Below are 56529 nucleotides of genomic sequence, written 5' to 3' on the forward strand. Positions count from 1 at the left end.
ACCCGGCCGGCGTTGCGGCGCTCCCGGCCGGCGTTGCGGCGCTCCCGGCCGGCGTTGCGGCGCTCCCGGCCGGCGTTGCGGCGCTCCCGGCCGGCGTTGCGGCGCTCCCGGCCGGCGCTGCGGCCCGGGGCGGCGCCCGGTCAGCCGGAGTGGGCGCCCTGGGTGACCGCGTGCAGGAGCAGGTACACCGCTAGGTCGGCGAGGGCGGCGGCGGTCTGCGCGACGGGGGCGCCGGGCAGGACGATGTGGCTGATCACCAACCGGACGACCGAGTCCGTGGCGAACGCGACGGCGTTCCGGTCGGCGCCCGGCAGCACCTCGTCGGCCCACTCCAGCAGCACCTCGGTGGCCTCGGTCAGGACCAGCTCCGACCGCGTGGTGAGGTAGGGCAGCAGATCGTCCGAGCCGCCCCGGGAACTGGTCAGCACGGCCTTGATCAGCGGGTCGTCGACCGCCTGCGTGAGGGTGTGCGAGATGGTGGCGTGCGCGGCGGCGCGCACGTCGTCGCCGTGTGCGCGCAGCAGGGTACGTACGTCGCCGACGAACCGGTCGACCTCCCGCCGGGCGAGCGCCTCCGCCAGCCCCGCCTTGGTGCCGAACTCGTTGTAGACCGTCTGCCGGCTGACCCCCGCCGCGCGCGCGACGGCGCCCATCCGGACGCCGTCCCAGCCGGTCGCGATGGTCAACGCCCGGGCGGCCTCGACGATCGCCTCCCGGGAACGGGTGCCGTCCCTCACCTCACCCATGGTGGTCGAATCCTAGCCCGACCGCACCGGCCGGCACGGCGGAGACCGGCGACATCGCGCCCGATGGCGTCGTCCCTTCGGCCGACGCATAGGATGTGCGGTCATGGCACGCGTGCTCACTCCCCGTGCGGAGGACTTTCCCCGCTGGTACCAGGACCTGATCGCCAAGGCGAAGCTGGCCGACAACGGCCCGGTCCGGGGGACCATGGTCATCCGCCCGGCCGGCTACGCCATCTGGGAGCGGATGCAGGCCGAGATGGACGCCCGGATCAAGGCGGCCGGCGCGGAGAACGCGTACTTCCCGCTCTTCATCCCGGAGAGCTACCTCAAGCGCGAGGCCGAGCACGTCGAGGGCTTCTCGCCGGAACTCGCGGTGGTCACCCACGGCGGCGGCAAGCAGCTCGCCGAGCCGGTGGTGGTGCGCCCCACCAGCGAGACCGTCATCGGCGAGTTCATGGCCAAGTGGATCGACTCCTACCGGGACCTGCCGCTGCTGCTCAACCAGTGGGCCAACGTGGTCCGCTGGGAGCTGCGCCCCCGGATCTTCCTGCGCACCAGCGAGTTCCTCTGGCAGGAGGGGCACACCGCGCACGCGACCCGCGACGACGCCCGCGCCTACGCCCGCCGGATCCTGCACGAGGCGTACGAGGACCTGATGGTCAACGTGCTCGGCATTCCGGTGGTCGTCGGCCTGAAGACGGCCCGCGAGCGCTTCGCCGGGGCCACCGCCACCTACACCTGCGAAGGCATGATGGGCGACGGGAAGGCCCTCCAGCTCGGCACCAGCCACGAGCTGGGGCAGAACTTCGCCAAGGCCTTCGACATCAGCTACTCGTCGGCCGAGGGCGGCCGGGAGCACGCCTGGACGACCTCTTGGGGCACCTCCACCCGCATGCTCGGCGGCCTGATCATGTGCCACGGCGACGACAACGGCCTGCGGGTGCCGCCGAAGCTGGCGCCCGTGCAGGCGTACGTCATGGTGGTCAAGGACGGCGAGGGCGTCGGCGAGGCGGCGGCCAAGCTGCGCGACGCGCTGCGCGACGCCGGCGTCCGGGTCGCGCTCGACGACCGCGTCGACACCCCGTTCGGCCGCCGGGCCGTCGACGCCGAGCTGCGCGGCTATCCGGTACGCGTCGAGGTCGGCCCCCGCGACCTGGCCGCCGGCAACGCGGTCGTGGTCCGGCGCACGGACGGCTCGAAGTCCCCGACGCCGGTGGCCGACGTGGTGACCGCCGTGCTGGCCGCCCTCGACGCCGACCAGCGGGCCCTGCACGACCAGGCGCTGGCCCACCGGCAGTCCCGCACCGTCGAGGTGTCGACCCTCGCCGAGGCGATCGAGGCGGCGGCCACCGGCTGGGCCATGGTGCCGTGGTCGGCGGTCGGCGTGCAGGGCGAGGCGGAGGCGAACGGCCAGGGCGTCACCGTGCGCTGCCTGCTGCGCGCCGACGGCTCGGTGCCCGACTCCGAGGACGAGCCCGACCTGGTCGCCATCCTGGCCCGCGCCTACTGACCGACCCGTACGCCGCACGGCCGGTCCCGCCTCGCGGGGCCGGCCGTCCGCGTCCCGGCCCGGCGGGTCGGCGGGGCAGGAGCCCGCCGGGCGCCGGTAGGGTCGGTGCGTGAGATTCGAAGCTGGGCGGCTGATCGTGCACCGCAACGTGCGCCGGGGGCGGATCGGCTGGGTACGCACCGCGCGGGTGGTCAGCGACGACGACCGGGGCCTGCTGCTCTGGGTGGCCCGCGACTCCCCGGTCGCGAGCGAGGTCACCGAGGCCGGGCTGGGCATGCGGGCCGTGCCGTTCACCGAGTGGATCTCCTCGTCGTACCGCCTGGCCACCGGCCGCTGGAACGGCCCCTCCGTGCTCAAGTTCCTGCCCGCCGGGGCGGCCCACTCCGTGTGGTGGTTCCGCGACGCGCACGACCGCTTCGCCACCTGGTACGTCAACCTGGAGGAGCCCGGGGTGCGCTGGGACGACGGCACGCTCGCCGGCGTCGACATGGTGGACCAGGACCTCGACGTGGTCGTCCGCCCCGACCGGGGCTGGGAGTGGAAGGACGAGGGGGAGTTCGTCGAGCGGCTGGCCTTCCCCGACCACTACTGGGTGCCGGACCCGGACGCGGTCCGGGCCGAGGGGAAGCGGGTGATCGCGCTGGCCGAGGCGGGGGAGTTCCCGTTCGACGGCACCTGGTGCGACTTCACCCCGCCGCCCGACTGGACCGTCCCCGACGAGCTGCCGCCCGGCTGGGACCGCCCCCCGGTGCGCTGACCCGCCGCGCGCACGCGGACCGGCCGCCGCCGGTGTGCTTTCCGTCACTTCTGCCGCCCGGCGGGTGACCCGGGGCGGTCCGGTGTGAGCGATCCGCTCCCGATCTGGCAGAATGGCTGGCTGGTATCCGGCGCGTGTCCGGCGCCCTCTAACCCGGGCACGTCGCCAGTCCACCGAGCAGTCTCCGGCCCAACCCCACTGTGCCGGTCGACACTCACCCGTGCACCGCCCGTTCGGGCAGGTGAGATCGCAACAGGAGCGAAACAACTGTGGCCGTAAAGATCCGGCTCCTGCGGATGGGCAAGATCCGCAACCCGCAGTACCGCATCGTCATCGCCGACTCGCGCACCAAGCGCGACGGCCGGGCGATCGAGTTCGTCGGGGTCTACCAGCCGAAGGAAGACCCTTCGGTGATCGAGGTCAAGTCGGAGCGGGTCCAGTACTGGCTGTCCGTCGGCGCCCAGCCGAGCGAGGCGGTGCAGCGGCTGCTGGAGCTGACCGGTGACTGGCAGAAGTTCAAGGGCCTGCCGGCCCCGCCGCCGCTGAAGGTCGCCCCGGAGCGGGTCGACCGCACCGCGGCGTACGAGGCCGAGGCGAAGGCCGCCGCCGGGCTGGCCGAGGCGCCGGCGAAGCCGGCCAAGAAGGCCGCCAAGGCCGAGGCTCCGGCCGAGGCGCCGAAGACCGAGGCTCCGGCCGAGGCCCCGGCTGCCGCTGCCGACGCCGGTGAGCAGGCCTGACATGCCTCTGCGTCCGGCGTTGGAGCACCTGGTCAAGGGCATCGTCGATCACCCCGATGACGTACGCGTCCGGATGGTCGACTCCCGTCGGGGCAAGCGGCTGGAAGTCCGCGTGCACCCGGAGGACCTCGGCACGGTGATCGGGCGGTCCGGCCGGACCGCCAAGGCGCTGCGCCAGGTGATCGGCTCCATCGGCGGGCGCGGCGTGCGCGTCGACATCGTCGACTCGTACTGATGCTGCTCATCGTCGGCAGGATCGGCAAGCCGCACGGCATCCGCGGTGAGGTCACCGTGGAGGTGCGGACCGACGAGCCCGAAGCGCGGTTCGCCCCGGGGAAGGTGCTGCGCACCGAGCCCGGGGCGGCCCCGCCGCCCGCCGCGCCCGAGCAGGGGGTGGCCTTCCGGGTGCCCGCCGAGCTGGTCGTGGAGTCCGCCCGCTGGCACCAGGGGCGGATGCTGGTCGCGTTCGAGGGCATTCTCGACCGGGATGTCGCCGAGGCGCTGCGCGGCACGCTGATCGGGGTCGACAGCGCCGACGTCGCGCCGCCGGAGGACCCGGAGGAGTTCCACGACCACCAGCTCGTCGGGCTGGCCGTGGTCACCCCTGCCGGCGACCGGCTGGGCGAGGTGGCCCGGATCGACCACGCCCCCGCGTCCGACCTGCTGGTGCTGCGCCGTGCCGGGGGCGGCACCGCGCTCATCCCGTTCGTCAAGGCGATCGTCCCCGAGGTTGACCTCGCCGGCGGTCGCGTCGTCGTCGACCCGCCCGCCGGTCTGCTCGATCTGTAGAACGGCTGGAGCACCCCCGCATGCGCGTCGACATCGTGTCGATCTTCCCGGAGTACTTCGCCCCGCTGGACCTGTCGTTGATCGGCCGGGCGCGGGCGAACGGCACCCTGCGGCTGGCCGTACACGACCTGCGGATCTGGACCCACGACGTGCACCGCACGGTCGACGACACGCCCTACGGCGGCGGGCCCGGCATGGTGATGCGGCCGGAGCCGTGGGGCGAGGCGCTCGACGCCCTCGCCCCGGCGGAGGTGACCCCGCCCCGGCTGGTGGTGCCGGCCCCGACCGGCGCCCCCTTCACCCAGGCGATGGCGCACGAGCTGGCCGCCGAGCCGCACCTGCTCTTCGCCTGCGGCCGGTACGAGGGCATCGACCAGCGGGTGCTCGACCACGCCGCGACCCGGATGCCGGTGACCGAGGTCTCCCTCGGCGACTACGTCCTCTTCGGCGGGGAGGTGGCCGTGCTGGTGATCCTGGAGGCGGTCACCCGGCTGCTGCCCGGCGTGCTCGGCAACGCGGGCTCGCTGGCCGAGGAGTCGCACGCCCACGGGCTGCTGGAGGCCCCCATGTACACGAAGCCGGCGACCTGGCGGGGGCTGGAGGTGCCGGAGGTGCTCCGCTCCGGCGACCACGGCAGGATCGCCCGCTGGCGGCGGGACGAGGCGCTGACCCGCACCGCGACGCGTCGTCCCGACATGCTCGCCGCGCTGGACCCGCACCGCCTGGACAAACGGGACGTCGCCGCGCTGGACCGGGCCGGATTTCAGGTGCCGCCAGGGGATGTGGCAAAGTAGGGGGGTTGCCGCAACCGGCCGCGCCGCGGACGGCTGCGAGGATCCTCGACCGGGGTCGGGTCACCGACCGCCACCCGGGGATCAGAATCACCCACCCGCGCACCGATTGACGGTGCGCCGTGAGCCTCACGAGGACGCAGCGATGAACATCCTGGACGCCCTTGACGCCCAGTCGAAGCGCACCGACCTCCCCGACTTCCGTGCCGGTGACACCGTCAAGGTGCACGCCCGGGTCGTCGAGGGCAACCGGTCCCGTGTCCAGATCTTCCAGGGCGTCGTCATCCGCCGCCAGGGTGACGGTCTGCGCGAGACCTTCTCGGTCCGCAAGATCAGCTTCGGTGTCGGTGTCGAGCGCACCTACCCGATCAACAGCCCGGCGATCGACCGGATCGAGGTCGTGACCCGCGGTGACGTCCGCCGCGCCAAGCTCTACTACCTGCGCGAGCTGCGGGGCAAGAAGGCCAAGATCAAGGAGAAGCGCGAGAAGCAGCCCAGCTGACCTCGCGCTCGCCACGCCGCCCGAGCTGCGCGTATGTCGTACCGACCGGAGCGCACTACCCTGGTCGCTACGGGCGCAGCCGGGCGACGTCCCGCCGCGACGGCGGAGCGACGACCACTACCGCCCGGGGAGCCCCGACAGGGTTCCCGGGCGGTAGTGTCATTTCTGCTGACCGGAGAGTGGCGTGGTGCAGACGCTTGACGAGGACGGCGCCGTCGACCCGTGGCGCCGTCGGGCCCGCCGGCCCCGCCGTCAGATGCCCCTCTGGCAGGAGCTGCCGCTGCTGCTCGTCGTCGCGTTCTGCCTCGCGGTGCTGATCCGCACCTTCCTGCTGCAGGCGTTCTTCATCCCCTCCGGCTCGATGGAGGACACCCTCCTCGTCGGCGACCGGGTCCTGGTCAACAAGGTCGTCTACGACGTACGCGACCCGGTGCGGGGCGAGGTGGTCGTCTTCCGGGGCACCGACCGGTGGGCGCCGCAGGTCGACGAGGAACCGGAGCCCGGGTTCGCGGGGAAGCTCAGCCGGACCGTCGGCGACCTGGTCGGCCTCAGCCGCCCCGGCGAGAAGGACTTCATCAAGCGGGTCATCGGCCTGCCCGGCGACCGGGTGAAGTGCTGCGACGCCGAGGGGCGGGTGCTGGTCAACGGCACGCCGCTCGACGAGTCGGCGTACGTCCTGCGGGACTCGCCGCTCGACATCCCGCCCAACCCCCGCGAGTGCCGGTCCCGGCGCTTCGAGGAGGTCGTGGTCCCGCCCGGGCAGATCTTCGTCATGGGCGACCACCGCATGGTCTCCCAGGACGCCCGCTGCCAGGGCCCGGTGCCGATCGAGAACGTGGTGGGCCGGGCGTTCACCGTGGTCTGGCCGTCGTCGCGCTGGAGCGCCCTGTCGGTGCCCCCGACCTTCGACGACGTCGCCGACCCGCCGGCCGCCTCCACCGGCGCACCGCCCCCGGTCCGTCCCACGCCGGCCGGTGGTGTGGTGCTGCTCGTCCCGGTCGCTGCCGCGCTCGCCGTTCTCGCGCGTTCCGGACGGTGGCGTCCGGCCGGGCAACGTAGGCTCTTGCCGTGATTGACGAGCAGACCGACAAGCCGCGCAGCTCCTTCTGGAAGGAGTTGCCCATCCTCCTGGGTGTGGCGATCCTGGTCGCGGTGCTGGTGCGCGCCTTCGTGCTGCAGACCTTCTTCATCCCCTCCCCGTCGATGGAGAACACCCTCCAGATCGACGATCGGGTGCTGGTCAACAAGCTGGTCTACGACTTCCGGTCCCCGCACCGGGGCGAGGTCATCGTCTTCAAGGCCCCCCTGGAGTGGAGCGCCAACCCCGACGGCGAGGACTTCATCAAGCGCGTCATCGGCGTGGGCGGCGACCACGTGGTCTGCTGCGACGCGCAGGACCGGTTGGTGATCAACGGCAAGTCCCTGGACGAGCCCTACATCTTCCCCGGGGACAAGACCGCCGAGGAGTTCGACATCACCGTCCCGAAGGGCCGGCTCTGGGTGATGGGCGACCACCGCGAGGCGTCGGGCGACTCGTTGGAGCACTGGCAGCAGTCCGGTCAGGACATCACCGTCGCCACGATCCCCGAGGGCGAGGTCGTGGGGCGGGCCTTCACCGTCTTTTGGCCCGTCGGCCGGGCCACCTGGCTGAGCGTCCCGAAGTCGTACGAGGCCATCCCCGAACCGTAGGGGCCGCCGGGCGTGTGCGTTGTCGGCGGCGTCTGGCAGGCTGGTGCGGTGACCGTCTACACCCCCCGGCGTGCGGCGCGCGTCCTGCTCGTCGACGCGGCGGGCCGGGTGCTGCTCTTCAGCGGCTCCGACCCGGCCCGCCCCGAGCACGGCCGCTGGTGGTTCACCCCCGGCGGCGGCCTGGATCCGGGGGAGACCTACCCCGGGTGCGCCGCGCGTGAGCTGGCCGAGGAGACCGGGTTGCGGCTGCCGGAGTCGGCCTTCGGCGCGCCCGTGCACCGCGACGTGACGGAGTTCCCCTTCGACGGCGTGTGGTACCGGCAGGAACAGGAGTTCTTCCTGGTGCGGGTGACGGGTCACGAGGTCGACACGGCGGGCTTCAGCGAGATCGAGCGGGCCAGCGTCGCCGCCCACCGGTGGTGGCCGCCGGACGAGCTGGCCGCCAGCGGTGAGCGCTACTACCCGCCGGACCTGCCGGCGGTGCTGGCCCGGGCGCTGGCCGCCACGGCCGCGCCCACGGCCGGGCAGGACGCGCCGTGCTGACGCCGCCGCGCACGGTGGTGCGCCGCGAGGGTGGGCTCTACGCGCTGGAGCGCGCGTTGCAGCGGCGCGGCTTCCGACACGTCGCCGGGGCCGACGAGGCGGGTCGCGGCGCCTGCGCCGGGCCGCTGGTCGCCGCCGCCGCGATCCTGCCCGAGGGCCGCCGCGGCGAGATCGACGGGCTGGCCGACTCCAAGCTGCTCACCCCCGCCAGCCGGGAGCGGATCCACGACGAGGTGGTGGCCCGCGCACTGGCGTACGCCGTGGTGGTGATCCCGGCCGAGGAGGTCGACGAGCGGGGGCTGCACGTGAGCAACCTGGCCGCCATGCGCCGGGCGCTGGCGTCGCTGACGACCCGCCCCGACTACGTGCTGACCGACGGCTTCGGTGTGGACGGCCTCGACGTGCCGGGGCTGGCGGTGTGGAAGGGCGACCGGGTGGCGGCCTGCGTCGCGGCGGCGAGCGTACTGGCCAAGGTCACCCGGGACCGGATGATGGTCGAGTTGGACGGGGCGTTCCCGGGCTACGGGTTCGCCGAGCACAAGGGTTACATCACCGCGGAACACACCGCGGCGCTGCGGGACCGGGGGCCGTGCCGGGAGCACCGGTTCTCGTACGTCAACGTGGCGACGGTGTCCGGTCGCGACGGCGCCCCACCTCGGGCGCGTCGGCCGGCGGACGCGAGGCGGGACGAGCCGATGGAGCGCTCGTGCCCGCCAGGGGGTACCGTCGGCGTGGCGTTGGGCGAGCAGCCTCGGCCTCCGGCGTCGGTGGGGGAAGATGTGGTCATGGAAGGCGGAGTGCGATGAGCGCGGAAGACCTCGAGAAGTACGAGACCGAGATGGAGCTGCAGCTCTACCGGGAGTACCGCGACATCGTCCGCCAGTTCTCCTACGTGGTGGAGACGGAGCGCCGGTTCTACCTGGCCAACCAGGTCGACCTGCACGTGCGCAACTCCGACGGCGAGGTCTACTTCGAGGTGGAGATGCACGACGCCTGGGTGTGGGACATGTACCGTCCTGCCCGGTTCGTCAAGAACGTCCGGGTGATGACCTTCAAGGACGTCAACGTCGAGGAGCTGGAGAAGCCCGACATCTCGCTGCCCGCCGACTCCGGCTTCGGCGGCTGATCGCCGGTCTCCCGCCCGGTGGCCCCACCGCCGGACGCACGGCCCCGTCGGCGCCCCCACCCCCGCGCGGCCGTCACCCCTCTGCTCCCCGGCCGCGTTCACTCCGACAGCACCACGACCTCGACGCGCTGCACGAGGTTGTTGGCGAAGCCGCCCCGGTTCCACGGCTGCTCGACCGGCTGGCTGCGGCCGGAGGCGTCGGTGGCGCGGGCCCCGAGGACGTGCCTGCCCGGCGGCGCCGTCCACTCGTACCGCCACCTGCGCCAGGCGAACTCCCCGCCGACCTGCTCGTCCAGGATGGCCGGTCGCCAACTGACCCCGCCGTCGGTGGTCACCTCCACCGAGACGACGGGGGCGTGGCCGGACCAGGCGCGACCGTCCAGCGTGCACGGACCGGGCCGCAGCACGCGGGTGCGGGACATGAAGTCGGGGAAGCCGGGCGGCCGGACCAGCGCCCGCGGCTCGATCCGGGTCACCGGCACCCCGGGGTCGGCCGCGTCCCGGCGCAGCCGGTAGGCGACCGCGTTCTGGTAGCCGTCGAACGCCTCGGTGCGTACGTCGATCGCGCGCAGCCACTTGACGTGCGCCATGCCGTACCAGCCGGGCACGATCAGCCGCAGCGGGGCACCGTGCTGCGGCAGCAGCGGAGCGCCGTTCATCTCGTACGCCAGCAGCACCTCCTCGCGCAGCGCGTCGGCGGCCGGCAGCGCCCGCTGGTAGTCCTGCTCGACGCCGCGTTCCACGCCGTGGTCGGCGCCCGTGAAGACCACGTCCACGGCGTCGGCGGCGATTCCCGCCTCGCGCAGCAGCGGCGCCAGCGGGGTGCCGGTCCACTCCGCGTTGCCGACCGCCTCGACCAGCCACGGCTGGCTCACCGGCCGGGGGTGCAGCAGGGCGCGCCCGTTGCCGGCGCACTCCAGCGTGACCCGGCGGGTGACCCGGGGCCGCTCGCGCAGCGCGGCGAGGTCGAGGGTCAGCGGCCGGTCCACCGCGCCGGCGACGGTCAGCGCGTGCGTGGCCGGGTCGACATCCGGGATGTCGTAGTGGATGAGCAAATAGTGCAGGCCGGCCGGGGTCACGTCGTAGCGCAGCGCCTCCAGCGGGATGCCGTGGTTGCGGGCGGCGAGCTGCAACTCCTCGCCGGTGATCCCCTCGCCCGGCTCCGCCACGCGGGAGGGCCGGCTGACGTCGTCCACAGTGGTCATGGGGGCCTCCCCGGTGGGACGGCGGCGGCTCCGCCGTGTCGCCCGTCCCAGCCTAGGGCCTCGGCGGTGCCCGCCGCCGCTCCCGGGCCCGCCCGACGGGCCCGGCGTCCGCCGGTGGTCGCGCCGTTTCGTGGTCGGCCGGCCGCCGGCCCGTAGCAGATCGGACCGCCCTCCGGTGGTCCGTCCACAGGACACCCGTCGTCCAAAGGCGCGGGCGTCGCGGGTGGCGGGGCGGCCCCTCGCCGGGCAGGCTGCGTCCCATGCGACCAGCCACGCGTACCGGCGCCGCCGTGCTCGGCGCCGCCCTGCTGCCCCTCGGGCCGGCAGCCGCGCCCGCCTCCCCGCCGGTGTCGGCGGCGGTCCGGCCGCCCGCTTCCGCAAACGCCGCGGCGGCGCCCTCCGGGGCCGCGCCGTCCCGCGCGGCGCGGTTCCGGTGGCCGCTCGACGGCGTCCCGCGCCCGGTGCGCCGGTTCGACCCGCCGCCCCGGCCGTGGCTGCCCGGCCACCGCGGCGTCGACCTGGCCGCCGCGCCGGGCACCACCGTGCGGGCCGCCGGTGCCGGCACGGTGCTCTTCGCCGGCCTGGTCGCCGGCCGCCCCGTCGTCACGGTCGGGCACGCCGACGGTCTGCGGACCACCCACGAGCCGGTGTCGCCGGCGGTCCGCCCCGGCGACCGCCTGACCGCCGGGGCACCGCTGGGCGCCCTCCTCGCCGGTCACCCGGGCTGCCCCGTGCCCGCCTGCCTGCACTGGGGGCTGCGGCGCGGCGCCGACTACCTGGATCCGCTGGCCCTGCTCGGCCTGGGACCCGTGCGGCTGCTGCCGCTCGACGGCGCCGACCCCGCCCTCAGCGCTGGGCGAGCAGTGGGGGGAGTCGCACCGAGAGCCGCTCGTACTCGTCGGCGGTGTTGTAGACCTGGGCGCAGAGCCGCAGCCAGCCCCGTCCGTTCCAGGCCATGACGGCTACCTCGGTGGCGAGCCGCTCGGCGATCCGTTCCCGCAGCGCCCGCGCCGCCTCGAACGTGGTGCCCAGGCCCGCCGGCAGCGGCACGATCCGCATGGCGACCCCCGGCCCGCCGGGGTCCGGCAGGTCGGCGGGCGCCACCCCGAGCGCGTCCCCCAGGACCCGCTGGCCGTACGCCGCCAGCGCGGCGTTGTGGCCGCGTACCCGGTCGAGGCCGAGGCTGCGCAGCGTGAACAGGCCCACCGGCGCGGCCAGCCAGCCCGTGTAGTCCTGCGTCGCCGCCCACTCGACCCGGCGGGGGAACCCCGACTCCTGCTCCCACGAGACGACCAGCGGCTCGATCCGATCCCGCCACGACGGGGCGACCGCCAGCACGGCGGTGCCGCGCGGCGCGTACGCCCACTTGTGCAGGTTGCCCACCCAGAAGTCGGCGCCGACGTCGCTGACCGGCGTCGGCAGCATGCCCGGGGCGTGCGCGGCGTCGACGAGGACCGGAATCCCGTGCTCCCGGGCGACGCCGACGATCGCGGCGACGGGGAAGAGCCGGGCGGTGGCCGAGGCGAGCTGGTCCACGACGAGCAACCGGGTCCGGCCGGGGCGCAGCCCGGCGCGGACGATCTGGACGATCTCCTCGTTCGAGGCGGTCAACCCGACGGGCAGCACCCGGGCGACGGCCCCCGTACGCCGGCACTCCCGGGCGATGGAGAGGCCGACCGCGCCGTAGCCGTGGTCGGTGGCGAGCACCTCGTCGCCGGGGCGTAGGCCGAGCGACTGGAGCACCACCGCGACGCCGGTGGTGGCGTTCGGGACCAGGGCGGTGCCGTCCGGGTCGGCGCCCAGGAAGCCGGCCAGGTGCCGGCGGGTGTGGATGATCCGGTCGACCAGGCCCTGCGTGAAGAAGCGCAGCGGGTTGGCCTCCATCTCGTCGCGCAGCCGCTGCTGGGCCCGCTGCACGGCGACCGGTACCGCGCCGAAGGAACCGTGGTTCAGGTGGCTGACCGCCGAGTCGAGTGAGAAGAGCAGGCGGGCTGCCGCGATCGGCTCGGGCGGCTGCGGGAGGCTCACCCGGTGATCGTAGCGACCGGTCTATCTCCCGCCGCCGTTCCGCCGGGTACGGTCCGTGGGGCACGGCGGTCGGGACGCCCGTCCGGGACACGGTTCCATCGAGCCGATGCCGGTAGACCGTCCTCGATCCCGGAGAATCGCTGGTCATGGACGTCGAACTGCGCTGGCCGACCGCCGCCGACCGGCAGCTCCGCGCCGAGGTGCACCGGGTGCTGCACGCGGTGGCCGAGCGGGGTGGCGCGATCGGGTACGCGGTCCCGCCCGGCCGCGCCGAGACCGACGCATGGCTGGACGGGGTGCTCGGTCTCGTCGCGGCCGGCGACGCCGCGCTGGTCCTCGCCGTGCTCGACGACCGGGTGGTGGGCACCGGGACGTGGCGGCGCGGTCCGAAGCCGATCTTCACCCACTACGCCGACCTGGAGAAGGTCACCGCACACCCCGCCGCCCGTGGCCGCGGCATCGGTCGGCTCGTCACCGGCGCGCTGATCGACGACGCCCGCAAGGCCGGCATCGAGACCCTCGCGCTGGGCGTGCGCGGCAACAACCACGGTGCCATCGAGCTGTACGAGCGCCTCGGCTTCCGCGAGTGGGGGCGCCTGCCGAACGTCATCGAGGTGGGCGACGAACGCTACGACGACGTGCGGATGTGCCTGGACCTCGGGCGCGAGCCGCACGTCGTGCTCCGGGGCTCGGCCCCCGACGGGCCGGGTTCGTCGCCGCGCCGGGTCTGAGGATCCGGCCTTCCTGCCTGACAGGTCGTCGTCTGCCGGTTGCGGAACTCGGCCGTGTCCACCCCACGGGCGTCCGGCCCCCGACCGTGCCACGCGGGCGCGGGGTGGTCCGCGACGGCGGACTCAGGCGCGGGGGTGGGCCTGGCGGTAGGCGGCGCGGAGCCGCTCCACGGACACGTGCGTGTAGATCTGGGTGCTCGCCAGGGACGAGTGCCCCAACAGCTCCTGCACGGCCCGCAGGTCGGCGCCGCCCTCCAGCAGGTGGGTCGCCGCCGAGTGCCGCAGCCCGTGCGGGCTGATCGGGGGCAGGCCGGTCGCCGCCGCGTACCCGCCGACGATCCGGCGTGCCGTCGTCGGGTTGAGCCGTCCGCCGCGGGCGCCGAGCAGCAGCGCGTCGCGGGAGTGCGGGGCGGCCAACGCCGGCCGGCCGTGGCGCAGCCACTCGTCGAGCGCCCGCTGCGCCGGCACCCCGTACGGCACGGCGCGTTCCCGGCCACCCTTGCCGAACACCCGCACGACCCGTCGCGCGTGGTCGACGTCGGCGACGTCGAGGCCGCACGCCTCGCTGATCCGCACCCCCGTGCCGTAGAGCAGCTCCAGCAGCGCCCGGTCCCGCAGCAGTACCGCCTCGGCGCCACCGTCAGCCGCAGGGGGAGGACCCGACGACCCTGGCGACGCCGACCCGGACCCGTCGTCGGTGGGCGACGCCGGTCGGGAGCCCTTGCCGTCGGGCGTCGACGGCTGGGGGCCCTTTCCGTCCGGCGCCGAGGGGTGGGGGCCCTTTCCGTCGGGCGTCGACGGCTGGGAGTGCTCCCCGGCGGGTGACGGGGGTCGGGAGCCGTCCTCGGCTGGTGGGGACGGCGGCACGGCCGGGGCGAACCGGCCCGGCGCTTCGACCAGGGCTGCCGCCTGGTCGGCGCGCAGCACGGTCGGCAGGTCCCGGTGGGCGCGCGGGCTGGACAGGGCGCCGGCCACGTCGGCGGGGAGCAGCCCGGCGCGATGCGCCCACGCGCTGAACGTCCGCGCCGAGGCCGCCCGGCGGGCGAGCGACGTCCGTGCGGCCCCCATCGTCCGCTGCTTCGCCAGCCAACTGCGCAGCACGGCGAGGTCCAGCTCCGGCAGTCCGGCGCAGCCCATCCGGTGGGCGTGGTCCAACAGCGACACCACGTCGCCGACGTACGCCCGGACGGTGTGGGCGGACCGGTTGCGCACCGCGGCGAGGTGCCCGGCGAAGTCGTCCACCGCCTCCCGCATCGCCGGTGGGAGAGCCTGGTGGGTCGCCCGGGTGCCGTTCGCCTCCCGGCTCACCGCGCTCCCCTCGCAGCCGCCCGCCGGGCGCCCGGCACGCGTCGCGTGGGCCTTGCCGCGCCGACAGACCGGGCCAAGGGCGCCTGGCCGGGCCGCACGGGAAGCCGTACCCCTCGGTATCCCGTGGCGCGGACCGAGGCCGTGGCGGCGGTGGGCGGCGGATCCTCGGGCGGCACGGGACCAGCCTACGGCCGGCCGGCGCCACCGGCAGGGTGCCGGGCCGAGTGACCGGGGCGAACGGGAGGCGGCCGGCCGAGCCCGCTCGTGGGTGCCTCCGGCACGGACGCGCGGCCCGGGTGGTGGATTGGGCGGGCCGGTGCGCGCAGACTTGTCGTACCAACGGGTGAGGGCCCTGGTCGTGGTCGCCGCGCGACGGGATCAGGCTCGACGAAGGGGGACCGGACATGGGGGTGGACGTCGTCCTCTACCGGGTGGTCGGGGTGGGCTCCGACCGGCGTCGCCTCGTGCCGGCCGAGGTGCTGCCCGATCCCGACGACGTACTGCTGAGCCTCGTCCGGCGGGTGCGTGGCGCCGGGCGTACCCCGCTGCTCGACCGGGTGGATCCGGTCGGCGAGCTGGTGGTCCCCGCCGGCCAGACGCCGCAGCTCCTCGCCGAGGTGCGCTGCCTCGCCGAGGTGGCCCGGTCGACGCCCGAGCTGACGCACGTGCGCCGGCTGGACCGGTTGGCGCGGCGCTGCCGGCAGGACCGCGCGATGGAGATCCGCTTCGAGGGTGACTGACGACGGACCGCGGCCCGTCCGGCGGGTTCACGGTCCGTCCGGCGTCGCCGGTCGCCCGGCGGTCGCGTTCCGGGCCGGCGGGGGCGCGAGGGCGTACCCGCCGTCGCGGCGGAGCACCAGGGCCAGTTCCTCGAGCATCGACAGCTTCCGCAGCGTGGTACGGACGGGCACCCCGGCCCGCGCGGCGAGGACGTCCACGCCGACCGCGCCCCGGCGGGGCAACGCCTCGACGACGGCCCGTGCGTCGTCGTCGAGCAGGTCGGCCGGCTGCTGCGGGCCGCGCGGTACGGGCGCCAGGTCGCCGATCCGCCCGACCTCCTCCAGCACCTGCGCGACGCCGGTCACCAGCCGGGCCTTCGGGTAGTCCCGCAGCGTCTCGTGCGCGCCGACGGACATCGCCGACGTGACCGGGCCGGGCACCACCATGCTGGGTTTGTCCAGGGCGAGCGCCCGGTGGGTGGTCTGGGTCGCGCCGCTGCGGGCGGCCGCCTCCACCAGCACCGTGCCGAGGGTGCCCGCCGCGATCACCCGGTTGCGGATGAGGAACCGGGGCCGGAGCGGATCGGCTCCCGGCATCCACTCGCTGACCAGCAGCCCGGTGTCGGCGATCCGGTCGAACAGCGCCGCGTTGCCCATCGGGTAGGGGCGGTCCACCCCGCAGGCGAGCACCGCCACGGTGAGGCCACCGGCGTTGAGCGCGCCCCGGTGGGCCGCGGCGTCGATGCCGAAGGCTCCGCCCGAGACGACGGTCCAGTGACGGTCGGCCAGCCCGTAGCCGAGTTCCGTGGCGACGTGCGCGCCGTACCCGGTGGCGGCGCGGGCTCCGACGACCGCGACGGAGCGGTCGAACGCCTCCGCGAGGGGCCACGAGCCGCGTACCCAGAAGCAGAGCGGCGGGGCGGTCTCGACGTCCACCCGCCGGTAGGCGCCGGGCAGCCGGAGCCGGCGCAGGTCGTCGACCCGGACGGGCCACTCGTCGTCGCCGGGGACGACGATCCGGGCGCCGAGCCGGTCCGTGCGGGCCAGCGCCTCGGCCGCGACGGACCGGGCGTCGCCGGCCGCGCAACGGGCCGCCACGGTGTTGCGCAGCGTCTCCTCCGGTGCGCCCCCGTCGAGCAGCAGATCGAGCGCCGTCGTCGGGCCGAGCCGGTCGACCAGCCGGTGCACCGACCAGGTGCCCGGCTCGGCGAGCCAGGTGAGCGCCACCCTGGCCAGGGTCTCCTCGTCGGCGCTCACGTCGCGTCCCCCGTTCGCAGTTGGATGGCCTCCCGGACGTCCTCCCGGTCGGGACGGTCCCGACCGTCCAGATCCGCGATCGTCCAGGCCAGGCGGATGATCCGGTCGAAGCCCCGGGCCGACAGCGACCCGGCGTCCAGCCGGGCCCGCAGCTCGGCCGTGTCCGGCCCGGGCAACCGCCAGGGCGGGCGGCGCAGGTAGGGGCCGGGTATCTCGGCGTTGAGCCGGTGGCCGAGCACCGCCCAGCGCGCGGCCGCAGCCCGCCGGGCCGCCGCCACCCGCGCGGCGACGGTGACGGACGCCTCGCTGTCGACGGTGGCCTCCATCAACTCGGCCGCCCGGACGGGGGGCAGCTTCACCTGCACGTCGATCCGGTCCAGCAGCGGCCCGGAGAGCCGGCTGAGGTAGCGCCGTCGGGCCTGCGGTGGGCACTCGCAGTACGCGTCCCCGGCCGGCTTGGCGCACGGGCACGGGTTGGCCGCCAGCACCAGCTGCGTGCGGGCCGGGTACTCGGCGCCGCCTCGGCTGCGGGCCAGCCGGACCCGGCCGTTCTCCAGCGGCTGACGCAGCGCCTCCAGCGCGCCCCGGCTGAACTCGGGCGCCTCGTCGAGGAAGAGCACGCCCCGGTGGGCGAGCGAGATCGCGCCGGGGCGGGCCAGCCCGGAACCGCCGCCGACCAGCGACGGCACCGTCGCCGTGTGGTGCGGTGCCTGGAAGGGCGGGCGGCGCAGCAACCGGCCGCCCGGCGGCAGCAGCCCGGCGATGGAGTGCAGCGCGGAGACCTCCAGCGCGGCCTCGTCGTCCAGCTCGGGCAGGATCGACGGGAGGCGCTCGGCGAGCATGGTCTTGCCGGCTCCCGGCGGCCCGACCAGTGCCAGGTGGTGCCCACCCGCCGCGGCCACCTCCAGCGCCCTGCGGCCTAGCCCCTGCCCGGCGACCTCGGCCAGGTCGGGCCCGCCGCCGGCCGGCGGCGGGCCGTCGGACTCCGGCTCGATCAGGGGCGAGCCCTCGCGGACGAAGCTGACCAGCCGGTGCAGCGTGTCGACCGCCCGGACCCGGACCCCGGGGACGACCGCCGCCTCGGCGGCGTTGCCGGCCGGGACGATCACCTTCCCGACGCCGGCCCGGGCGGCCGCGGCGACCATCGGCAGCACACCGCGCACCGGCCGGACCGTGCCGTCGAGGCCCAGCTCGCCCAGGACCACCACGTGTTCCAGGGGCAGCAGCGGCAGCTCGCCGGAACCGCCCAGCAGGGCCGCCGCGATCGCCAGGTCGAACGCGGAGCCGAACTTCGGCAGGTCGGCCGGCAGCAGGTTGAGGGTGATCCGGCGGTTGGGCCACCGCTGACCGGAGTTGACCACGGCCGCGCGGACCCGGTCCCGGGCCTCGTGCAGGGCGGTGTCCGGCAGCCCCGAGATGACCACCGCCGGCAGGCCGGCCGCCAGGTCGGCCTCGACCTCCACGAGGTGCCCGGTGACGCCCACCAGGCCCACGCAGAGCACCTTCGCGTAGCTCACAACGCCGCCCGCCGTCGCTCGACGCCGGACCCGGGCCCGGCCATCAGAACGCCCCCTTGAGGTGCTCGACCCGGGCGGCGCCGGCGCCGGTGAGGCGTACCGAGACGACGTCGAAGCGCACCTCGTCGGCGGTGGTGCCGGTGTCGGCGAGCCACCGGGCGGCGAGCCCGCGCAGCCGCCGCGCCTTGGCGGGTACGACCGCCTCCGCCGGCGGCCCGAACTCGTCGGTGCGGCGGGTCTTCACCTCGCAGAAGGCGAGCACCGGCCCGTCCCAGGCGATGATGTCGATCTCCCCGGCCGGGCAGCGCCAGTTCCGGGCCACCGGGCGCAGTCCCGCCCCGATCAGGTGCCGGACGGCGCACCGCTCCCCGTACGCGCCGACCGCCTGGTTCCGCTTCGTCATGTCCGGCACCGTGCACCCGGCGGGCGGGCAGCCGCCGCCCCGCGCCCCCGAAAATGTGGACGACGGGGGCGCTGTGGACGGACGGACGATCATGCCCTCGTCGTGCTACGCGGCCCACCCCGCTGGACCGCCGCCAGGAGCCACGCGGTGCACCGCTGAGCTGGGCCTGCCTGCCCGCCGTCGCCCGTCCCCGTCCCTGCCCGCCCCGCCCGTCGCCGTCACGCCCCGGGAGGCGGACCGGGCGGTCTTCCGGCTCTGCGACCAGCGCCGCGCGGTGACCGACGCTCGCGGGAGCGCGGGTGTCCCGGGGGCGAATGGCGCCCGTGGAGCCGGTCGCATACGGTGCCGGACGTGGACGGACGTGGACGGAACTTTGTCGAAGATCAGGAGTCGCGCTGGTATCCGGCCGACCGTGACCGCGACCGTGACCGTGAGAGCGGCTACGGGGAGGCGGACTGGCGCGGTCCGGCCGAGAGCCGATACCGGGACGACGACCTGAACGCCCCCGAGCAGCGCCGGGCCGTGGAGGACGACCGCTACGGCGACTCCAGGGGGACCCGGCGCGGTGAACCAGGACGCTTCGGCGCGTCGGCGGAGCCCGACTCGGGGCGCTTCGCGGCCGTCGAGCCCGACTCCGGGCGCTTCGCGGCCGTCGAGCCCGACTCCGGGCGCTTCGCGGCCGTCGAGCCCGACTCCGGGCGCTTCGCGGCCGTCGAGCCCGACTCGGGGCGTTTCGGGGCCGTCGACACCGACCGGGGCCGCTTCGGCGGACCGGAGGACTCCGGCCGGTTCGCGGCCACGGGACGGGAAGACCCGGGCCGGTTCGCCGTCACCGGTCCCGAGGACTCCGGCCGGTTCGCCGTCACGGGATCGGAGCCCGGAAGGTACGGCGAGGGCGATCCGGGGCGCTTCGCGGCGGTGCCGCCGCTCGGGGACGCCCGGTCGGAGACCGAGGGATACCGGGCGAGCCGCTCGCGTCGGGCCGAGGCGGACCCGGACGTCTCCGGGGAACTGCCCGCCGACCGCCCGGGCCGGCGCGCCGCCCGGGAATCGAGGGAGACCCGCGACGCGCTGTCGACGTCGGGCGCCGACGCCCTGGCCGGGGCGGGACCCGTGGAGCCGACCCGCCCGGCCCCGCTGGGCGGCTATCCGATCGTCGCGCCAGGTCGGGTGGCCGAGGCCGCGAGCCCGACGGAGACGCCGGTCGACGAGCCGGTCCGGCCGGTCGCGCCCCCGAACCCGTTGGAGATGCCGACCGGGCCGATGCCGCCGGTCGCGCCCCGCGGCGACCTCGCGCCGGGGGAACTGCCGGCGTACCCGCCGGTGGTCGCCCCGCACCCGGGAGCGCCGGCGGGCGACGGGGTCTACCGGACCCGGCGGCCGGCGCTGGCCGCGCTCTTCACGCTGCTGGTCCTGGTGTTCGAGGTGCCCGCGATGCGGGTGCTGATCAGCGGCGTGACCGGCGACCCGGTCTCGGCCGCCGACGTCGTGGTGGGGATCTTCCTGGTCTGCGGCCTGCCGATCTTCGCGATCGGCCTGTACGGGCTGCGCACCGGCGGGCTGTCGCTGGCGGAGGGGAGCCGGGGCTGGCTGCGCCCGCCGACGGCGTACCTGACCGTGGGCCTGGTGCTCTTCGTCGCCGCCGCCCTCGCGGTCGGCTGATCCTCGACCGCCGGGACCTGACGCCCCCGGGGCATACGCCGTCCGGACCTGGGCACCGGCCCGGGCAGGCGGGCCGAGTGCCGGAAATGGGCGTTCCGACCCCTTCCCCGCACCCGAGGCATCGGGGGCGGGGAAGGGGCGTACACTGGTCGACTGGCGACCGCCTCGCGCGGTCGACCTCGCGCGCCCTCTCCACGAGCCGTCGTGGGGCGACGGCCTCCCTGGTCCCGATCTTGGTCGGGCCCGCCATGGCCGCCGACCGGGCGCCAGGACGCCCGGCCGCCTGGCCGGGCGGGACAACCAGGGACCACGAGGAGTACCCCACCATGGCCGTCGTGACCATGCGTCAGCTGCTGGAGAGCGGTGTCCACTTCGGGCACCAGACCCGGCGCTGGAACCCGAAGATGAAGCGTTTCATCTTCACCGAGCGCAACGGTATCTACATCATCGACCTGCGCCAGACCCTCGACTACATCGAGAAGGCCTACTCGTTCGTGCGCGGGACCGTCGCCGAGGGTGGCAGCATCCTCTTCGTCGGCACCAAGAAGCAGGCCCAGGAGGCCATCGCCGAGCAGGCGACCCGGGTCGGTCAGCCCTACGTCAACCACCGCTGGCTCGGCGGCATGCTGACCAACTTCCAGACGGTCTACAAGCGGCTCCAGCGGATGAAGGAGCTGGAGGCTCTGGGTGACCTGAGCGGCACCGCCGCCGGCTACACCAAGAAGGAGACCCTGCAGCTCTCCCGCGAGAAGATCAAGCTGACCCGCACGCTCGGCGGTCTGCGGGACATGCAGAAGCTCCCGGCCGCGATCTGGGTGGTCGACACCAAGAAGGAGCACATCGCCGTCGACGAGGCCCGCAAGCTGGGCATCCCGGTGATCGCGGTGCTGGACACCAACTGCGACCCGGACGAGGTCGACTTCCCGATCCCGGGCAACGACGACGCGATCCGCTCGGCCGAGCTGCTGACCAAGGTCGTGGCCGCCGCCGTTGCCGACGGCCTGATCGCCCGTTCCGGCCGTCGTCGTGGCAGCGACGAGAAGCCGGAGCCGGGCGTCGCCTCCGACGAGCCGCTGGCCGAGTGGGAGCGCGAGCTGCTCGAGGAGCCGAAGAAGGCCGACGAGCAGGCCCCGCAGGCTGAGCAGGCCCCGCAGGCCGAGCAGGCCCAGCCGGTCGAGCAGCCGGCGACCGCCGCCGCGGAGTGACCGCACCGCCGCTTTCCCGCCGCCCGTTCTCCCGGGCGGCGGGGAGCGGCAGGTACGCCGGGCACGTCGCGCCCGGATCCGGGTAACCGGCACCAGGACCAACCCACCCGCAGTCTCAACACCGAAGAGAGAGCCATGTCCAACTTCACCGCCGCGGACGTCAAGAAGCTCCGCGACCTCACCGGCGCCGGCATGATGGACTGCAAGAAGGCGCTGACCGAGGCCGAGGGCGACTTCGACAAGGCCGTCGAGATCCTGCGCGTCAAGGGCGCCAAGGACGTCGGCAAGCGGGCCGGCCGCACGGCCGCCAACGGTCTGATCGCCCACTCCGGCAAGGCGCTGCTCGAACTCAACTGCGAGACCGACTTCGTCGCCAAGACCGACGCCTTCATCGAGCTGGCCCAGCAGCTGGTGGAGCACGGCGAGCGCAGCGGCGTCGGCACCGCCGAGGAGCTGCTCGCCACCGAGCTGGACGGCAAGACCGTCGCCGACCTGGTGCAGGAGCAGTCCGCCAAGATCGGCGAGAAGCTCGTCCTCAACCGCTTCGCCAAGCTCGACGGCACCACCGCCGTCTACCTGCACCGCAAGAGCCAGGACCTGCCCCCGGCGGTCGGCGTGCTGGTGCAGTACACCAGCACGGCCGGCGACGAGGCGTCCGACTCGGACGCCCGGGGCGTGGCGATGCAGATCGCCGCCATGCGGCCGAAGTACCTCACCCGGGACGAGGTGCCGGCCGACGTCGTCGAGTCCGAGCGGCGCATCGCCGAGCAGACCGCCCGCGAGGAGAACAAGCCCGAGGCGGCCCTGCCGAAGATCGTCGAGGGCCGGGTGAACGCGTTCTTCAAGGACTACGTCCTGCTGGAGCAGGCGTCGGTCGCCGACAACAAGAAGTCGGTGAAGCAGCTGCTGGCCGAGGCCGGCATCGAGGTCACCCGCTTCGTGCGGTTCGAGGTCGGCCAGGCCTGAGCCGCCCCGGGCGCGCCGCGCGCCGCGGGCAGGGAAACGTCGACGAGGAGGCCGCCGGTGTACGTGACAGGCACCGCGGCCTCCTCGTCACATAGGGTCGGCTACGGCAGTTTCGCGGTACGGGGCGTACGGGACGTGCGCATGGGGAAGGGCGGGGCGGATGACGCAGGTTGTGAGTGACCGGAGTCTGGCGGCGGACGATCCGACGGCGCCACCCCCCGGTCGGGCCCGCCGGGTGGTGCTGAAGCTCTCCGGTGAGGTGTTCGGCGGGGGCGCGATCGGGGTGGACCCGGACGTCGTGCAGGCCATCGCCCGGCAGATCGCCACCGTGGTCCGCCGCGGCGTGCAGGTCTCGGTGGTGGTCGGCGGCGGCAACTTCTTCCGGGGCGCGGAGTTGCAGAAGCGCGGCATGGACCGGGCCCGGGCCGACTACATGGGCATGCTCGGCACCGTGATGAACTGCCTCGCGTTGCAGGACTTCCTGGAGAAGGAGGGCATCGAGACGCGCGTGCAGAGCGCGATCACGATGGCCCAGGTCGCCGAGCCCTACATCCCGCTGCGCGCCATCCGGCACCTGGAGAAGGGCCGCGTGGTGATCTTCGGCGCGGGCGCCGGGATGCCCTACTTCTCCACCGACACCGTGGCCGCCCAGCGGGCCCTGGAGATCCGCGCCGACGTGGTGCTGATGAGCAAGAACGGCGTGGACGGCGTCTACACCGCCGACCCGCGGGTCGACCCGACCGCCAGCAAGTTCGACTCGATCACCTTCTCCGAGGTGCTGCGGCGTAACCTGCGGGTCGCCGACGCCGCCGCGTTCAGCCTGTGCATGGAGAACGGCCTGCCGATGCTGGTCTTCGGCGCGCAGGGCGACGACACCATCATCCGGGCCGTGGGTGGCGACAAGATCGGCACCCTGATCACCGCCTGAGCGGTCTGACCCCGACCTCAGCGGTCCCTCCGACACGACAAGCCCACGACGAGCACAGAAGGAGGCGAGGAGACCGGTGATCGACGACACCCTCCTCGAGGCCGAGGAGAAGATGGAGCGTGCGATCGAGCACGCCAAGGAGGAGTTCGGCGCGATCCGCACCGGTCGCGCCAACGCCGCCATGTTCTCCAAGATCATCATTGACTACTACGGCAGCCCCACGCCGCTGCCCCAGATGGCGTCCATCGGGGTTCCCGAGCCGCGCATGGTCATCATCAAGCCGTACGACAACTCGCAGATCAACGCCATGGAGAAGGCGATCCGCGACTCCGACCTCGGCGCCAACCCGAACAACGAGGGCAACCAGCTCCGCATCCTGCTCCCGCAGATGACCGAGGAGCGCCGCCGAGAGATGATCAAGGTCGCCCGGCACAAGGGTGAGGAGGCCAAGGTGGCCATCCGCAACATCCGCCGCAAGGGCAAGGAAGAGCTGGACCGGCTCGTCAAGGACGGCGAGGTCGGCGAGGACGACGGCCGCCGCGCCGAGAAGGAACTCGACGACCTGACCCAGCGCTTCGTCGCCGCCGTCGACGACCTGGTCAAGCACAAGGAGAACGAGCTTCTCGAGGTGTGAGCCGTACGCCGGCACCCACCGGCGACGACGGCATCGTGGCACCGGCGCTCCACCGTCCGATCCGGGGCGGCGGGCCCGGTGCCACCGTCGTAGGAGGGCCGGCACGGGGCCGGTCCGACGTGAGGCATCGGTGGGTGCAGTAGGCTCGGCAGGATTCCCGGCCACCCTGCGGTGAACGCTGGGGATCGGCCGGCCGTCGGGCGGGTCGACCGGACGGAACAGTCGCGCGGGTAGGGGAATGGTTGTGGTTGTGCGTCATCTGGTGGATCTCGTACCGGTCCCGCTCGGTGCGTGATGTCCCACCTCGATCCCCACGGCAGCGCCGAGCCCCGCGGCTGGGACCGCCCCGAAGCCCCCGCACCGGCACCCGCCCTCCCCTGGCCGGAGCCCGAGATCGATCCGGGCCAGTGGCACCGCCGGCCCGCCGTGCTTCCTGACGCGTACGCCGAGGCGCCGGCCCGCTCCCGCCCGCAGGCCGACGTGGCGGCGGCCGGTGACCCGGCGGCGATGAACGGCCACCGCGACCATCCCGACGACTCCGAGTACCCGACCACCCAGCTCGAACCGGTCCGGGACGTCGAGCCGGAGCCGGAGCCCGCGCGGCCCCCGGGCCGCCGGCAGCGCGGTCGGCGCCGGGCCGGTGCCGACCGGCCCCCGACCCAGCAGCCCGTCCCGAGCCGGGCCGGGCGCAACCTGCCGGCGGCCATCGCCGTCGGCGTGGGCCTCGGCGCCCTGATCGTGGTGCCGCTGTTCTTCTACCGGACCGCCTTCCTGGTGGTGGTGGCCGCGGCGGTCGCCGTCGGCATGTGGGAGATGGCCCGGGCGGTACGCCGCAGCGGCGCGCATCCGCCGCTGGTGCCGCTGATCGCCGGCGGGGTGCTCACCGTCGGGCTGGCCTGGTTCTCCGGTCCCGACGCGCTCAGCCTCGGCCTCCTGGTGACGGTGCTGGGCACCATGGTCTGGCGGCTCGGCGACGGGCCGGGCGGCTTCCAGCGTGACCTGACCGCCGCCACCCTCATCGCGGTGTACGTGCCGTTCCTCGGCGGCTTCGCCGCGCTGCTGGCGGCGGTGCCCGAGGACGGCGACCTGCGGGTGCTGGTGACGCTGGCCGCGGTGGTCCTCTCCGACACCGGCGGGTACGCCGCCGGCGTCAGCTTCGGCAAGCATCCGATGGCCCCCTCGGTGAGCCCGAAGAAGTCCTGGGAGGGCTTCGCCGGCTCGGTCACCGCCGCGGCGCTGGGCAGCGCCCTGCTGCTCTGGTTGCTCCTCGACGTGGCCCCGTGGTGGGGCGCGCTCTTCGGGCTGGCGGTCTCCGGCGCCGCCGTCCTCGGTGACCTCGCCGAGTCCATGATCAAGCGGGACCTCGGGGTGAAGGACATGAGCAACCTGCTCCCGGGGCACGGCGGCCTGATGGACCGGTTGGACTCGATCCTCTTCGCGCTGCCGACCGCGTACCTGCTCCTGGCGGTCTTCGTCCCGGTGCTGGAGTGAGGCGTGAATCACCTGTCGTCAGTGGTCCCGCCCGGGCGGCGGGGGGCGATTCGGCACCTCCGGACGGGTGTGTCGGCCGTCCGGCGTGACAGACTGGACGCGCCATGACGAGCTTGCCCCTGATCCCCGCAGACCCCGACGCCCCCGGGCGGCGGCCCGCGATGCCTCCCCGTCACCTCGCCGATCTCGACCTCGCCGGCCGCCGGGCCCTGGTCACCGAGCTGGGGGAGCCGGCGTTCCGCGCCAAGCAGGTCTCCACCCACTACTTCGGTCGGCTGGTGCGTGATCCGGGGCAGATGACCGACCTGCCGGCGGCCACCCGGGAGAAGCTCGCCGACCAGCTCCTGCCCCGGCTGCTCACCCCGGTCCGCGAGCTGGCCTGCGACGACGGCGCGACCCGCAAGGCGCTCTGGCGGCTGCACGACGGCTCGCTGGTGGAGAGCGTGCTGATGGGTTACCCGGACCGCGTCACCGTCTGCATCTCCAGCCAGGCCGGCTGCGGCATGGCCTGCCCGTTCTGCGCCACGGGCCAGGCGGGACTGACCCGCAACCTCTCCACCGCCGAGATCGTCGACCAGGCGGTCTACCTGGCCGGGGTGGCCGCCTCCGGCGCGGTGGCGGGTTCTCCGCCGCGCCTGTCGCACGTGGTCTTCATGGGCATGGGCGAGCCGCTGGCCAACTACTCCCGGGTGGTCACGGCGATCCGTCGGCTGGTCGCCCCGGCGCCCGAGGGGCTCGGGCTGTCGCAGCGTCACATCACGGTCTCCACGGTCGGCCTGGTCCCGGCCATCCGTCGACTGGCCAGCGAAGACCTCTCGGTGACCCTTGCGTTGTCGCTGCACGCCCCCGATGATGAGCTGCGCGACGAACTCGTGCCGGTCAACCAGCGCTGGAAGGTGTCCGAGGTGCTGGACGCGGCGTGGGACTACGCGGCCCGCACGGGGCGTCGGGTGTCGATCGAGTACGCGATGATCAGAGACGTGAACGACCAGCCGTGGAGAGCCGATCTGCTCGGGCGGCTGTTGGCCGGGAAGCTGACCCACGTGAACCTCATCCCCCTCAACCCGACTCCGGGCAGCCGTTGGGACGCCAGCCCCAAGCCGGTCGAGCGGGAGTTCGTCCGGCGGTTGCGCGAGGCCGGGGTGTCGACGACCGTGCGGGACACCCGGGGTCGCGAGATTGACGGAGCGTGCGGGCAGCTCGCCGCCGCCGAGGACATGGACACCGACACCGACCGGGCCGGGGAGAAGGCGTGACCGGGCGTAGCGAACGAGACCAGGAGACATAGTGGCGAGTCAGGGTCAGCGTTTCCGGCGTAAGGCGCTCCGCCGGGGATACAAGGTCGATGAGGTCGACGCCTTCCTGGACCGGGTCGAGGCGACGCTCGACGGCCGGCCGGTGGGTGCCCCCGTCGCCTCCCAGGAGGTCCACGACGTCGTCTTCCGGGTCCGCTTCAACGGCTACGACGAGTGGCAGGTCGACCTGCACCTCGACCGGGTCGAGCGGCAGCTGGCCGAGCTGGAGGAGCGCGGTGGCGCCGGCGGCCGCGGCGGCGACCCCCGTGACGCCGATCGCCTGGGCCCGCCGGACCGCCTCGGCCCGCCCGACCGCATGGGTCCGCCCGACCGCATGGGTCCCCCGGACCGGATGGGCCCGCCGGTGCGCGACGACCGCGGCATGTCGCCGGTCCCGCAGCCGATGCCGCCCCGGCCGATGCCGGCGCAGGCCGGTCCGCCCGGCGACCGCTACGGCCGTTACGACGAGCCCACCGGCGCCTTCGCCGGTGGTTACGACGCCCCCCGGGGCGGCTACGAGCCGCCGCGCGGTCCCGGCGGTCCCGGCGGCCCCGGCCCGATGGGACCGGGCGCCCCGATGGGCCACGGCGCCCCGCCGCCGCGCGGCCTACCCGCCGGCCCCAGCGGCTACGGCGACGGCCCCGGCAACTACGGTGACGGCCCCGGCAACTACGGCGACCGCCCCGGCGGCTACGCCGACGGTCCGGGCAAGTACGCCGACGGTCCGGGCGGTGGCTACGGCGACGGCCCGGGCAAGTACGCCGACGGTCCGGGCGGCGGCTACGGCGACGGCCCGGGCAAGTACGCCGACGGTCCGGGCGGCGGCTACGGCGACGGCCCGGGTAACTACGGCGACGGTCCGGGCGGCGGCTACGGCGACGGCCCCGGTGGCTACGGCGACGAGCCGCGTTTCGACGGGTTCGAGGCCGGCCGGCGTGCTCGCGCCGACATGACCGCCGAGATCCGGATGCCCGAGCGGGACCTGCGTGAACTGCGGGGCCGGGGCCCGGCCGGGCCCCCTCCGCAGCCGGGCTTCGGCGGCCCACCGCACGCTGGCCCGCCGCACGCCGGCCCACCGCACGCCGGCCCACCGGTCGGTGGCCCACCCGTTGGTGGCCCACCCGTCGGTGGCCCGCCGCCGGTGGCGGGCCCGCCGATGGCCGGCCCGCCCGGCAGCGACCTCTACCGCGTCGACCAGATCCGGCGCAGCTTCCAGGTGCGCCGGTTCGGCAGCGGGTACGACCCCGACCAGGTCGACCGGTTCTTCGACACGCTGCTGGGCGGCATGCAGGGGCGCAACCCGATGCCGGTGAACCCGAAGGAACTGGACACGCTGCGCTTCGGGCTGGTGCCCGGCGGCTACTTCGAGGCCGAGGTCGACGCCGCGCTCAAGGACGTGCAGGACATCCTGTTCGGCCACTGATCCGCGTACGGCGAGGGCCCGCTCCCCGGTCGGGGGCGGGCCCTCGTGCGTGTGGCCTCCGGCGCGCGGACCGGTGCGACGCCGGCTGACGCGGGTGCGGTCAGGACCGCAGCCCGTTGCGCCGCAGCACGGTGTCGCCGATGACGATGAGCAGCAGCAGCACGGCCAGGCCGATCAGCCAGATGTTCTCGACCCTGCCCTCGTGGTTGCCGCAGAGCATCGCCAGCAGGGCCAGCGCGGAGACCACCGCGCCGATCCGCCCGGACTTGCGGTGCCCGGGCTTGTGCTGGTCTGGCGACGTTACCGGCTCGCTTCCTGCCACTGTCGGTCCTTCCCTCGCGATCGGATCTCCGGTTAGTCTGGCACGCCCCGTGCCGGGCCCGGCGCTGGGTCCGACCGATGGGGCGGACCGCACGATCCGACCGGGCGAGGCGGGCATCGGCCCGGAGGACGTACGAGGGCTGGCAGGTCGGGACCATGGGCCCGGCTCCACCCGGGCGCATCGGCACTACCGGCGTCGCGGGTAGGTCGCCAGACTCCCTCCGGTAGCGTTTCTGGCGTACACCTTGTTTGTCGTTTTGAGGGGGAACTGCGGTGCGAGTGACCGGTACGGGGCACGCCAGCATGCGGATCGACACGGCCGCGGGCAGCATCCTGTGCGACCCGTGGGTCAATCCGGCCTATTTCGCCTCGTGGTTCCCCTTTCCGGACAACTCCCTGCTCGACTGGGAGGCGCTCGGCGACGTCGACTACCTCTACGTCTCCCACCTGCACCGGGACCACTTCGACGCGGCGCACCTGAAGCGCTTCGTGTCGAAGTCGGCCACCGTGCTGCTGCCCGCGTTCCCCACCTCCGAGATGGAGGACGAGCTGCGGGAGCTGGGCTTCACCAAGTTCCTGAAGGCGCCGAACGAGCAGGTCGTGGAGCTGGACGGCGGCCTGAAGATCATGATCCAGGCGCTGACCAGCCCGACCGACGGCCCGATCGGCGACTCCTCGCTGTGGGTGGAGTACGACGGGGTCCGGCTGCTCAACCAGAACGACGCCCGCCCGACCGACCTGAGCGTCTTCGCCGAGCTGGGCCACGTGCACGCGCACATGCTCCAGTTCTCCGGCGCGATCTGGTACCCGATGGTCTACGAGCTGCCGCAGGCGGCGAAGACGGCGTTCGGCAAGCAGAAGCGGGACCGGCAGTTCGACCGCACCTGGCGCTACATCGACGACCTGAAGGCCGACCACGTCTTCCCGATCGCCGGGCCGCCCTGCTTCCTCGACGACGAGCTGTGGCAGTTCAACGACATCCACGGCGACGAGGGCAACATCTTCCCCGACCAGTCGGTCTTCCTGAGCGAGTACGCCAAGGTCGGCGGCACCAACGGCGTCGTGCTGCTCCCGGGCAGCGTCGCCGAGGTCACCACGGAGAGCTGCGAGACCAGCCACCCGGTGCCGGTGGAGGAGTTCTTCGCCAACAAGGTCGCCCACCTGGAGGAGATGCGCGAGCGCAAGCGGCCCGTCATCGAGGCCGAGAAGGCGTCCTGGCGGCACCCCGAGGTGGACGTGCTCAAGGAGATGCAGCGCCGCGTCGAGCCCCTGCTGGAGGAGTCGATCTACCTGGCCAAGGGGGTCGGCGGCCCGGTCCGCTTCGACCTGGTGGGCACCGACGACTCGGGCGGCGAGACGATTGAGTCGATCGTGGTGGACTTCCCCGGCAAGCAGGTCCGGCCGTACGCCGACGAGAAGGTCCGCTACCGGTTCCGTACCGAGCGGGCGCTGATCGAGCACCTGCTGCACATCGGCGAGGTTGACTGGGTCAACTCCCTCTTCCTCTCCTGCCGCTTCTCGGCGGCCCGGATCGGCCAGTACAACGAGTTCGTCTACGCCTTCTTCAAGTGCCTCTCCACGGAGCGCCTCCAGTACGCCGAGGGCTGGTACGACGAGCACGAGCGGACCAGCGACGCCGAGGACATCACCCTCGGCGACTGGGTGGTGCAGCGGCGCTGCCCGCACCTGAAGGCCGACCTGACCCGGTTTGGCATCGTCGACGGCGACCAGCTCACCTGCCAGCTGCACGGCTGGAAGTTCGACCTGCCCAGCGGCCGCTGCCTGACCAGCGTCGGCCACAAGGTCCGGGCGCACCGGGCCGGCGAGCAGCAGACCCCCGCCCCGGTGGGCGAGGCGGCCAGCTAACGGCGATTTCCCCGCGCCCGCCGCCCCCGCCGGGTGACCATCAGGTCGAAGAGGGGGCGGCGTGGCCGAGGGAGTGGGCAAGAGCGGATACCGGTACCGACGTGGCCGGGAGATGGCCCGGGACGCCTCCCGGGTGGAGACGTTCAGCGACGGCGTCTTCGCGGTCGTGCTGACGGTGATGGCCGTCGAACTGCTCCAGAACGGCCCGGCCAGGGCCGGTGGGAGGGAGCTTCCCGACGCTCTCGCCCACGCCTGGCCGTCCTACCTGGCGTATGTGATCACCTTCGGCATCGCCGGCCAGATCTGGATCGGCCACCACAACATGTGGCGGTCAGCGGCCGAGGTCGGTGAGGATGCGGCGGGCGGCGTTGTGGCCGGCGGCGCCGATGACGCTGCCCGCCGGGTGGCAGCCGGCACTGCCGGCGTAGACGCCGTCGACCCCCGTGGCGTACGGCATCCGGTCGGTGAACGAGACCGTGTTGTCGACGTGGTGGATGTGCCCGCCGGTGATCCCGAAGTGTGCCTCGATGCCGGGCGGCGGCAGGGGCACCGCGTCGGCGATCAGGTCGCCGGTGCCGGGGGCGTACCGCTCGCAGATCCCGATCAGGCGGTCCACGTAGCCGGGCAGCGCCTCGTCCCAGGTGGTGCCGGCCAGCTCGTACGGCACCGACTGCACGAAGAGCGCGGACGAGTGGTGCCCCCGCCCGTCCGACAGCGACGGGTCCACGGTGGTGTGCAGGTACCACTCGATGGTCGGCTCGTCGGGCAGCCGCCCCGCCTGCACGTCCGCCCACATGGCGCGCAGCGCCGCCATCGGCGGCTCGCCGCCGGAGCCGGTCAGCGAGTCCGAGCCGGGCAGCAGGTGGATCGTCGAGCCGAACGGGCTCGGCGCGTCGCCGGGCAGGCACGAGAAGCGGGGCAGGCCGGTCAGCGCCAGGTTGAGCTTGAGCGTGGTGCCGGGGCGGCGGACCGCTGCCATCCGGTCGGTCAGCGGCGCCGGGAGCGCGCCGTCGGGCAGCAGGTCCATCAGCCGGTACGGGTCGCAGGCGCCGAGCACCACCCGGGCCGCGACCTCCCGCCCGTCGGCGAGGACCACCCCGCCGGCCGCGCCGCCGTCCAGGGTGATCGCGCTGACCGGCGTGCCGGTCAGAATCGTCGCGCCGGCGGCCCGGGCGGCGTCGGCGAAGACGCCCGACACGGTGCCCATCCCGCCCTCGGTGATCATCCACGTGCCGTCGGAGCCGGGCAGCCGGCACATGTTGTGGACGAGGAAGTTGTGCCCGGTGCCGGGGTCGTCGGGGCCGGCGTTCAGCCCGGAGAGGCCGTCGGTGACCGCGTACATGCTGACCAGCAGCTCGGAGCGGAAGTCGAAGCGGGCCAGGTGGTCGGCGACCGAGCCGCGGACCAGGTCGACGAAGACCTGCCGCAGCGCCGGCCGGACGTGCCGCTCGGCGGTCTCCTCGACGGGCAGCGGCTCGGCCAGCCAGGCGGGGGCGAGGTCGTCGCGCAGGGCGGCCAGCTCGGCCTGGAGGGCGTCGTCGGCGGCCACGTCGGCGGGGGAGAAAAACTCCGCGAGCTGCGCCCGGGTGGCCGCCGTGTCGCTGCCGAAGAGCAGGTACGGCGAGCCCGGGCCGCCGGGGGTGGGCAGGAAGTAGTGCGGGTCGCGGCGCAGCACGGGGATGCGTACGTCCAGCGTGGCGAGCAGCTCCGGTGGCATCAGCCCGAGCAGGTACGACCCGGTGGAGTGGCGCAGCCCCGGCACCTTGCGGAACGGCGCCTCGGTGCGGGTGGCCCCGCCGATCACGTCCGCCGCCTCCAGCACCAGCACGTCCAGCCCGGCGCGGGCGAGCAGGATCGCGGACACCAGACCGTTGTGCCCGGCGCCGACGATCACCACGTCGGCCCGGGGCGGCAGCTCGTCACCCATGCCGGGGGAGCCTACTGCCCGCAGCCGCCGCCGGTCAGCCCTTCGTCGCCTGTCGGCCTCCCGTCGTCGGGAGCCCGTTGCCGGCGGGCCCGGTGCCCCGGGGGCGCCGGGAGCGGACCCGGGCAGAGGGCGGTATCCCGTCCCGCTGGCTCAGGAGGGCGCGTCGTCGCCCGTGGGCGGGTCGGCCAGCAGCTGGGCGGTGAACGTCTCCAGCTCCAGCTCGAAGAGCGCCTCGGCGTCGGTGACCGCCCAGTCGAACTGGTGGAAGACCTCCATGGCCACCAGCCCGTAGAGCCGGGTCCAGCCGGAGAGGAAGAGGTACGCGACCTCGACGGGCACCTCGCCGTGGCTGAGCCGCAGCGGCTCCAGCCGCCGCCCGCCCAGGTGCCGCCGGAGCAACTCGGGCGGCGGGGTGCGGAAGGGGGAACGGCGCCAGAGGTCGAGGATCGGTCGGACGAAGACCGCGCCGAGGCGGGCGCCGGGATGGTCCGGGCCGGCGCCGTCGTCGACGGGCGCGTTGCGCCCGGGGGTCGGGGCGCCGAAGATCAGCCCGAACTCGGCGGGGTGCGCCACGGACCAGCCGCGGAAGGTCCGGGACATGGCCAGCAGTTGGTCGACCGGCTCGGCTCCGGCGTCGTCCCGGGCCGCCTCCAGCCGCAGCCGCAGCTCGTCGTAGAGGTCGCCGGCCAGCGCCGCGACGAGCGCCTCCAGGCTGGGGAAGTACCGGTAGATGGCCGGCGCGGTCATGCCCATGTCGCGGGCGATGGCCCGCAGCGACACGGCGTCGACCCCGCCCGTCACCAGCAGCCGCCGAGCCCCGTCCTTGATCTCGGCGACCGTCGCCGAGCGCAGGCGTTCCCGTCGGCTCGGTGCGCCCATCCGGCTGACTCCCTTGACCGAAACGACCGCCGTTGCGATAGTTAACGGCGTTCACTCAAATAAGCGATGGTCACAGCGTAGCCGTCGTCGGAGGGGGAGGCGAATGTTCGCCTGGTGGGGACACATGGTCGTGCGGCTGCGCTGGTCGGTGCTGGCCGCCGCCCTGGTGCTGGTCGCGGTCGGTTCCACCTGGGGGGTCGGGGTCTTCGGGCAGCTGACCGGCGGCGGCTTCGACGACCCGGCCAGCGAGTCCAGCCGGGCCGCCGAGCGGATCACCCGGGAGCTGGGGCCGCAGGGGGCCGACCTCGTCGTGCTCTGGTCCAGCGACGCCTCGACCGTCGACCAGCCCGCCTTCCGTGACCCGGTCGCGGCCACCGTCGCCCGGCTGCGCGAGCGTCCGGAGATCACCAGCGTCACCACCTGGTACGACACCCAGGCCCCCGTGCTGCTCTCCACCGACCGCCGGGCCACCTACGCCCTGGTCCAGCTCCGGGCCGCCGACAAGGACGACAAGGCCGCCGCGTACGAGGAGCTGCGGCCGGCGCTCGACGCGCCCGGCGTACGGACCGAGGTCGGCGGCGCCACGGCGGCCCTTCAGGAGTCGAACACCCAGACCACCAAGGACATCACCCGCGCGGAGCTGCTCTCCATGCCGGTGCTCCTGGTGCTGCTCGTGCTGATCTTCGGTGGGCTGGTGGCCGCCTCCACGCCCCTGCTGATCGGTGGGCTCGCCATCCTCGGCGCGTTCGTCGCCGTCCGGCTGGTCAACATGGTCACCGACGTGTCGGTCTTCGCGATCAACGTCATCACCCTGATCGGCCTGGGCATGGCGGTCGACTACGCCCTCTTCGTGGTCAGCCGGTTCCGCGAGGAGTTGGCCGCCGGCCACGACACCCCGGCCGCGATCCGGCGGACCATGGCCACGGCCGGGCGGACGGTGCTCGTCTCCGGGCTCACCATCGCGACCGCCATGGCCAGCCTGCTGATCTTCCCGCAGGCGTTCCTGCGCTCGATGGCGCTCGGCGGGATGGCCGCCGTGCTGGTCGCCATGCTGGCGGCGTTGACCGTGCTGCCGGCCCTGCTCGCGGTGCTCGGCCACCGGATCGACGCGCTGCGCGTACCGCTGCCGTGGCGGCGTGGGTCGCGCGGTGCGCGGCCGGCGAACGGTGCGACGGGCGGCGCCTGGGCCCGGATCGCGCACAGCGTGATGCGCCGCCCGGTGCGCTACCTGGTCGGGGTGACCGTGCTGCTCCTGCTGCTGGCCACGCCGATCCTGCGGATGGAGTTCGGCGGGTTCGACGACCGGGTGCTGCCCGCCACGGCCGAGCCCCGGGTGGTCTCCGAGCGGATCGCCGCCGAGTTCCCCGGCGGCACGATCGCGCCGATCGACGTGCTGGTCTCCGGGGCGTCCCCCGAGCAGGTGCAGCCCTTCGCCGACCGGGTGGCCGCCGTGCCGGGCGTGACCGGGGTGCAGGTGGCGGCCAACCGGGGCGCGTCCACGCTGCTGACGGTCACCTATCCGGGCGAGCCGACGGGCGACGCGGCGCACGACGTGGTCCGGGCGCTGCGCGACCTGCCGCCGCCGGCCGACGCCGAGGTGCTCGTCGGCGGCCGGCCCGGCGTCGACCTCGACCTGATCGACGGTCTCGCCGAGCGGCTGCCCTGGATGGCCCTGCTGATGGCCGCCGCGATCCTGGTCCTGCTCTTCCTCGCCTTCGGTTCGGTGGTGCTGCCGGTCAAGGCGGTGCTGATGAACCTGGTGTCGATCGGCGCGTCGTTCGGCGTCGTGGTCTGGATCTTCCAGGACGGGCACTTCGCCGACCTGCTCGGCTTCACGCCGACCGGGTTCATCGAGCCGAGCAACCCGATCCTCATGCTCGCCGTGCTCTTCGGGCTGGCGACCGACTACGAGGTGTTCCTGCTCTCCCGGGTGCGCGAGGAGTGGGACCGCACGGGCGACAACACCGCGTCGGTGGCCGTCGCGCTCCAGCGCACCGGGCGGATCATCACCGCCGCCGCGCTGCTGCTGATCATCGTGGTGGCCGGCTTCGCGACCGGCGAGATGGCGTACATCAAGCTCATCGGCATCGGCATGATCGTGGCGATCGTGGTGGACGCGACGCTGGTCCGGGCGCTGCTGGTGCCGGCCACGATGCGGCTGCTCGGCCGCTGGAACTGGTGGGCCCCCGGCCCGCTGGCCCGGGTCTACCGCCGCTTCGGCATCAAGGAGTCCGACGAGCCCGGGCCGGCGGCCCCGGAGCGGGCGCCGCGCCACCGGGACAGCGCGAGGGTGGCGGAGTAGCCGGCCAGCACGATCACGTGGAAGAGGTAGAGCCAGAGCAGGACCGCCACCCCCGCGCCGATCTCGTCGAAGCCCCCGAACGGCACCCCCAGGTCGATCGGGAGCGAGGCGAAGAGCACGAAGCCGTGCAGGAAGCCGGAGAGGTTGGCGGCGGTGAACGACCCGACGCCCAGCGCGGAGAGCCAGTCCGGCGACGCCGGGCCGACCACCCGGAACACCCAGAGCAGCACCGGGGTGAGCACCAGCCAGACCGCCAGGAACGACAGCACCACCCCCAGCGCGCCGGTCCAGCCGCCCTGCCGGACCAGCCCGGTCGTCGTGGGCAGCGCGAGCAGGATCGACAGCAGCAGGGCCGGGGCCGGCGCCAGCAGCGGCAGCAGCAGCAACCGGCCCCGCCAGCCGACCAGCGACTCCTCGCTGCGCGGCACGGCGACCGAGACGAAGGCGCGGCGCAGCCCCTCGCCGTAGAGCGACGCCGGCAGCAGCGACGCCAGGGCCAGCAGCGGGGTCAGCCCCACCCCGGCCCCGACCAGCGCCTGCACCGCGTGGGGCGCGCCGATCGCGTCCGGCAGCGTGTCCACGGCGTACGAGGTGAGCCGGCGCACCCGTTCGGCTCCCGCCAGCAGCGAGGTCAGCCAGATCGCCAGCAGGGCCACCGGCACCACGGCGATCGCCCCGTAGAAGGTGATGGCGGCGGCGTGCAGGGACAGGTCCCGCCCCCGTAGCGGGCGGAACGCCGCACTGGTGATCCGCTTCGCCCGTTGCCATCCGCCGCCCATCGCGGCTTCTTTCCCCGTACCGTCCCGCGTCAGTCATTATGATCACGGGCCATGACCGTTCTCACCACCCAGCGTCTGGTACTGCGGGAGTGGACCGAGGACCCGGCCGACCTGGCCCGGCTCTTCGACATCTACTCCCGGCCCGAGGTCGCCCGCTGGCTGGGCGCGCCCGGCCTGCCCCTGACGGACCCGGCGCAGGCCGTCGACCGGCTCGCGATCTGGCGGGAGCGGCACGCGGGGCACGGCGGCCGGTACGGCATCTGGGCGATCGAGGTCCGCGACACCGGCGTGGTGGTCGGCTCGGTGCTGCTCCAGCCGCTGCCCGGCCGGGACGAGGGCACGCTGACCGAGGACATCGAGGTGGGCTGGCACCTGCACCCCGACTCGTGGGGCCACGGGTACGCCACCGAGGCGGGCGGGGCGGCGGCGGCGCGGGAACTGGCCGCCGGCACGCGGGAGGTGTACGCCGTCGTGGCGCCCGGCAACGAGGCGTCGATGGCGGTGGCCCGCCGGCATGACCCATGTGGGCCGCCGCTCGGACTGGTACGGCGGCGAGTCCCTGGAGACCTTCGTGCTGCGCGCTCTCTCCTGACCCGCCCGACGACCCGTCCGGCCCCGGCTGTCCGCTCCGCGTGGAGATCTTGGTAGGAACCGGCCCCGGGAGGACACTTTCCCACCAAGATCTCCACGCGCCTCCGGCTGGGGCCGGACGGGGCGGCTACGCCACCTCGACGAAGTCGAGTTCCGCCCAGCGGCTCAGGTGGGTGAACCGGAGGGTGTTGAAGCCGGCGTTGAGCGTGACGTCGACGCCCACCTGGCGCCAGACGTCCCAGCCCGTGTTGGGGTAGGTGACGACCTTCGGGTTCGCTCCGTTGACCGTCAGCGTGTGCTGGGCGTCGCCGTAGCCGGCGGCGTAGGCGACGTGGGCGCGGTAGCCGCCGGCCCGGGGCGCGAAGACGGTCACCTCGACCCAGCTGTCCGCGTGGTCGATGTACGCCACGACCTGTCCCTGTGACGTGTTCGCGGCGGTGCGTGCCGCGCAGCGGTTGAGCGTGCCGCGCTCGGCCTCGTACCGCACGCGACTGCCCCGCACCACGGGGTTCCCGCCGGCCCAGCCCAGCGCCGCCACGTACATGCCCCGGGCGGAGTAGTTGTTGATCCAGCCGTGGAACACGATGTGGTCGCCGCCCGCCTCGCGCACCACGTCCGCGCCGCCGGGCCCCCGCACGGCCGAGTCGAGCGACGCCGTGGTCATCAGCGAGCGGTACGCCTTGGTGTAGGGGCCGGTCAGCGAGGCCGACGTGGCGTAGCTGGTCTGGTAGCCGTCGCCGCCGTAGCCGCCGAGGGAGTAGAAGAGCACGTACTGGGCGCCGACCTTGGTCAGCACCGGCGCCTCGATGATGCCGCCCTCCTCGGCGCGACCGCTGCGCAGCAGCTCGACCCGGGCGCCCTGGAGGGTCACCCCGTCGGCCGCGACCTGTTGCAGCCAGAGGCTCGTCGGTTGGCCGATGGCGTTGCCGTCGTCCTTGTAGAGCAGGTAACGCAGGCCGGTGCTGTCGGTGAAGCTCGCCGCGTCGATGTCGCCGCCCTCGCCGGCGTTGCAGACCAGCGGCTGGGTGCCGACGGAGGTGAACGGGCCGAGCGGCGACGTGGCCAGCGCGGCGCCCAGGCACTGCCGGCCGGTGGCCCGGCTGCGGGCGGTGTAGTAGAGCAGGTAACGCCCGTCGGCCCGCTGGGACACGTCGGGCGCCCAGGTCAGGCCCCCGTTGGCCCAGGCGCCGAGGGTCGGCATCGCGTCGGGCCGCCTGGTCCACGCTCCGGTCAGCGAGGTGGCCGTGGCGACCGGGACGTTGCCGTGGCCGTTGTTCGTCGAGTACGCGTAGTAGGTGCTGCCGAACTTGACGACGTCGGGGTCCGGGAAGTCGCTGGCGATGACCAGCGACGGTGTCGTGGTGGCAGCCTGGGCCACCCCCGGGCTGACGAGCAGTGGGGCGGCGACCAGCACGGCCGCCAGCCAGACGAGAGCTCTCCGCATGACGAAAGTCAACCACAGTCATCGATGCGTGGAAAGTTTCCTTCGCGGGGGCCGACTCTGAGGCGCGCCCGATCATGGGATGCGGACTGGGGGTGTCGGACGCCCCTGCGCGACACCCGGCCGAACTCTCCACTGATCACTGACGCGAATCGCGAACACCGGACCGGTCAGTGGTGATCAGGACGCCGTGTACCTCAAAGCGCCTCGGTAACGACCATGGCGTCCTGATCACCAGGCCTCCGACGTGGTGTTGAACTCGGCCGGCGGGGGGAGGGGGAGAGAGTGGCGTGTGTTTCGCGGCGCATCCTCCGGGCAGAAGGCGATGTGCCGTGGTCCAGAAGCGCGTCGTCACCGCCTACCGCGACGGCGACGCGCAACCCGGCACCTCCTCGACGAGGAGACGCCGGAGCAGAGCGCGGAGGCATCGGAAGAGCAGGCCGACGCGGAAGGCTGAGGCTCCCAGCGGGGGCACAGCGGTGGTGGGGAAGAATGGCCCGGTGACTTCGCTCCGGGAACTCGTCCTGCTCGGCTCCACCGGTTCGGTCGGCACACAGGCCATCGACATCGTGCGGCGTAACCCGGACCGGTTCCGGGTGGTCGCGCTCGGCGCCGGTGGCGGCAACGTCGAGCTGCTCGCCGCCCAGGCCCTCGAACTGCGCGTCGACGCGGTCGGCGTGGCGAAGGCGTCCGCCGCGCAGGACCTCCAGCTCGCGTTCTACGCCGAGGCGAGCCGGCGCGGATGGAGCAGCGGGGACTTCAAGCTTCCCAAGATCGTGGCCGGCCCGGACGCGATGACCGAGCTGGCGCAGTGGCCCTGCGACGTCGTGCTCAACGGCGTGGTCGGCTCGCTCGGGCTCGCGCCGACGCTGGCCGCGCTGCGCGCCGGGCGTACGCTCGCGCTGGCCAACAAGGAGTCCCTCGTCGCCGGCGGCTCGCTGGTGAAGGCCGCCGTGACGCGGCCGGAGCAGATCGTCCCCGTCGACTCGGAGCACTCGGCGCTGGCCCAGTGCCTGCGCGGCGGCACCCGGGGCGAGGTGCGGCGGCTGGTCGTCACCGCCAGCGGCGGGCCGTTCCGGGGCAAGCGGCGCGACGAGTTGACGCAGGTCACGCCCGAGCAGGCGCTGGCGCACCCGACCTGGAACATGGGGCCGGTCGTCACGATCAACTCCGCCACGATGGTCAACAAGGCGCTGGAGGTGATCGAGGCGCACGAGCTCTTCGACGTGCCGTACGCCGACATCGCCGTGATGGTGCACCCGCAGTCGGTGATCCACTCGATGGTCGAGTTCACCGACGGGTCCACCCTCGCCCAGGCCAGCCCGCCGGACATGCGGCTGCCGATCGCGCTCGGCCTCGGCTGGCCCGACCGGGTCGCCGACGCCGCCGCCGCGGTCGACTGGACGAAGGCCCACACCTGGGAGTTCGCGCCGCTGGACGACGAGGCGTTCCCGGCGGTCGCGCTGGCGAAGGCCGCCGGCGAGGCCGGCCGCTGCCGGCCGGCGATCTACAACGCGGCGAACGAGGAGTGCGTGGCCGCCTTCGTGGCCGGGCGGCTGCCCTTCCTCGGCATCGTCGACACCCTCCGGCGGGTGGTGGAGGACGCTCCGGATTTCGACGAACCGGGTACCGTCGAGGACGTGCTCGCGGCGGAGTCGTGGGCGCGCGCGCACGCGCAGGAGATCATCATCGCGGGTTCGGTGGAAGGAGCTTGATGGCGTACCTGCTCGGGGTGGTGCTCTTCGCCCTCGCGATCCTCGTCTCGGTGAGTCTGCACGAGGCGGGGCACATGCTCACCGCCAAGGCCTTCGGCATGAAGGTCACCCGCTACTTCGTGGGCTTCGGCCCCACGCTCTGGTCCTTCAAGCGGGGCGAGACGGAGTACGGCATCAAGGGCATCCCGCTCGGCGGCTTCTGCAAGATCGTCGGGATGACCCCCCAGGACGACGACGTCGACCCGGCCGACGAGCCGCGCGCGATGTGGCGGTTCCCGGTGTGGAAGCGGACGATCGTGATGTCCGCCGGCTCGATCACCCACTTCGCCCTCGCCCTGATCGCCCTCTGGATCATCGCGGTCTCCGCCGGCCTGCCCAACCCGGAGTTCCCGAGCACCGAGGCCGAGATCCGCAAGGAGCCGGCGGTCATCGCGCTGTCGAAGTGCGTGGTCCCGGAGAACACGCTGCGCGAGTGCACCGCCGCCGACCCGGCCAGCCCCGCCGCCCAGGCGCAGCTGCGCGACGGCGACCGGATCACCGCCATCAACGGCACGCCGATCAACGACTACGGGCAGCTGCTCACCACCCTGCGCAGCCTCAAGCCGGGTGACACGGCGCAGATCGCGTACGTCCGCGACGGCCAGCCGGCCACCGCCAGCACCGTGCTCGCGCAGACCCAGCGGCCCCCGCTCGACGACCCGAAGGGCCAGGTCACCGCAGTCGCCGCGCTCGGCGTCGGCCTGGTGCCCAGCACCCCGACCCGGGTGACGTACGGGCCGGTCGGCGCGTTCGGCGCGACCGCCGACTTCACCGGCGACATGGCCGTCAACACCTTCGAGGCGATGAAGCGCATCCCGCAGAAGGTCCCGGCGCTGTGGACGGCGATCACCGGCGGCGAGCGGGACATCGACACCCCGATCAGCGTGGTCGGCGCCAGCCGGCTCGGCGGCGAGGCGGTGGAGAACAACGCCTGGCTGCTGTTCTTCATGCTCTTCGTCTCGCTGAACTTCTTCATCGGCGTGTTCAACCTGCTGCCGCTGCTGCCGCTCGACGGCGGGCACATCGCCATCGCCTGGTTCGAGCGGGCCCGCTCCTGGCTCTACGCCCGCATCGGCCGCGCCGACCCCGGGCGCGTCGACTACCTCAAGCTCATGCCCGTCACGTACGCGGTGATCCTGATCGGTGGCGTGTTCACGCTGCTGACCATCACCGCGGACGTCGTCAACCCGATCACGCTCTTCTCAAGGTGAGTGCCTGAAGTGACCGCTGTCAGTCTCGGTATCCCCTCCGTGCCGCCCCCGCCGCTCGCCCCGCGTCGGGTCAGCCGCCAGATCATGGTCGGTCCGGTGCCGGTCGGCGGCGGCGCGCCGGTGTCGGTGCAGTCGATGACCACCACCCTCACCTCCGACGTCAACGCCACGCTCCAGCAGATCGCCGAGCTGACCGCGTCCGGCTGCCAGATCGTCCGGGTGGCCGTGCCCAGCCAGGACGACGTGGAGGCGCTGCCGGCGATCGCGAGGAAGTCGCAGATCCCGGTGATCGCCGACATCCACTTCCAGCCGAAGTACGTCTTCGCCGCGATCGACGCCGGCTGCGCGGCGGTCCGGGTCAACCCGGGCAACATCCGCCAGTTCGACGACAAGGTCAAGGAGATCGCCAAGGCGGCCGGCGACGCGGGCGTGCCGATCCGGATCGGCGTCAACGCCGGCTCGCTGGACAAGCGGCTGCTCGCCAAGTACGGCAAGGCCACCGCCGAGGCGCTGGTCGAGTCGGCGCTGTGGGAGTGCTCGCTGTTCGAGGAGCACGGCTTCCGCGACATCAAGATCTCGGTCAAGCACAACGACCCGGTGGTGATGATCCGGGCGTACCGCCAGCTCGCCGAGAAGTGCGACTACCCGCTGCACCTGGGCGTCACCGAGGCCGGCCCGGCGTTCCAGGGCACCATCAAGTCGGCGGTCGCCTTCGGCGCGCTGCTGGCCGAGGGGATCGGCGACACGATCCGGGTCTCGCTGTCGGCGCCGCCGGTGGAGGAGATCAAGGTCGGCAACCAGATCCTGGAGTCGCTCGGGCTGCGCGAGCGGGGCCTGGAGATCGTCTCCTGCCCGTCCTGCGGTCGCGCCCAGGTCGACGTCTACAAGCTGGCCGAGGAGGTGACCGCCGGCCTGGAGGGGCTGCCGGTGCCGCTGCGGGTCGCGGTGATGGGCTGCGTCGTGAACGGTCCGGGCGAGGCCCGCGAGGCCGACCTCGGGGTCGCCTCCGGCAACGGCAAGGGCCAGATCTTCGTCAAGGGCAAGGTCGTCAAGACCGTGCCCGAGGCGCAGATCGTGGAGACCCTGATCGAGGAGGCGCTGCGCATCGCCGACGAGATGGGCGCCGAGCTGCCCGAGGAGCTGCGCAGCCTGCTTCCCGGTGCCACCGTCACCGTGCACTGACCCGTCGCGCCGCCGGCCGGGCGGTCACGGTGTCGTGGTCCCACTCGTCACTCGGCCCGCGCGGCACGGGGCGGATCTGGCAGGCTGGTATCCGTGCTGACGGTGCCGGTACGGCAACTGGGGGAGTCGGAGCGCCGCGCGGTCGAGCGGCTGCTCGACCTCGACCCGTTCGCGGGCGCGCAGGTCGCCGAGCGGATCACGGCGCGCGGCCTGGCCTGGTGGCGTGCCGAGGGGCGGGTGCTGGGCTACGGCAGCCGCCGCAACCTGGAGTCGATCTGCTGGCTCGGCGGCAACCTCACCCCCGTGCTCGCCACCGAACCGGCCGTCGCCGCCTACGCCGACCTGCTCGCCGGCGAGGAGCGGCTCTGCTCGTCGATCGTGGGCCGGGCCGACGCGGTGCTCGGGCTCTGGGACCGCCTCTCCGCCGTCTGGGGGCCGGCCCGGGACGTACGCCCGAACCAGCCGTTGCTGGCGACCGACGCGCTGCCGGCGCTGCGGGCGGACCCGGAGGTGCGGCGGGTGCGCGCCAGCGAGGTCGACCGGCTCTTCCCGGCGGCGGTGGCGATGTACACCGAGGAGGTGGGCGTCTCGCCGCTCGCCGACGACGGCGGGCGCGGCTACCGGCGGCGGGTCACCGACCTGGTCCGGACCGGGCGGGCGTACGCCCGGTTCGTGGACGGCCAGGTGGTGTTCAAGGCCGAGCTGGCGGTGGTGACCCGCCGGACCGCCCAGGTGCAGGGCGTCTGGGTGGCCCCCGACTGGCGGGGCCGGGGCATCGCGTCGGCGGCGATGGCGGCGGTGGTGCGTGACGCGCTGCTGCGGGTCGCCCCGACCGTCAGCCTCTACGTCAACGACTTCAACCTGCCGGCCCGCCGGGTCTACGAGCGCTGCGGGTTCCGCCCGGTCGGCACGCTCGCCACCGTGCTCTTCTGAGCCACCCCTCGCGGCGTCCGCGCGGGACGACCCTCGGCCGGCGCGGCCCACGACACCGGCCTCCGGCCAGGTGAACGGCGGGTAAATGCGTTGAGCCGGCCGGCTCCACCGACCAGGCTGGATGCTCCGCCCCGTTCTGCCCGAAGGGACTCCGTCATGCGTCTGCTCCGGGACATGTGGGCCACCTCGCCCCGCCGAATGACGATCGTGATCTGCCTGATCGTGCTCGGTGCCGGCGGTCAGGCCGCCGCCGCCGCGCTGGCCGGCCCCGTGCTGGTGCACCGCGCCGCCGGGTTCTTCGCGCTGCTCGCGGTGGCGTTGGTCGCCGCAGTCCTGACCGACCTCGCGGTGAGCCTGCTGATGGCCGGGCTGACCGCCGACTGGTCCGCCGACGTGCGGCGCCGGCTGTGTCGGGTCGCGCTCGGGCAGGACCTGCCCACCCTGGAGACCACCCCGGTCGGCGAGCTGCTCGACCGCATCGACGGCGACGTCTACCAGGTCGCCGCAGCGGTGCGCAACCAGGGCGTACGGATCGCGCAGGGCCTCGCCGCGGGCGTGCTGTCGACCGCCGTCGCCCTCGCGGTCTGGTGGCCGGCCGGCGTCGGGATGCTGGTGCTGACCGTGCTGCTGGCGGCCGGCCTGCGCAAGCCCACGGCGCGGATCGGTCCGGCCCGGATGGCCGAGGAGGAGGCCTGGTCGGACCTCGCCGCGGTGATGGAGGAGGCCATCCACGGCCAGGACGACGTGCGCACCAGCCTGGCCCGGCCGTACGTGCTGCGCCTCTACGCCCGCCGGGCCGCCGAGGTGCTCGCCCGGGGCGTGCGGGTGTGGCGGATGTCGGCCCAGGTCACCACCGTGGCCGCGGGCGTCATCCGGGCCGGGATCGCGGCCGTGGTGCTCGGCGGCGCGTGGGCGCTGGTCACCGGCCGCATCGACGGCGCCCGCCTCACCGCGATCTGGCTGCTCGTCGTCGGATTCGGCATGACCGTCGAGCACGTCAGCCGGATGGTGCCCGAACTCCAGTACGCCCTCGGCGCGTGGGGACGGGTGCAGCTGCTGGCGAACTCCCCCCAGGAACCCGAGGGCGGGGCCGCCCCGGCCGAGGGGGACCTGGTGGTGCGGGGCCTCACCTTCCGCTACGCGGGGGCCGACGACGGGCGCGGGCCCGCGCTGCGCGACGTCGACCTGACCTTCACGCGGGGCCGCTCGTACGCCCTGGTCGGCCGGACCGGCTCCGGCAAGTCGACACTGGCCAAGGTGCTCACCCGGGCCGTCGACGTGCCGCCCGGGACGGTCTTCCTGGCTGGCGACGACGTGTGCGGCCTCGACGTCGAGGCGCTGCGCCGGTGGATCGCCGTGGTGCCCCAGCGCACCGAGATCCTCGCCGGCACCCTCGCCGAGAACGTCGCGCTGTTCGATCCGAACCTGCTCGACGCCGCCGCCCGGGCACTGCGCGAGCTGGGGCTGGACGGCTGGATCGCCGAGCTGCCCGCCGGCCTGGACACCCGGCTGGGCGACGGCGGGCACGTGCTCTCGGCGGGCCAGGAGCAGCTGGTCGCCTTCGCCCGGATCCTGGTGCGCGACCCGCACGTGGTGATCCTCGACGAGGCCACCGCCCGCCTCGACCCGGTGACCGAGGCGCGGGTGCAGCAGGCCACCGAGCGGTTGCTGCGCGACCGGATCGGCATCGTCATCGCGCACCGCCTCTCCTCCGTGCGCCGCTGCGACGAGGTGGTGGTGATGGCCGACGGCGCGGTCGTCGAGGCCGGGCCGCTGCACTCCTCGGAACGCTTCGCCGAGCTGCTCGCCACCAGCCACGCCACCGCGTACGCCCACGCGGCGCCGGGTCGCTCCGGCGGGGTGGACCTGCTGACCGGCCCGTCGGACCCGTGGCCGCCCGCCGACCCGGACGAGGTCCGTCCGCCGGCCGCGCCCCCGGCCGTGCCGCCGCTCGTCCCGCCGGTCGGGCTCCTGGCCGGCGCGTCCCCGGACGGGTCGTCCGCCGCGACGCCGACGGAGCCGTCGGCCGCACCGCCGATCGGTTCGGCCGGCGCTGGTACGGGCACGTCCGAGGAGGCCGGCGAGCCGGCCCTGCGTGGGCTACGGGGGCTGCGGGAGATCCTGCGGCTGTGCGTCAACGACGCGCGGTACGGACTCGCCTCGCTCTCGCTGTTCCTGCTGCTCGTGCTCATCGGGCTGGAAGGGCCGGTGCTGCCCTGGCTCTGGGCCGACCTGGTCGACGGCACCGGCGACCCGTGGAAGCCGGCGCTGGGGATCGTCCTCGGCCTGCTGGTCACCCTGCCGGTGCCGTACCTCACCGGCCTGCGGTTCCCGCAGTGGTGGGTCCGGCAGATGCTGCGGATCAGCCTGCGCCTGGTGCACGGCCAGACCGGGCCCCGCCGGGTCAGCGGGCACACCCCGGCCGAGGTGGTGGCGCAGGGCGGTGACACCGAGCGGGTGGTGCAGCTCGCCGACAACCTGATGGACCAGGGGATCTCGCTCCTGCTCCTGGTCACCATGACCGCCGTCACCGGGAGCGTGGTGCCGGGGCTCTTCTTCGCGGGCACGATGCTGGTCTCCGGGCTGGCCGCGACGCTGTTCGGCCCCAAGCTGGAACGTTCCGCCCGGGCCACCGTCGCGGCCCGGGCCGCGTTCGCCACCGCGCTGGTCTCCTCGCTGTCGGCCGCCCGTACGGTCAAACTCGCCGGAGCCACCCGCCCGGTGCTGGCCCACCTGGCCGACCTCGACGTGGTCCGCAGCGACCGGCAACGCCGGGAGATCTCGGTGCAGGTCTGGTCCCGGTCGACCCCGTCGCTGGTCAGCGGCCTGTTGCCGATCGGCGCGTGGGCGCTGTTCCTGGCCGGGCAGCTGTCGGCCGGCGCCACGCTGGTGGCGGTTGCCACCCTGGCCGCCGCCCGCTGGTTCGCCTGGACGACGGCGTCGCTGATCTCGCAGATCCCGTCGGCGCGGGTGTGGACCCGGCGGACGGTGGCGATGACCGGCGTGGAGGCGTACTCGGCGGCGGTGCCGGAGGTGGACCTGGGCGCGGGGACCGCCCCGGCGCCCGTCGTGCCGCCCCGGCACCCGCTGCGTCGGCTGGAGCTGACCGGCTTCGGCGTCCGGCACACCGACGGGACGGTGGCCGTACGCGACGTCGACCTGACGGTGGAACGCGGCCAGTTGGTGCTGGTCGTCGGCCCGGTCGGCTCGGGCAAGTCGTCGCTGCTGCGGGCGCTGGCCGGCATCGCGCCGCACACCGGCCGGCTGACCTGGAACGGCGACCGGGTCACCGAGCCGGAACTGTTCCTGCGACCCCACCAGGTGGGCTACGTCGGCCAGCTGCCCCGGGTGCTCTCCGGCACGGTCGCGGACAACATCACCCTCGGCCACCGGGTGGACGCCGCGGCGGCGGTGTCGACCGCCCAGCTCGACCACGACCTGGCCGCGGCCGGGGGTGGGCTCGGGCTGCTGATCGGGCACAAGGGCACCCGGCTCTCGGGCGGGCAGTTGCAGCGCCTCGCGCTGGCCCGGGCGCTCGCCCCGCGTACCGAGCTGCTGGTGGCCGACGACGTGTCCTCGGCGCTGGACGTCACCACCGAGCTGGCGTTGTGGCAGGCGCTACGCGAGCACGGCGTGACCGTGGTGGGCTCGACCTCGAAGCGCGCCGCCCTGGTCCGGGCCGACCACGTCGTGGTCCTCCGCTCGGGCACGGTCGCCGCCCAGGGCCCCTGGCGCGACCTGGAACCCCACTGGTCCCACCTGGCCGGCTGACCCACCACCCACCCACCCCCACCCCGCCCGGCCCCGCCCGCCCCCGCCCCACCCCGCCCCGGCCACGTCGATCATGAGGTTGGCGGCACGGATAGAGATCGACATCGCCGCCAACCTCATGATCGACCTGGCGAAGTGGTGGGGGTCAGGTGGCGCGGGCGTACTGGTCGGGCCAGGTGGGGGTGGCGCCGAGCTTGGCGGCGGCCCGGTGCGGCCAGTACGGGTCCCGCAGGAGTTCCCGCCCGAGCAGGACCAGGTCGGCGTCGCCGGACGCGACGATCTCCTCGGCCTGCTCCGGCTCGACGATCAGGCCGACGGCGCCGGTGGCCACCCCCGACTCCCGGCGCACCCGGGCGGCCAGCGGCACCTGGTAGCCCGGGCCGACCGGGATGGTCGCGCTGGCCGACGCGCCGCCCGAGGAGCAGTCGACCAGGTCCACCCCGGCGGCGGCCAGCTCGCCGGCGAGCACCACGCTGTCCTCGGCCGTCCAGCCCGCCGGCTCCCAGTCGGTGGCCGAGATGCGGGTCAGCACGGGCACGTCCTCGCCGACCGCCGCGCGCACCGCCCGCGCCACCTCCAGGGTGAGCCGCATCCGGCCGGAGCGGTCGCCGCCCCAGCCGTCGTCGCGGTGGTTGGTCAGCGGCGAGAGGAACTCGTGCAGCAGGTAGCCGTGCGCGGCGTGGATCTCCACGGCCGCGAACCCGGCGTCGACCGCCCGGCCGGCCGCCGCCGCGAACGCCTCGACGACACCGGCGATGCCCGCCTCGTCCAGCGCGGTCGGCACCCGGTAGTCGGGCACGAACGGCGCGGACCCCGGGCCGACCGGCGTCCAGCCGCCCTCGGCGTCGGGCACCCCGCCCCGCCGCGGCGCCCACGGCCGGTACGTTGACGCCTTGAACCCGGCGTGCGCGAGCTGCACGACCGGCACCGCGCCGTGCGCGGCGACGAACGCGGTCACCGGCCGCCAGGCGTCGACGTGCGCCCCGGACCAGAGCCCGGTGTCCTGCGGGCTGATCCGCCCCTCGGGCAGTACGGCGGTGGCCTCGGTCATCACCAGGCCCGAGCCGCCGACCGCCCGGGCGCCCAGGTGCACCAGGTGCCAGTCGGTGGGCAGGCCGTCCGGGCCGGCGGTGTACTGGCACATCGGCGCCAGGGCGATCCGGTTGGGCAGGGTCACGCTGCGCAGGGTGAGCGGGGTGAACAGGACACTCATGCGGTCATCCTCTCGGACGCGGGAGGACCCCGGGGCGGGGCCCTCCCGACTCGTCGGGGTCGCGCCGGACACGGGCGCGACGGGCGGCTCGGCCGCGAGGCGGCGGCTCGGCTGCGGGCGGGCGGCGCAGGCCCGCCGCAGCGTCGCGGCACGGCAGGCCCGCCGCAGCGCCGGCCCGGCCCGCCGTGAGCGCTTCGGGTGGGGCCAGGCTCGCCTCGGGCGCCCGGGCCGGGCAGGGCTCGTCGCGGGCGCCCGGAGCGGTCCAGGCCCGCCCCGGGCGCCCGCGAGCGTTCCGGGCGGCTCAGGCCGGTACGGGGCTCAGCTCCTCCGGGCGACGCGGGCCGTCGGCGTCGGCGTCCGCCGGGGCGAGCGGCGAGCGCCGGCCCGCCGAGTCGTACGCGGCCCGGTCCAGGGTGCCCTCGCGGGCGGCGACGATGGTCGGCACCAGCGCCTGGCCGGCGACGTTGGTGGCGGTGCGGATCATGTCCAGGATCGGGTCGATCGCCAGCAGCAGACCGGCGCCGGCCAGCGGCAGGCCCAGCGTGCTCAGCGTCAGGGTGAGCATCACGATCGCGCCGGTCAGGCCGGCGGTGGCCGCCGAACCGACCACCGAGACGAAGGCGATCAGCAGGTAGTCGGTGATCCCGAGGTCCATCCCGAAGACCTGGGCGACGAAGATCGCGGCCAGCGCCGGGTAGACCGCCGCGCAGCCGTCCATCTTCGTGGTGGCGCCGAACGGCACCGCGAAGGAGGCGTACTCGCGGGGGACGCCGAGGCGCTCGACCGAGCGCTGGGTCACCGGCATCGTGCCCACCGAGGAGCGGGAGACGAAGGCCAGCTCGATGGCGGGCCAGGCGCCGGCGAAGAAGCGCAGCGGGTTGAGCCGGCCGGCGCCCACCAGCAGCAGCGGGTAGACCACGAACAGCACGATCGCGCAGCCGACGTAGACGGCGGTGGTGAACTTGGCGAGCGGGGCCACCAGGTCCCAGCCGTACGAGGCGACGGCGTTGCCGATCAGGCCGAGGGTGCCGATCGGGGCGAGCCGGATGACCCACCACAGCGCCTTCTGGACGATCTCCAGCAGCGCGCGGTTGATCGCCACGAACGGCTCCGCGGGCTCGCCGACCAGCAGCGCCGCCGCGCCGACGACGAGGGCCAGGAAGACGATCTGGAGCACGTTGCCGTCGACGAAGGCGCCGACCGGGTTGGTCGGCACGATGCCGGTGAGGAAGTCGGTCCACGAGCCGGTCCTCGTGGGCGCGGTGGCGCCGGCGGTGTCGAGGTTGACGCCGCGGCCCGGGTCGGTCAGCACACCGAGCCCGATGCCGACGCCCACCGCGATCAGCGCGGTGACGCCGAACCAGAGCAGGGTCTTCAGGGCCAGCCGGGCGGCGTTGGCCACCCCGCGCAGGCTGACCACGCTGACCACGATGGCGGTGAAGACCAGCGGCGGGACGGCCAGCTTGAGCAGCTGGACGAAGAGGCCGCCGACGGTGTCGAGGGTGCTGGTGAGCCAGCTGAGGTCGTTGGCGCGGGCGAGGAAGCCGAGCGCCACGCCGAGGACGAGGCCGAGCAAGATCTGCACGGAGAAGGGAATCTTGCGCAGGGCGGAAGCCATCAGGGTGTGTCCCAGGGTCTGGAGGTCGGTACGGGCAGCGTCAGGAGAGCGGCTGCGCCGGACAGACGCCGCTGGCCTGCAGTCGGAGGTCGACATACAGGCGCACGGTCAGGTGCCAGACGTTGGTCATCGCCGCCGAGGATAACGCCGGCCGTCGATGCTGCGGAAGGAGTCCCCGCGGTGACGCTCCTTACAGCAGGTGCACGAAGGGACCGTTTGCCCATCCAGGGCGGCACACGTGCCCCCGCTCACCGGCGGAGGGCGACGGCGGTCGCGGAGGCCGTACCCCACAGTACGGCCACCAGCAGCAGCAGCCGCTCCAGGACCGCGATCAGGCCGCCGCGCCCCACGAAGACCAGGGCCACGGCCGTCGCGCCCGCCAGCGGCAGGGACACCGCCACGGCCGCCGCGGCCAGCCGGCGCAGCGCCGACGGCGCCGCCCGGGTGAGCGTGACCGCCAGCATCGCGAGGACCACCGCCGCCACCGCGAGGATGCTCGCCGCGCCGTGCACCAGGTCCGCCCCGGTCGCCCGCTCGAACGGCGGCAGCGGGCAGCCGGCGCTGCACGTCACCGCCCCGGAGACCAGCGCGAAGACGCTCCCTGCCGCGAGCAGCCCGGCCGCGGCCCGCAGCACCGGGGGCAGCGCCGTCGCGAGCAGCAGCAACCCGACCGCCAGGGCGAAGACCCCGATCCGGTACGCCGGGGCGTACGCGCTGTCGGTGACGCCCGCCTCGCTGACGTACCCCGTCAGGCCGGGCCCGGGACCGGCGACCACGGCGACGGTCACCGCGAGCGCGCCCCCGACGACGCAGGCGGCGGAGGCCGACGCGGCGGCGGCCCGGTGCGGTGCGGTACGCGGGCCGGCCCGGCGCGGCTCAGCCACGCCCGTGCGGCGTGGTCCAGCCGGAGGTGTCGGGGCCCAGCGGGACGATCCCCGTCGGGTTGATCGCCGCGTGGGTGCCGTAGTAGTGCCGCTTGATGTGGTCGAAGTCGACCGTCTCGCCGAAGCCCGGGGTCTGGAACAGGTCCCGCGCGTACGCCCACAGCACCGGCAGCTCGGTGAGCTTCTGCCGGTTGCACTTGAAGTGACCGTGGTACGCCACGTCGAAGCGGACCAGGGTGGTGAACAGCCGCACGTCGGCCTCGGTGATCGCGTCGCCCATCAGGTAGCGCCGACCCGCCAGCCGCTCCGACAGCGCGTCGAGCCGCGCGAACAGCGCCGTGTACGCCTCGTCGTACGCGGCCTGCGAGGTGGCGAAGCCGCACCGGTAGACCCCGTTGTTGACGTCCCGGTGGATCTCCGCCATCAGGGCGTCCAGCTCCGGCCGCAGCGCCTCCGGGTAGAGGTCCGGCGCCCCGGGCCGGTGCAGCGCCCGCCACTGCGTCGAGAAGTCGAGCGTGAGCTGTGGATAGTCGTTCGTGACCACCCGGCCGGTGCGCGTGTCGACCAGCGCCGGCACGGTGACCCGCCCGGTGTAGTCGGGATCGGTGGCCAGGTACGCCTCGGAGAGGAAGCCGATGCCGAGCACCGGGTCGAAGCCGTCGGGATCCAGGGCGAACCGCCAGCCGCGTTCGTCGCGGATCGGGTCGACCGTGCCGAGGGAGATCGCATCCTCCAGGCCGAGCAGGCCGCGCACGATCCGGGCCCGGTGCGCCCACGGGCAGGCCCGGCACCAGATCAGCCGGTAGCGGCCCGGCTCCAGCGGCCACCGGCCCTGCGCGTCCGGCCCGCCACCGGGCGGCGAGTCGGAGTCCGGGGTGACCCGACCGGTGAACCGGTTGGGCTGGCGGACGAACTCGCCGCCGCCACTGGTCTCTGCGCTGAACTGGGCCCGGGCCATGCCGCCAACCTATCCGCTGCGCGCGCGGATATCCTGGCGGCCGGGCGTCCCCGCGACCCGGAACCGCCCGACCCCGCCCCTTCCCACCCCCCGAAGGATCGCGCTGATGACCGTGGCATACCTGGTGGCCGGAGTCCGCACCCCGATCGGCCGGTACGCCGGCGCCCTCGCCGGCGTCCGCCCCGACGACCTGGCCGCGCACGTGATCCGCGAGTTGGTCGCCCGACACCCGTCGGTGGACTGGGCGCGGGTGGACGACGTGATCCTGGGCTGCGCCAACCAGGCCGGCGAGGACAACCGCAACGTGGCCCGGATGGCGGCGCTGCTCGGCGGGCTGCCCGAGGAGGTGCCCGGCAGCACGGTCAACCGGCTCTGCGGCTCCGGCCTGGACGCCCTCGCCACCGCGGCCCGCTCCGTCGTCGCCGGCGAGGCCGACCTCGTGGTGGCCGGCGGGGTGGAGAGCATGAGCCGCGCCCCGTTCGTGATGCCGAAGGCGACCACCCCGTTCTCCCGCACCGCCGAGGTCTACGACACCACCATCGGCTGGCGGCTGGTCAACCCGCTGATGAAGAAGCAGTGGGGCATCGACTCCATGCCGGAGACGGCGGAGAACGTCGCCGTCGAGTACGGCGTCGGCCGCGCCGAGCAGGACGAGTTCGCGTACCGGTCGCAGCAGCGGGCCGCGAAGGCGCAGGCCGACGGCCGGTTCGCCGAGGAGATCGTGCCGGTGACCGTGCCGGCGGGGCGGCGCGAGACCAAGCTCGTCGAGGTCGACGAGCACCCCCGGGAGACCTCGCTGGAGAAGCTCGCCGCGCTGCCCACCCCGTTCCGCGAGGGCGGCACGGTGACCGCCGGCAACTCGTCGGGCGTCAACGACGGCGCGGTGGCGCTGCTGGTTGCCTCGGAGGCGGCCGTGGCCCGCTACGACCTCGCCCCGCTGGCCCGGGTCGCCGGCGCCGCCGCGGCCGGCGTACCCCCGCGGGTGATGGGCGTCGGGCCGGTGCCGGCCACCCGGAAGCTGCTCGACCGCCTCGGCCTCGGCCTCGACGCGGTCGACGTCATCGAGCTGAACGAGGCGTTCGCCGCGCAGTCCGTCGCGGTGCTGCGCGAGCTGGGCCTGCCGACCGACGCCGAGCACGTCAACCCGAACGGCGGGGCGATCGCGCTCGGGCACCCGCTCGGCGCCAGCGGCGCCCGGCTGGCGCTGACTGCCGCGCTGGAGCTGCGCCGCCGGGGCGGACGCCGGGCGCTGGCCACCATGTGCGTCGGCGTGGGGCAGGGCATCTCGCTGCTGCTGGAGTCCGCCTGACCCGTGACCGCGGCTCCACGGCGGAGCCGGTCGGTCCCGCTCCGGCCGTAGCCGGCCTTGTCCGCGACGCGGTAGGACGCGGGGCCCAGGCGTGTAGCCCGACCAGCGGGACCGGCGCGCGCGGGAGGTCCGTTCGCCGGCCCGCCCGGTCCCCCTGCGTGGCCGGACCGTGACAGGCCGGTCCCGGTGCGGTGACCGGACCGTGACGGACATCCGACGGGCCGACGAAGTGGGTCATGGGACCTCCCGGACCCGGGAGTTCCCGGCCTAGAGTGGTGAGCACCACACGACCCGCGGGTCGGCCGGTGCCTCGCGTGCCCCACGCACCCCGGCACCGGCCCCCTCCCGCACCGCGGCGACGACCACGAGGTGCAGCAGTGCAGATGCCGGACGGACTTCCCGCCGAGATCGACCTCACCCGGCCGAGCGCGGCCCGGGTGTACGACTACTTCCTCGGCGGGGCGCACAACTTCGAGATCGACCGGCAGTTGGCCGAGCAGATCGCCGGCATGACCCCGAACCTGGCGGCGACCATGCGCGCCGGCCGGGAGTTCCTGCGTCGCGCCGTACGCACGCTGCTCGACGCCGGCATCGACCAGTTCCTCGACATCGGCTCCGGCATCCCCACCGTGGGCAACGTGCACGAGGTCGCCCAGGCCGCCAACCCGAAGGCCCGGGTGGTCTACGTCGACATCGACCCGGTCGCGGTGGCGCACAGCCGGGAGCTGCTCGCCGGGGACGACCTGACCGGGGTGATCCACGGCGACCTGCGCGAGCCGGAGCGGATCCTGGCCGGGGCCCGTGACCTCGGGCTGCTCGACTTCAACCGGCCGCTGGGCATCCTGCTCGCGGGGGTGGTGCACTTCGTCGGAGACGCCGACCGCCCCGGCGACGTCCTGGCCACCCTCCGGGCCGCCGCGGCCCCGGGCAGCCACCTGGTCATCTCGCACTCCACGTTCGAGGACCAGCCGCAGGAGATGCTCGACGCGCAGCGCCTCTCCGCGCGTACGGACACCGAGATCACGCTGCGCTCCCGGGCCGAGGTGACGAGCTTCTTCGGCGACTGGACGCTCCTGGAGCCGGGCGTGGTGCACATGCCGCTGTGGCGCCCCGACTCGCCCTCCGACGTCGACGAGCACCCGGAGCGGTTCGGCGCCTTCGGCGGCGTCGCCCGGTACGACCAGCCCACCGCCTGAGCCGATGGCCGCCGTACCGGAGCCCGGCGGCGACGACCTCAGCCGGTCGGGCGCCCAGCGGTACGCGGCCGAGTGGGCCCGGGCGGTGCGCCGGCTCGGTTTCGTGCCGCTCAGCGCGGCCGAGACCGAGCGTCTGCTGCACCTGCACACTGTCCGGCTGGCCCAGGCACTGCTCGCCGAGCCCTTCTCGCCCCTGCCGGCCGAGGAGGTGGGGCGCGCGCTGGTCGAGGAGCACCTGACCGAGCCCCGGGTGCTCGACTGGTCGGTGCGGGCCCTCGGCGACCGGTTCCCCGCCCGGGTGGTGCCGGGCCGGGCCCACCGGGACGACACGACGCAACGGGTCGCGGCGTTGCAGGGCGGGCTCGCCGCCGGCTTCGCCCGCGCCCTGCGCGACCGTACCTTCGCCCAGCAGGAGCGGATCGCCCGCTCGGCCTGGCAGGCCCGCGACGACGTGGAGCAGGCCCTGCGGGACAGCGAGGCCCGGTTCCGGGCGGTCTTCGTGGGAGCGGCCACGGGCATCGGCATCGCCGGCGTCGACGGCCAGATCATCGACGTCAACCAGGCGTTCGCGGACATGCTCGGCTACTCCATCGAGGAGCTGCGGCAGACCAACGTGGCGGCGCTGTTCCACCCCGACGACGCGGCCGGGATGTGGGAGCTCTACCAGGAGTTGATCGAGGGCAAGCAGGACAGGGCCCGGGTGGAGAAGCGCTACTACCGCAAGGACGGCAGCGTGGTCTGGACGGACCTGTCCGTCTCGCTGATCCGCCACGACGACGGCCGGCCACGGTTCACCGTCGCGATGATCGAGGACATCACCGAGCGGCACGAACTCCAGCAGCGGCTGCGCTTCCAGGCGCTGCACGACCCGCTCACCGGCCTGCCCAACCGGACCCTGTTCTTCGAGACGCTGGGCCGGGTCTTCGACGTCGCCGACGCGGCCCGACGGGTCGGGGTCTGCTTCCTCGACCTGGACGGCTTCAAGGCGATCAACGACAGCCTCGGCCACGACCTCGGCGACCGGCTGCTCGTGGTGATCGCCGAGCGGCTGGCCGACTGCGTCGCGGGCCGCGGCCACCTCGTCGCCCGGATGGGTGGGGACGAGTTCGTCATCCTGGTCGACGACGGCGCCGGCATCGACGACGCGGTACGCGTCGCCGAGGTGGCCCTGGCGGCGGTCTCCGCCCCGGTCCGCATCGGCGAGCAGCAGCTCGCGGTGTCGGCGAGCGTCGGAATCGTCGAGTGCCCGGTCGGCGGGACGAGCGCCTCGGAACTGATGAAGGCCGCGGACACCACGCTCTACTGGGCGAAGGCGGAGGGTCGGGGCCGGTGGGCGGTGTACGACCCGGAGCGCGGCGCCCGGGACATCGCCCGTTCCGCCCTGGCCGCCGGGCTGCCGGCGGCGCTGGACCGGGGCGAGTTCGTCGTGCACTACCAGCCGATCGTGTCCCTGCTGGAGGGCTCGATGCTGGCGGTGGAGGCGCTGGTCCGGTGGCAGCACCCGGAGCTGGGGCTGATCGGGCCGGACCGGTTCATCGGGCTCGCCGAGGAGACCGGCCTGATCGTCCGGCTCGGTGAGTGGGTGCTGCGCCAGGCATGCCGGGACGCCGAGGCGTGGCGACGCGAGTTCCCCCGGGCCCAGCTGGTGGTCAGCGTCAACCTGGCCGCCCGGCAGGCCGACGACCCGGGGATCGTGGACACGGTCGCCGACGCGCTGGCGTCCACCGGGCTGCCGGCGGATCTGCTGCAACTGGAGCTGACCGAGAGCGCGGTGATGGGCACCGCCGGGGAGCCGCTGCGGTCGCTGCACCGGCTGGCCGCCCTCGGCGTACGGATGGCGATCGACGACTTCGGCACCGGCTACTCCAATCTGGCGTACCTGCGCCGGTTGCCGATCCACTGCCTGAAGCTGGCCGGGCCGTTCGTCGAGGGCATCCGGGGTGAGGATGCCGAGGCGGTGCCCGACCACCGGGACGAACGGATCGTGGACGCGCTGGTCCGGCTGGCGCACGCGCTGGAGTTGTGGGTCACCGCCGAGGCGGTGGAGACCGGGGTGCAGGCCGAGCGGCTGCGCGCGCTGCGCTGCGACACCGGGCAGGGACGGTTCTTCGGGCCGCCCGCCCCGGCGGCGGAGATCACCGCCCGGCTGCGCGGCGACGAGCGGGGAGCGACGGCATGAGCCTGACGGACAGCGAGGCGGCGGTCGCCGTACTCGCCGGGTTGGCGATCCTCGCCGGGCTCGCCGGGGTGGTGGTGCCCGGCCTGCCGGCGCTGCCGCTGTGCTGGGGCGGGGTGCTGGTCTGGGCGATCTTCGGCGGCGCCGGGCCCGGCCGCTGGGCGGTGCTCGCCGCCGCGACCGTGGTCGCCGCCGGCGGCACCGTCGTCAAGTACGCCTGGCCGGGGCGGAACCTGAAACGCACCGGGGTGCCCAC

At 74.2% G+C, this 56529-nt stretch carries 50 protein-coding genes and 2 pseudogenes (1 of these 52 cut by a window edge); 36 read left to right on the forward strand and 16 right to left on the reverse strand.

Features of this window, described 5'->3' with window-relative positions; translation table 11 throughout:
* Positions 1-140: 140 nt before the first annotated feature.
* A complete protein-coding gene (locus tag AB0883_RS00765; protein ID WP_366638362.1) occupies positions 141-746 on the reverse strand; it encodes a TetR family transcriptional regulator in 606 nt (201 codons plus the stop codon).
* Positions 747-849: 103 nt separating this feature from the next.
* On the opposite strand from AB0883_RS00765, the gene proS reads away from it, so the two are divergent.
* From proS to AB0883_RS00825, 12 genes and pseudogenes are all read left to right on the forward strand, one after another.
* On the forward strand, positions 850-2256 hold the full coding sequence (gene proS, locus AB0883_RS00770) for a proline--tRNA ligase (RefSeq protein ID WP_366638363.1): 1407 nt from the start codon (positions 850-852) through the stop codon (positions 2254-2256).
* Between the two features lie 109 nt (positions 2257-2365).
* Positions 2366-3013, forward strand: a complete 648-nt coding sequence (locus tag AB0883_RS00775) for a DUF402 domain-containing protein (protein WP_366638365.1) — start codon at positions 2366-2368, stop codon at positions 3011-3013.
* Between the two features lie 269 nt (positions 3014-3282).
* The gene (gene rpsP, locus AB0883_RS00780; protein WP_311410948.1) at positions 3283-3750 is read left to right on the forward strand and encodes a 30S ribosomal protein S16; all 468 of its coding nucleotides are present in this window, start codon (positions 3283-3285) and stop codon (positions 3748-3750) included.
* Entirely contained in the window at positions 3725-3985 is a 261-nt protein-coding gene (locus tag AB0883_RS00785) for an RNA-binding protein (protein WP_172862164.1), read from the forward strand. Before rpsP ends, AB0883_RS00785 begins: the two co-directional genes overlap by 26 nt.
* Before the next feature lie 2 nt (positions 3986-3987).
* Positions 3988-4539, forward strand: a complete 552-nt coding sequence (gene rimM / locus AB0883_RS00790) for a ribosome maturation factor RimM (protein ID WP_366640200.1) — start codon at positions 3988-3990, stop codon at positions 4537-4539.
* Positions 4540-4559: 20 nt separating this feature from the next.
* Entirely contained in the window at positions 4560-5333 is a 774-nt protein-coding gene (gene trmD / locus AB0883_RS00795; protein ID WP_366638367.1) for a tRNA (guanosine(37)-N1)-methyltransferase TrmD, read from the forward strand.
* Between the two features lie 142 nt (positions 5334-5475).
* Positions 5476-5832 (forward strand): 50S ribosomal protein L19, encoded by a 357-nt coding sequence (rplS, locus tag AB0883_RS00800; protein WP_089001547.1) that lies wholly within the window; start codon positions 5476-5478, stop codon positions 5830-5832.
* Positions 5833-6016: 184 nt separating this feature from the next.
* Positions 6017-6891, forward strand: a pseudogene (lepB, locus tag AB0883_RS00805) (signal peptidase I).
* A gap of 9 nt (positions 6892-6900) precedes the next feature.
* Entirely contained in the window at positions 6901-7521 is a 621-nt protein-coding gene (gene lepB, locus AB0883_RS00810) for a signal peptidase I (RefSeq protein WP_366638369.1), read from the forward strand.
* A gap of 48 nt (positions 7522-7569) precedes the next feature.
* Entirely contained in the window at positions 7570-8064 is a 495-nt protein-coding gene (locus tag AB0883_RS00815; RefSeq protein ID WP_366638371.1) for an NUDIX domain-containing protein, read from the forward strand.
* A complete protein-coding gene (locus tag AB0883_RS00820; RefSeq protein ID WP_132232688.1) occupies positions 8058-8870 on the forward strand; it encodes a ribonuclease HII in 813 nt (270 codons plus the stop codon). Before AB0883_RS00815 ends, AB0883_RS00820 begins: the two co-directional genes overlap by 7 nt.
* Positions 8867-9190 carry a DUF2469 domain-containing protein gene (locus AB0883_RS00825; RefSeq protein WP_007075222.1) on the forward strand — a complete coding sequence of 108 codons (324 nt, stop codon included), beginning with the start codon at positions 8867-8869 and terminating at the stop codon, positions 9188-9190. Before AB0883_RS00820 ends, AB0883_RS00825 begins: the two co-directional genes overlap by 4 nt.
* Before the next feature lie 98 nt (positions 9191-9288).
* Here AB0883_RS00825 and AB0883_RS00830 read toward each other — a convergent pair whose 3' ends face one another.
* Positions 9289-10395, reverse strand: coding sequence for a sulfite oxidase (locus tag AB0883_RS00830; RefSeq protein WP_366638372.1), 1107 nt, complete (start codon positions 10393-10395; stop codon positions 9289-9291).
* A 260-nt stretch (positions 10396-10655) separates the two neighbouring features.
* Between AB0883_RS00830 and AB0883_RS00835 the strand changes: the two genes are divergently transcribed.
* A complete protein-coding gene (locus tag AB0883_RS00835) occupies positions 10656-11354 on the forward strand; it encodes a M23 family metallopeptidase (protein WP_366638374.1) in 699 nt (232 codons plus the stop codon).
* Here the strand turns inward: AB0883_RS00835 and AB0883_RS00840 are convergent.
* Positions 11242-12423: an aminotransferase class V-fold PLP-dependent enzyme gene (locus tag AB0883_RS00840; protein WP_366638376.1), complete on the reverse strand. Its 1182-nt coding sequence runs from the start codon at positions 12421-12423 to the stop codon at positions 11242-11244. The two genes, AB0883_RS00835 and AB0883_RS00840, sit on opposite strands and share 113 nt — an antisense overlap.
* 146 nt (positions 12424-12569) lie before the next feature.
* Between AB0883_RS00840 and AB0883_RS00845 the strand changes: the two genes are divergently transcribed.
* The gene (locus AB0883_RS00845; RefSeq protein ID WP_366638377.1) at positions 12570-13154 is read left to right on the forward strand and encodes a GNAT family N-acetyltransferase; all 585 of its coding nucleotides are present in this window, start codon (positions 12570-12572) and stop codon (positions 13152-13154) included.
* Positions 13155-13277: 123 nt separating this feature from the next.
* Here AB0883_RS00845 and AB0883_RS00850 read toward each other — a convergent pair whose 3' ends face one another.
* Complete coding sequence (locus tag AB0883_RS00850; RefSeq protein WP_366640201.1) at positions 13278-14408, reverse strand: tyrosine recombinase XerC; 1131 nt, start codon at positions 14406-14408, stop codon at positions 13278-13280.
* A gap of 458 nt (positions 14409-14866) precedes the next feature.
* Between AB0883_RS00850 and AB0883_RS00855 the strand changes: the two genes are divergently transcribed.
* Positions 14867-15202, forward strand: coding sequence for a hypothetical protein (locus AB0883_RS00855; RefSeq protein ID WP_366638378.1), 336 nt, complete (start codon positions 14867-14869; stop codon positions 15200-15202).
* A gap of 27 nt (positions 15203-15229) precedes the next feature.
* Here AB0883_RS00855 and AB0883_RS00860 read toward each other — a convergent pair whose 3' ends face one another.
* Genes AB0883_RS00860 through AB0883_RS00870 form a run of 3 tightly spaced genes read right to left on the reverse strand, consistent with a single transcriptional unit; the run spans position 15230 to position 18358 of the window.
* Positions 15230-16438: a DNA-processing protein DprA gene (locus AB0883_RS00860; RefSeq protein ID WP_366638380.1), complete on the reverse strand. Its 1209-nt coding sequence runs from the start codon at positions 16436-16438 to the stop codon at positions 15230-15232.
* On the reverse strand, positions 16435-17955 hold the full coding sequence (locus tag AB0883_RS00865; RefSeq protein ID WP_366638382.1) for a YifB family Mg chelatase-like AAA ATPase: 1521 nt from the start codon (positions 17953-17955) through the stop codon (positions 16435-16437). Before AB0883_RS00865 ends, AB0883_RS00860 begins: the two co-directional genes overlap by 4 nt.
* A 43-nt stretch (positions 17956-17998) precedes the next feature.
* The gene (locus AB0883_RS00870) at positions 17999-18358 is read right to left on the reverse strand and encodes a YraN family protein (protein WP_121396090.1); all 360 of its coding nucleotides are present in this window, start codon (positions 18356-18358) and stop codon (positions 17999-18001) included.
* A gap of 342 nt (positions 18359-18700) precedes the next feature.
* Here AB0883_RS00870 and AB0883_RS00875 point away from each other — a divergent pair, with 342 nt between their 5' ends.
* The 8 genes from AB0883_RS00875 (at position 18701) to AB0883_RS00910 (ending at position 27962) form a co-directional block, all read left to right on the forward strand.
* Positions 18701-20020, forward strand: a complete 1320-nt coding sequence (locus AB0883_RS00875) for a hypothetical protein (RefSeq protein WP_366638383.1) — start codon at positions 18701-18703, stop codon at positions 20018-20020.
* A 326-nt stretch (positions 20021-20346) separates the two neighbouring features.
* Positions 20347-21225: a 30S ribosomal protein S2 gene (rpsB, locus tag AB0883_RS00880; protein ID WP_366638385.1), complete on the forward strand. Its 879-nt coding sequence runs from the start codon at positions 20347-20349 to the stop codon at positions 21223-21225.
* 135 nt (positions 21226-21360) lie between these two features.
* Complete coding sequence (gene tsf / locus AB0883_RS00885) at positions 21361-22191, forward strand: translation elongation factor Ts (RefSeq protein WP_121396087.1); 831 nt, start codon at positions 21361-21363, stop codon at positions 22189-22191.
* Between the two features lie 160 nt (positions 22192-22351).
* Positions 22352-23119 carry a UMP kinase gene (gene pyrH, locus AB0883_RS00890; RefSeq protein ID WP_091096741.1) on the forward strand — a complete coding sequence of 256 codons (768 nt, stop codon included), beginning with the start codon at positions 22352-22354 and terminating at the stop codon, positions 23117-23119.
* 76 nt (positions 23120-23195) lie between these two features.
* Entirely contained in the window at positions 23196-23753 is a 558-nt protein-coding gene (frr, locus tag AB0883_RS00895) for a ribosome recycling factor (protein ID WP_089001534.1), read from the forward strand.
* Between the two features lie 294 nt (positions 23754-24047).
* A complete protein-coding gene (locus AB0883_RS00900; protein ID WP_121396086.1) occupies positions 24048-25244 on the forward strand; it encodes a phosphatidate cytidylyltransferase in 1197 nt (398 codons plus the stop codon).
* Between the two features lie 104 nt (positions 25245-25348).
* The gene (rlmN, locus tag AB0883_RS00905) at positions 25349-26500 is read left to right on the forward strand and encodes a 23S rRNA (adenine(2503)-C(2))-methyltransferase RlmN (protein WP_366638388.1); all 1152 of its coding nucleotides are present in this window, start codon (positions 25349-25351) and stop codon (positions 26498-26500) included.
* A gap of 31 nt (positions 26501-26531) precedes the next feature.
* The gene (locus tag AB0883_RS00910) at positions 26532-27962 is read left to right on the forward strand and encodes a DivIVA domain-containing protein (protein ID WP_366638390.1); all 1431 of its coding nucleotides are present in this window, start codon (positions 26532-26534) and stop codon (positions 27960-27962) included.
* A 100-nt stretch (positions 27963-28062) separates the two neighbouring features.
* On the opposite strand, the gene AB0883_RS00915 is transcribed toward AB0883_RS00910, so the two are convergent.
* A complete protein-coding gene (locus tag AB0883_RS00915; RefSeq protein ID WP_121396083.1) occupies positions 28063-28284 on the reverse strand; it encodes a DUF2631 domain-containing protein in 222 nt (73 codons plus the stop codon).
* A gap of 272 nt (positions 28285-28556) precedes the next feature.
* Between AB0883_RS00915 and AB0883_RS00920 the strand changes: the two genes are divergently transcribed.
* Both AB0883_RS00920 and AB0883_RS00925 read left to right on the forward strand, forming a co-directional pair.
* Positions 28557-30149, forward strand: a complete 1593-nt coding sequence (locus AB0883_RS00920) for a Rieske 2Fe-2S domain-containing protein (RefSeq protein ID WP_366638392.1) — start codon at positions 28557-28559, stop codon at positions 30147-30149.
* Positions 30150-30327: 178 nt separating this feature from the next.
* A pseudogene (locus AB0883_RS00925) lies at positions 30328-30435 on the forward strand (DUF1211 domain-containing protein); the annotation flags it as partial.
* Between the two features lie 45 nt (positions 30436-30480).
* Here AB0883_RS00925 and AB0883_RS00930 read toward each other — a convergent pair.
* Both AB0883_RS00930 and AB0883_RS00935 read right to left on the reverse strand, forming a co-directional pair.
* Positions 30481-32076, reverse strand: coding sequence for an NAD(P)/FAD-dependent oxidoreductase (locus AB0883_RS00930; protein WP_366638394.1), 1596 nt, complete (start codon positions 32074-32076; stop codon positions 30481-30483).
* A gap of 150 nt (positions 32077-32226) precedes the next feature.
* Positions 32227-32955: a TetR/AcrR family transcriptional regulator gene (locus AB0883_RS00935; RefSeq protein WP_366638396.1), complete on the reverse strand. Its 729-nt coding sequence runs from the start codon at positions 32953-32955 to the stop codon at positions 32227-32229.
* 103 nt (positions 32956-33058) lie between these two features.
* On the opposite strand from AB0883_RS00935, the gene AB0883_RS00940 reads away from it, so the two are divergent.
* On the forward strand, positions 33059-35257 hold the full coding sequence (locus AB0883_RS00940; RefSeq protein ID WP_366638398.1) for an MMPL family transporter: 2199 nt from the start codon (positions 33059-33061) through the stop codon (positions 35255-35257).
* Here the strand turns inward: AB0883_RS00940 and AB0883_RS00945 are convergent.
* Positions 35161-36036, reverse strand: a complete 876-nt coding sequence (locus AB0883_RS00945; RefSeq protein ID WP_366638400.1) for a YhjD/YihY/BrkB family envelope integrity protein — start codon at positions 36034-36036, stop codon at positions 35161-35163. The two genes, AB0883_RS00940 and AB0883_RS00945, sit on opposite strands and share 97 nt — an antisense overlap.
* Positions 36037-36087: 51 nt before the next feature.
* Between AB0883_RS00945 and AB0883_RS00950 the strand changes: the two genes are divergently transcribed.
* Positions 36088-36684, forward strand: a complete 597-nt coding sequence (locus AB0883_RS00950; RefSeq protein WP_366638402.1) for a GNAT family N-acetyltransferase — start codon at positions 36088-36090, stop codon at positions 36682-36684.
* A 70-nt stretch (positions 36685-36754) separates the two neighbouring features.
* Here the strand turns inward: AB0883_RS00950 and AB0883_RS00955 are convergent, their stop codons facing one another.
* Positions 36755-38071 (reverse strand): family 43 glycosylhydrolase, encoded by a 1317-nt coding sequence (locus tag AB0883_RS00955; RefSeq protein WP_366638404.1) that lies wholly within the window; start codon positions 38069-38071, stop codon positions 36755-36757.
* Between the two features lie 497 nt (positions 38072-38568).
* Here AB0883_RS00955 and dxr point away from each other — a divergent pair, with 497 nt between their 5' ends.
* The 5 genes from dxr to AB0883_RS00980 all read left to right on the forward strand — a co-directional run bounded on the left by dxr (position 38569) and on the right by AB0883_RS00980 (position 46919).
* Positions 38569-39783, forward strand: coding sequence for a 1-deoxy-D-xylulose-5-phosphate reductoisomerase (gene dxr / locus AB0883_RS00960; RefSeq protein ID WP_366638406.1), 1215 nt, complete (start codon positions 38569-38571; stop codon positions 39781-39783).
* Positions 39783-41033 (forward strand): site-2 protease family protein, encoded by a 1251-nt coding sequence (locus tag AB0883_RS00965; protein ID WP_366638408.1) that lies wholly within the window; start codon positions 39783-39785, stop codon positions 41031-41033. The genes dxr and AB0883_RS00965 overlap by 1 nt, the downstream gene beginning before the upstream one ends.
* 9 nt (positions 41034-41042) lie before the next feature.
* Positions 41043-42215, forward strand: a complete 1173-nt coding sequence (gene ispG / locus AB0883_RS00970; protein ID WP_366638410.1) for a flavodoxin-dependent (E)-4-hydroxy-3-methylbut-2-enyl-diphosphate synthase — start codon at positions 41043-41045, stop codon at positions 42213-42215.
* A gap of 93 nt (positions 42216-42308) precedes the next feature.
* A complete protein-coding gene (locus AB0883_RS00975; RefSeq protein WP_121396071.1) occupies positions 42309-43148 on the forward strand; it encodes a DUF4081 domain-containing GNAT family N-acetyltransferase in 840 nt (279 codons plus the stop codon).
* Positions 43149-43304: 156 nt separating this feature from the next.
* A complete protein-coding gene (locus AB0883_RS00980) occupies positions 43305-46919 on the forward strand; it encodes an ABC transporter ATP-binding protein/permease (protein WP_366638412.1) in 3615 nt (1204 codons plus the stop codon).
* 145 nt (positions 46920-47064) lie between these two features.
* Here the strand turns inward: AB0883_RS00980 and AB0883_RS00985 are convergent, their stop codons facing one another.
* From AB0883_RS00985 to AB0883_RS01000, 4 genes are all read right to left on the reverse strand, one after another.
* A complete protein-coding gene (locus AB0883_RS00985; protein ID WP_366638413.1) occupies positions 47065-48132 on the reverse strand; it encodes an NADH:flavin oxidoreductase/NADH oxidase in 1068 nt (355 codons plus the stop codon).
* A 301-nt stretch (positions 48133-48433) separates the two neighbouring features.
* Positions 48434-49738 carry a dicarboxylate/amino acid:cation symporter gene (locus AB0883_RS00990; protein WP_366640203.1) on the reverse strand — a complete coding sequence of 435 codons (1305 nt, stop codon included), beginning with the start codon at positions 49736-49738 and terminating at the stop codon, positions 48434-48436.
* A 260-nt stretch (positions 49739-49998) separates the two neighbouring features.
* Complete coding sequence (locus AB0883_RS00995; RefSeq protein WP_366638415.1) at positions 49999-50634, reverse strand: DUF998 domain-containing protein; 636 nt, start codon at positions 50632-50634, stop codon at positions 49999-50001.
* A complete protein-coding gene (locus AB0883_RS01000) occupies positions 50627-51592 on the reverse strand; it encodes a glutathione S-transferase C-terminal domain-containing protein (protein ID WP_366638417.1) in 966 nt (321 codons plus the stop codon). Before AB0883_RS01000 ends, AB0883_RS00995 begins: the two co-directional genes overlap by 8 nt.
* Positions 51593-51698: 106 nt before the next feature.
* On the opposite strand from AB0883_RS01000, the gene pcaF reads away from it, so the two are divergent.
* The 4 genes from pcaF to AB0883_RS01020 form a co-directional block, all read left to right on the forward strand.
* Entirely contained in the window at positions 51699-52901 is a 1203-nt protein-coding gene (gene pcaF, locus AB0883_RS01005) for a 3-oxoadipyl-CoA thiolase (protein ID WP_366638419.1), read from the forward strand.
* A 377-nt stretch (positions 52902-53278) separates the two neighbouring features.
* On the forward strand, positions 53279-54097 hold the full coding sequence (locus tag AB0883_RS01010) for an SAM-dependent methyltransferase (RefSeq protein ID WP_366638421.1): 819 nt from the start codon (positions 53279-53281) through the stop codon (positions 54095-54097).
* A 4-nt stretch (positions 54098-54101) separates the two neighbouring features.
* Positions 54102-56276 carry an EAL domain-containing protein gene (locus AB0883_RS01015; protein ID WP_366638423.1) on the forward strand — a complete coding sequence of 725 codons (2175 nt, stop codon included), beginning with the start codon at positions 54102-54104 and terminating at the stop codon, positions 56274-56276.
* Positions 56273-56529, forward strand: partial view of a DUF456 domain-containing protein gene (locus AB0883_RS01020; RefSeq protein WP_366638425.1) — the 5' portion only. The gene runs 244 nt beyond the window's last position; the window shows 257 of its 501 coding nt (coding positions 1-257); the start codon lies at positions 56273-56275; its stop codon lies off the right edge, out of view. The genes AB0883_RS01015 and AB0883_RS01020 overlap by 4 nt, the downstream gene beginning before the upstream one ends.

The sequence above is a fragment of the Micromonospora sp. NPDC047812 genome, assembly GCF_040704175.1.
Taxonomy (GTDB): domain Bacteria; phylum Actinomycetota; class Actinomycetes; order Mycobacteriales; family Micromonosporaceae; genus Micromonospora.

Excerpts from the sequence above, each read along its gene's own strand:
- AB0883_RS00765 (WP_366638362.1), bottom strand. The coding sequence starts at position 746 with ATGGGTGAGGTGAGGGACGGCACCCGTTCCCGGGAGGCGATCGTCGAG.
- AB0883_RS00965 (WP_366638408.1), top strand. The coding sequence starts at position 39,783 with ATGGCGTACCTGCTCGGGGTGGTGCTCTTCGCCCTCGCGATCCTCGTC.
- AB0883_RS00870 (WP_121396090.1), bottom strand. The coding sequence starts at position 18,358 with ATGACGAAGCGGAACCAGGCGGTCGGCGCGTACGGGGAGCGGTGCGCC.
- AB0883_RS00900 (WP_121396086.1), top strand. The coding sequence starts at position 24,048 with ATGTCCCACCTCGATCCCCACGGCAGCGCCGAGCCCCGCGGCTGGGAC.
- trmD (WP_366638367.1), top strand. The coding sequence starts at position 4,560 with ATGCGCGTCGACATCGTGTCGATCTTCCCGGAGTACTTCGCCCCGCTG.
- AB0883_RS00845 (WP_366638377.1), top strand. The coding sequence starts at position 12,570 with ATGGACGTCGAACTGCGCTGGCCGACCGCCGCCGACCGGCAGCTCCGC.
- rlmN (WP_366638388.1), top strand. The coding sequence starts at position 25,349 with ATGACGAGCTTGCCCCTGATCCCCGCAGACCCCGACGCCCCCGGGCGG.
- AB0883_RS00950 (WP_366638402.1), top strand. The coding sequence starts at position 36,088 with ATGACCGTTCTCACCACCCAGCGTCTGGTACTGCGGGAGTGGACCGAG.
- rplS (WP_089001547.1), top strand. The coding sequence starts at position 5,476 with ATGAACATCCTGGACGCCCTTGACGCCCAGTCGAAGCGCACCGACCTC.
- AB0883_RS00830 (WP_366638372.1), bottom strand. The coding sequence starts at position 10,395 with ATGACCACTGTGGACGACGTCAGCCGGCCCTCCCGCGTGGCGGAGCCG.
- AB0883_RS00835 (WP_366638374.1), top strand. The coding sequence starts at position 10,656 with ATGCGACCAGCCACGCGTACCGGCGCCGCCGTGCTCGGCGCCGCCCTG.
- AB0883_RS00850 (WP_366640201.1), bottom strand. The coding sequence starts at position 14,408 with ATGCGGGAGGCGGTGGACGACTTCGCCGGGCACCTCGCCGCGGTGCGC.
- pcaF (WP_366638419.1), top strand. The coding sequence starts at position 51,699 with ATGACCGTGGCATACCTGGTGGCCGGAGTCCGCACCCCGATCGGCCGG.
- AB0883_RS00980 (WP_366638412.1), top strand. The coding sequence starts at position 43,305 with ATGCGTCTGCTCCGGGACATGTGGGCCACCTCGCCCCGCCGAATGACG.
- AB0883_RS00825 (WP_007075222.1), top strand. The coding sequence starts at position 8,867 with ATGAGCGCGGAAGACCTCGAGAAGTACGAGACCGAGATGGAGCTGCAG.
- AB0883_RS00945 (WP_366638400.1), bottom strand. The coding sequence starts at position 36,036 with ATGGGCGGCGGATGGCAACGGGCGAAGCGGATCACCAGTGCGGCGTTC.
- rpsB (WP_366638385.1), top strand. The coding sequence starts at position 20,347 with ATGGCCGTCGTGACCATGCGTCAGCTGCTGGAGAGCGGTGTCCACTTC.
- AB0883_RS00855 (WP_366638378.1), top strand. The coding sequence starts at position 14,867 with ATGGGGGTGGACGTCGTCCTCTACCGGGTGGTCGGGGTGGGCTCCGAC.
- tsf (WP_121396087.1), top strand. The coding sequence starts at position 21,361 with ATGTCCAACTTCACCGCCGCGGACGTCAAGAAGCTCCGCGACCTCACC.
- AB0883_RS00930 (WP_366638394.1), bottom strand. The coding sequence starts at position 32,076 with ATGGGTGACGAGCTGCCGCCCCGGGCCGACGTGGTGATCGTCGGCGCC.
- AB0883_RS00935 (WP_366638396.1), bottom strand. The coding sequence starts at position 32,955 with ATGGGCGCACCGAGCCGACGGGAACGCCTGCGCTCGGCGACGGTCGCC.
- AB0883_RS01000 (WP_366638417.1), bottom strand. The coding sequence starts at position 51,592 with ATGGCCCGGGCCCAGTTCAGCGCAGAGACCAGTGGCGGCGGCGAGTTC.
- pyrH (WP_091096741.1), top strand. The coding sequence starts at position 22,352 with ATGACGCAGGTTGTGAGTGACCGGAGTCTGGCGGCGGACGATCCGACG.
- AB0883_RS00985 (WP_366638413.1), bottom strand. The coding sequence starts at position 48,132 with ATGAGTGTCCTGTTCACCCCGCTCACCCTGCGCAGCGTGACCCTGCCC.
- AB0883_RS01015 (WP_366638423.1), top strand. The coding sequence starts at position 54,102 with ATGGCCGCCGTACCGGAGCCCGGCGGCGACGACCTCAGCCGGTCGGGC.
- proS (WP_366638363.1), top strand. The coding sequence starts at position 850 with ATGGCACGCGTGCTCACTCCCCGTGCGGAGGACTTTCCCCGCTGGTAC.
- AB0883_RS00940 (WP_366638398.1), top strand. The coding sequence starts at position 33,059 with ATGTTCGCCTGGTGGGGACACATGGTCGTGCGGCTGCGCTGGTCGGTG.
- AB0883_RS00955 (WP_366638404.1), bottom strand. The coding sequence starts at position 38,071 with ATGCGGAGAGCTCTCGTCTGGCTGGCGGCCGTGCTGGTCGCCGCCCCA.